General features: G+C 69.2%; 54 protein-coding genes (1 of these 54 cut by a window edge). 24 read left to right on the top strand and 30 right to left on the bottom strand.

The genetic code is table 11. The features are described from left to right. Positions 1-162 precede the first annotated feature (162 nt). The 5 genes from ACFYE3_RS16840 (at position 163) to ACFYE3_RS16860 (ending at position 4,521) form a co-directional block, all read left to right on the top strand. The gene (locus tag ACFYE3_RS16840; protein ID WP_387611013.1) at positions 163-918 is read left to right on the top strand and encodes a 5-oxoprolinase subunit PxpA; all 756 of its coding nucleotides are present in this window, start codon (positions 163-165) and stop codon (positions 916-918) included. A 105-nt stretch (positions 919-1,023) separates the two neighbouring features. Then, positions 1,024-1,263, top strand: a complete 240-nt coding sequence (locus tag ACFYE3_RS16845; protein WP_368822701.1) for an acetyl-CoA carboxylase — start codon at positions 1,024-1,026, stop codon at positions 1,261-1,263. A gap of 3 nt (positions 1,264-1,266) precedes the next feature. Continuing rightward, positions 1,267-2,667 carry an acetyl-CoA carboxylase biotin carboxylase subunit gene (locus tag ACFYE3_RS16850; RefSeq protein ID WP_387611014.1) on the top strand — a complete coding sequence of 467 codons (1,401 nt, stop codon included), beginning with the start codon at positions 1,267-1,269 and terminating at the stop codon, positions 2,665-2,667. Further along, entirely contained in the window at positions 2,664-3,572 is a 909-nt protein-coding gene (locus tag ACFYE3_RS16855; RefSeq protein ID WP_387611016.1) for a 5-oxoprolinase subunit B family protein, read from the top strand. The genes ACFYE3_RS16850 and ACFYE3_RS16855 overlap by 4 nt, the downstream gene beginning before the upstream one ends. Beyond that, positions 3,556-4,521 carry a 5-oxoprolinase subunit C family protein gene (locus ACFYE3_RS16860; protein WP_387611017.1) on the top strand — a complete coding sequence of 322 codons (966 nt, stop codon included), beginning with the start codon at positions 3,556-3,558 and terminating at the stop codon, positions 4,519-4,521. Before ACFYE3_RS16855 ends, ACFYE3_RS16860 begins: the two co-directional genes overlap by 17 nt. 115 nt (positions 4,522-4,636) lie before the next feature. On the opposite strand, the gene ACFYE3_RS16865 is transcribed toward ACFYE3_RS16860, so the two are convergent. From ACFYE3_RS16865 to ACFYE3_RS16895, 7 genes are all read right to left on the bottom strand, one after another. After that, on the bottom strand, positions 4,637-5,737 hold the full coding sequence (locus ACFYE3_RS16865) for an oxidoreductase (protein ID WP_387611019.1): 1,101 nt from the start codon (positions 5,735-5,737) through the stop codon (positions 4,637-4,639). Between the two features lie 118 nt (positions 5,738-5,855). Further along, positions 5,856-6,176 (bottom strand): hypothetical protein, encoded by a 321-nt coding sequence (locus ACFYE3_RS16870; RefSeq protein ID WP_387611021.1) that lies wholly within the window; start codon positions 6,174-6,176, stop codon positions 5,856-5,858. A 63-nt stretch (positions 6,177-6,239) separates the two neighbouring features. Next, positions 6,240-6,992 carry an SDR family NAD(P)-dependent oxidoreductase gene (locus tag ACFYE3_RS16875; RefSeq protein WP_387611022.1) on the bottom strand — a complete coding sequence of 251 codons (753 nt, stop codon included), beginning with the start codon at positions 6,990-6,992 and terminating at the stop codon, positions 6,240-6,242. Positions 6,993-7,012: 20 nt separating this feature from the next. Next, positions 7,013-7,792 (bottom strand): SDR family NAD(P)-dependent oxidoreductase, encoded by a 780-nt coding sequence (locus ACFYE3_RS16880; protein WP_368822709.1) that lies wholly within the window; start codon positions 7,790-7,792, stop codon positions 7,013-7,015. Continuing rightward, complete coding sequence (locus tag ACFYE3_RS16885; protein WP_387611023.1) at positions 7,789-9,129, bottom strand: MFS transporter; 1,341 nt, start codon at positions 9,127-9,129, stop codon at positions 7,789-7,791. The genes ACFYE3_RS16880 and ACFYE3_RS16885 overlap by 4 nt, the downstream gene beginning before the upstream one ends. A 21-nt stretch (positions 9,130-9,150) precedes the next feature. Beyond that, a complete protein-coding gene (locus tag ACFYE3_RS16890) occupies positions 9,151-10,038 on the bottom strand; it encodes a polysaccharide deacetylase family protein (RefSeq protein ID WP_387611025.1) in 888 nt (295 codons plus the stop codon). Between the two features lie 29 nt (positions 10,039-10,067). After that, entirely contained in the window at positions 10,068-11,036 is a 969-nt protein-coding gene (locus ACFYE3_RS16895; protein ID WP_387611026.1) for an asparaginase, read from the bottom strand. A 185-nt stretch (positions 11,037-11,221) separates the two neighbouring features. Between ACFYE3_RS16895 and ACFYE3_RS16900 the strand changes: the two genes are divergently transcribed. Further along, a complete protein-coding gene (locus ACFYE3_RS16900; protein ID WP_387611027.1) occupies positions 11,222-12,223 on the top strand; it encodes a LacI family DNA-binding transcriptional regulator in 1,002 nt (333 codons plus the stop codon). Between the two features lie 377 nt (positions 12,224-12,600). Here ACFYE3_RS16900 and ACFYE3_RS16905 read toward each other — a convergent pair whose 3' ends face one another. After that, positions 12,601-13,950, bottom strand: coding sequence for a permease prefix domain 1-containing protein (locus ACFYE3_RS16905; RefSeq protein ID WP_387611029.1), 1,350 nt, complete (start codon positions 13,948-13,950; stop codon positions 12,601-12,603). Then, positions 13,950-14,312 carry a PadR family transcriptional regulator gene (locus ACFYE3_RS16910; protein ID WP_387611031.1) on the bottom strand — a complete coding sequence of 121 codons (363 nt, stop codon included), beginning with the start codon at positions 14,310-14,312 and terminating at the stop codon, positions 13,950-13,952. Before ACFYE3_RS16910 ends, ACFYE3_RS16905 begins: the two co-directional genes overlap by 1 nt. Positions 14,313-14,482: 170 nt before the next feature. On the opposite strand from ACFYE3_RS16910, the gene ACFYE3_RS16915 reads away from it, so the two are divergent. Together ACFYE3_RS16915 and ACFYE3_RS16920 are read left to right on the top strand one after the other, a co-directional pair. Next, positions 14,483-15,055 (top strand): GIY-YIG nuclease family protein, encoded by a 573-nt coding sequence (locus ACFYE3_RS16915; protein WP_387611033.1) that lies wholly within the window; start codon positions 14,483-14,485, stop codon positions 15,053-15,055. Positions 15,056-15,138: 83 nt separating this feature from the next. Continuing rightward, complete coding sequence (locus ACFYE3_RS16920) at positions 15,139-15,963, top strand: hypothetical protein (protein ID WP_387611034.1); 825 nt, start codon at positions 15,139-15,141, stop codon at positions 15,961-15,963. A 44-nt stretch (positions 15,964-16,007) separates the two neighbouring features. Here ACFYE3_RS16920 and ACFYE3_RS16925 read toward each other — a convergent pair whose 3' ends face one another. The 4 genes from ACFYE3_RS16925 to ACFYE3_RS16940 all read right to left on the bottom strand — a co-directional run bounded on the left by ACFYE3_RS16925 (position 16,008) and on the right by ACFYE3_RS16940 (position 19,090). Next, on the bottom strand, positions 16,008-17,102 hold the full coding sequence (locus ACFYE3_RS16925) for an AAA family ATPase (RefSeq protein ID WP_387611036.1): 1,095 nt from the start codon (positions 17,100-17,102) through the stop codon (positions 16,008-16,010). 84 nt (positions 17,103-17,186) lie between these two features. Continuing rightward, positions 17,187-17,597, bottom strand: coding sequence for a VOC family protein (locus ACFYE3_RS16930; RefSeq protein ID WP_387611038.1), 411 nt, complete (start codon positions 17,595-17,597; stop codon positions 17,187-17,189). A 132-nt stretch (positions 17,598-17,729) separates the two neighbouring features. Further along, on the bottom strand, positions 17,730-18,368 hold the full coding sequence (locus ACFYE3_RS16935) for an HD domain-containing protein (protein WP_387611040.1): 639 nt from the start codon (positions 18,366-18,368) through the stop codon (positions 17,730-17,732). A 68-nt stretch (positions 18,369-18,436) separates the two neighbouring features. Further along, complete coding sequence (locus ACFYE3_RS16940; RefSeq protein WP_387611042.1) at positions 18,437-19,090, bottom strand: maleylpyruvate isomerase family mycothiol-dependent enzyme; 654 nt, start codon at positions 19,088-19,090, stop codon at positions 18,437-18,439. A gap of 106 nt (positions 19,091-19,196) precedes the next feature. On the opposite strand from ACFYE3_RS16940, the gene ACFYE3_RS16945 reads away from it, so the two are divergent. Beyond that, the gene (locus tag ACFYE3_RS16945) at positions 19,197-20,336 is read left to right on the top strand and encodes a metallophosphoesterase family protein (RefSeq protein ID WP_387611044.1); all 1,140 of its coding nucleotides are present in this window, start codon (positions 19,197-19,199) and stop codon (positions 20,334-20,336) included. After that, entirely contained in the window at positions 20,333-22,969 is a 2,637-nt protein-coding gene (locus tag ACFYE3_RS16950) for an AAA family ATPase (protein WP_387611045.1), read from the top strand. The genes ACFYE3_RS16945 and ACFYE3_RS16950 overlap by 4 nt, the downstream gene beginning before the upstream one ends. A gap of 13 nt (positions 22,970-22,982) precedes the next feature. Here the strand turns inward: ACFYE3_RS16950 and ACFYE3_RS16955 are convergent, their stop codons facing one another. Further along, positions 22,983-23,552: a dihydrofolate reductase family protein gene (locus ACFYE3_RS16955; RefSeq protein ID WP_387611046.1), complete on the bottom strand. Its 570-nt coding sequence runs from the start codon at positions 23,550-23,552 to the stop codon at positions 22,983-22,985. A 296-nt stretch (positions 23,553-23,848) separates the two neighbouring features. Between ACFYE3_RS16955 and ACFYE3_RS16960 the strand changes: the two genes are divergently transcribed. After that, positions 23,849-24,754, top strand: a complete 906-nt coding sequence (locus tag ACFYE3_RS16960; RefSeq protein ID WP_387611047.1) for a CPBP family intramembrane glutamic endopeptidase — start codon at positions 23,849-23,851, stop codon at positions 24,752-24,754. A 139-nt stretch (positions 24,755-24,893) separates the two neighbouring features. Beyond that, positions 24,894-25,442: a hypothetical protein gene (locus ACFYE3_RS16965; RefSeq protein WP_387611049.1), complete on the top strand. Its 549-nt coding sequence runs from the start codon at positions 24,894-24,896 to the stop codon at positions 25,440-25,442. On the opposite strand, the gene ACFYE3_RS16970 is transcribed toward ACFYE3_RS16965, so the two are convergent. Both ACFYE3_RS16970 and ACFYE3_RS16975 read right to left on the bottom strand, forming a co-directional pair. Continuing rightward, a complete protein-coding gene (locus ACFYE3_RS16970) occupies positions 25,437-26,654 on the bottom strand; it encodes an MFS transporter (RefSeq protein ID WP_387611051.1) in 1,218 nt (405 codons plus the stop codon). The two genes, ACFYE3_RS16965 and ACFYE3_RS16970, sit on opposite strands and share 6 nt — an antisense overlap. Positions 26,655-26,826: 172 nt before the next feature. Beyond that, complete coding sequence (locus ACFYE3_RS16975) at positions 26,827-27,498, bottom strand: DNA alkylation repair protein (protein ID WP_387611052.1); 672 nt, start codon at positions 27,496-27,498, stop codon at positions 26,827-26,829. Between the two features lie 569 nt (positions 27,499-28,067). Here ACFYE3_RS16975 and ACFYE3_RS16980 point away from each other — a divergent pair. From ACFYE3_RS16980 to ACFYE3_RS16990, 3 genes are all read left to right on the top strand, one after another. Next, positions 28,068-29,117 (top strand): hypothetical protein, encoded by a 1,050-nt coding sequence (locus tag ACFYE3_RS16980; protein WP_387806163.1) that lies wholly within the window; start codon positions 28,068-28,070, stop codon positions 29,115-29,117. A 69-nt stretch (positions 29,118-29,186) separates the two neighbouring features. Then, positions 29,187-30,671 (top strand): hypothetical protein, encoded by a 1,485-nt coding sequence (locus ACFYE3_RS16985; protein ID WP_387611057.1) that lies wholly within the window; start codon positions 29,187-29,189, stop codon positions 30,669-30,671. Between the two features lie 247 nt (positions 30,672-30,918). After that, on the top strand, positions 30,919-31,524 hold the full coding sequence (locus ACFYE3_RS16990; RefSeq protein ID WP_387611059.1) for a hypothetical protein: 606 nt from the start codon (positions 30,919-30,921) through the stop codon (positions 31,522-31,524). A 182-nt stretch (positions 31,525-31,706) separates the two neighbouring features. Here ACFYE3_RS16990 and ACFYE3_RS16995 read toward each other — a convergent pair whose 3' ends face one another. After that, positions 31,707-32,192, bottom strand: a complete 486-nt coding sequence (locus ACFYE3_RS16995; RefSeq protein ID WP_387611061.1) for a hypothetical protein — start codon at positions 32,190-32,192, stop codon at positions 31,707-31,709. 247 nt (positions 32,193-32,439) lie between these two features. Between ACFYE3_RS16995 and ACFYE3_RS17000 the strand changes: the two genes are divergently transcribed. The 3 genes from ACFYE3_RS17000 to ACFYE3_RS17010 are packed head-to-tail and all read left to right on the top strand — an operon-like array spanning position 32,440 to position 33,882. Then, positions 32,440-32,733 carry a hypothetical protein gene (locus ACFYE3_RS17000; protein ID WP_387611063.1) on the top strand — a complete coding sequence of 98 codons (294 nt, stop codon included), beginning with the start codon at positions 32,440-32,442 and terminating at the stop codon, positions 32,731-32,733. Continuing rightward, positions 32,730-33,104, top strand: coding sequence for a hypothetical protein (locus ACFYE3_RS17005; RefSeq protein WP_387611065.1), 375 nt, complete (start codon positions 32,730-32,732; stop codon positions 33,102-33,104). The genes ACFYE3_RS17000 and ACFYE3_RS17005 overlap by 4 nt, the downstream gene beginning before the upstream one ends. 55 nt (positions 33,105-33,159) lie before the next feature. Then, on the top strand, positions 33,160-33,882 hold the full coding sequence (locus tag ACFYE3_RS17010; protein WP_387611067.1) for an EcsC family protein: 723 nt from the start codon (positions 33,160-33,162) through the stop codon (positions 33,880-33,882). Positions 33,883-34,117: 235 nt separating this feature from the next. Here ACFYE3_RS17010 and ACFYE3_RS17015 read toward each other — a convergent pair whose 3' ends face one another. From ACFYE3_RS17015 to ACFYE3_RS17045, 7 genes are all read right to left on the bottom strand, one after another. Continuing rightward, complete coding sequence (locus ACFYE3_RS17015) at positions 34,118-34,729, bottom strand: hypothetical protein (protein WP_387611069.1); 612 nt, start codon at positions 34,727-34,729, stop codon at positions 34,118-34,120. A 113-nt stretch (positions 34,730-34,842) separates the two neighbouring features. Beyond that, positions 34,843-38,043, bottom strand: a complete 3,201-nt coding sequence (locus tag ACFYE3_RS17020; RefSeq protein WP_387611071.1) for a C-terminal helicase domain-containing protein — start codon at positions 38,041-38,043, stop codon at positions 34,843-34,845. Beyond that, complete coding sequence (locus ACFYE3_RS17025) at positions 38,040-39,908, bottom strand: phospholipase D family protein (protein ID WP_387611073.1); 1,869 nt, start codon at positions 39,906-39,908, stop codon at positions 38,040-38,042. The genes ACFYE3_RS17020 and ACFYE3_RS17025 overlap by 4 nt, the downstream gene beginning before the upstream one ends. Beyond that, positions 39,905-41,116 (bottom strand): DUF6361 family protein, encoded by a 1,212-nt coding sequence (locus ACFYE3_RS17030; RefSeq protein ID WP_387611074.1) that lies wholly within the window; start codon positions 41,114-41,116, stop codon positions 39,905-39,907. The genes ACFYE3_RS17025 and ACFYE3_RS17030 overlap by 4 nt, the downstream gene beginning before the upstream one ends. Further along, positions 41,113-42,078 carry a GIY-YIG nuclease family protein gene (locus ACFYE3_RS17035; protein ID WP_387611076.1) on the bottom strand — a complete coding sequence of 322 codons (966 nt, stop codon included), beginning with the start codon at positions 42,076-42,078 and terminating at the stop codon, positions 41,113-41,115. The genes ACFYE3_RS17030 and ACFYE3_RS17035 overlap by 4 nt, the downstream gene beginning before the upstream one ends. A 31-nt stretch (positions 42,079-42,109) precedes the next feature. Then, positions 42,110-43,042 carry a restriction endonuclease gene (locus tag ACFYE3_RS17040; RefSeq protein ID WP_387611078.1) on the bottom strand — a complete coding sequence of 311 codons (933 nt, stop codon included), beginning with the start codon at positions 43,040-43,042 and terminating at the stop codon, positions 42,110-42,112. A 284-nt stretch (positions 43,043-43,326) separates the two neighbouring features. Further along, the gene (locus ACFYE3_RS17045) at positions 43,327-43,608 is read right to left on the bottom strand and encodes a hypothetical protein (protein ID WP_387611080.1); all 282 of its coding nucleotides are present in this window, start codon (positions 43,606-43,608) and stop codon (positions 43,327-43,329) included. A gap of 180 nt (positions 43,609-43,788) precedes the next feature. Between ACFYE3_RS17045 and ACFYE3_RS17050 the strand changes: the two genes are divergently transcribed. Next, positions 43,789-44,097 (top strand): DUF4193 domain-containing protein, encoded by a 309-nt coding sequence (locus ACFYE3_RS17050; RefSeq protein ID WP_387611081.1) that lies wholly within the window; start codon positions 43,789-43,791, stop codon positions 44,095-44,097. Between the two features lie 105 nt (positions 44,098-44,202). Here the strand turns inward: ACFYE3_RS17050 and ACFYE3_RS17055 are convergent, their stop codons facing one another. Together ACFYE3_RS17055 and ACFYE3_RS17060 are read right to left on the bottom strand one after the other, a co-directional pair. After that, a complete protein-coding gene (locus ACFYE3_RS17055) occupies positions 44,203-45,441 on the bottom strand; it encodes an ABC transporter permease (protein ID WP_387611083.1) in 1,239 nt (412 codons plus the stop codon). After that, positions 45,441-46,394, bottom strand: a complete 954-nt coding sequence (locus ACFYE3_RS17060; RefSeq protein WP_387611085.1) for an ABC transporter ATP-binding protein — start codon at positions 46,392-46,394, stop codon at positions 45,441-45,443. The genes ACFYE3_RS17055 and ACFYE3_RS17060 overlap by 1 nt, the downstream gene beginning before the upstream one ends. A gap of 467 nt (positions 46,395-46,861) precedes the next feature. On the opposite strand from ACFYE3_RS17060, the gene ACFYE3_RS17065 reads away from it, so the two are divergent. From ACFYE3_RS17065 to ACFYE3_RS17080, 4 genes are all read left to right on the top strand, one after another. After that, positions 46,862-48,343 (top strand): DUF1538 domain-containing protein, encoded by a 1,482-nt coding sequence (locus ACFYE3_RS17065; RefSeq protein WP_387611087.1) that lies wholly within the window; start codon positions 46,862-46,864, stop codon positions 48,341-48,343. Continuing rightward, on the top strand, positions 48,340-48,690 hold the full coding sequence (locus ACFYE3_RS17070) for a P-II family nitrogen regulator (RefSeq protein WP_387611089.1): 351 nt from the start codon (positions 48,340-48,342) through the stop codon (positions 48,688-48,690). Before ACFYE3_RS17065 ends, ACFYE3_RS17070 begins: the two co-directional genes overlap by 4 nt. Positions 48,691-48,758: 68 nt before the next feature. Next, positions 48,759-49,160: a CBS domain-containing protein gene (locus ACFYE3_RS17075; protein WP_387611091.1), complete on the top strand. Its 402-nt coding sequence runs from the start codon at positions 48,759-48,761 to the stop codon at positions 49,158-49,160. A 13-nt stretch (positions 49,161-49,173) separates the two neighbouring features. Then, positions 49,174-49,395, top strand: a complete 222-nt coding sequence (locus tag ACFYE3_RS17080) for a hypothetical protein (RefSeq protein ID WP_387611093.1) — start codon at positions 49,174-49,176, stop codon at positions 49,393-49,395. 483 nt (positions 49,396-49,878) lie between these two features. Here ACFYE3_RS17080 and ACFYE3_RS17085 read toward each other — a convergent pair whose 3' ends face one another. The 4 genes from ACFYE3_RS17085 to ACFYE3_RS17100 all read right to left on the bottom strand — a co-directional run bounded on the left by ACFYE3_RS17085 (position 49,879) and on the right by ACFYE3_RS17100 (position 54,459). Beyond that, the gene (locus ACFYE3_RS17085; protein WP_387611095.1) at positions 49,879-51,357 is read right to left on the bottom strand and encodes a glutamine synthetase beta-grasp domain-containing protein; all 1,479 of its coding nucleotides are present in this window, start codon (positions 51,355-51,357) and stop codon (positions 49,879-49,881) included. Positions 51,358-51,853: 496 nt separating this feature from the next. Beyond that, the gene (locus tag ACFYE3_RS17090; protein ID WP_387611096.1) at positions 51,854-52,693 is read right to left on the bottom strand and encodes an IS5 family transposase; all 840 of its coding nucleotides are present in this window, start codon (positions 52,691-52,693) and stop codon (positions 51,854-51,856) included. A gap of 101 nt (positions 52,694-52,794) precedes the next feature. Next, the gene (locus tag ACFYE3_RS17095) at positions 52,795-53,379 is read right to left on the bottom strand and encodes a MarR family winged helix-turn-helix transcriptional regulator (RefSeq protein WP_387611098.1); all 585 of its coding nucleotides are present in this window, start codon (positions 53,377-53,379) and stop codon (positions 52,795-52,797) included. 699 nt (positions 53,380-54,078) lie between these two features. Further along, the gene (locus ACFYE3_RS17100; protein ID WP_387611099.1) at positions 54,079-54,459 is read right to left on the bottom strand and encodes a transposase; all 381 of its coding nucleotides are present in this window, start codon (positions 54,457-54,459) and stop codon (positions 54,079-54,081) included. A gap of 224 nt (positions 54,460-54,683) precedes the next feature. Between ACFYE3_RS17100 and ACFYE3_RS17105 the strand changes: the two genes are divergently transcribed. After that, positions 54,684-55,264: the 5' portion of a transketolase gene (locus ACFYE3_RS17105; RefSeq protein WP_387611101.1), read on the top strand. Its footprint extends 298 nt past the window's final position; the window shows 581 of its 879 coding nt (coding positions 1-581); its start codon is at positions 54,684-54,686; its stop codon lies off the right edge, out of view.

The following is a 55,264-nucleotide window of genomic DNA, read 5'->3' on the forward strand; positions in this document are numbered from 1 at the left end:
AAGAACGAAACTTCAACAACTGGTGATGACTCTACAGGTGTTCGCCGGAAAGCACAGTGACGGACCCCACGTGCCCCCGGATCGCCCCGGGACGGTCCGGCGATCCCCCCGGAGCGCTCGAGAATCGTTCCCTCGGACGCCCCACGTCCATAGGCTGTGACCATGGCCACACCTGAGACCCGCACCCGGCCCACCGTCAACTCGGACATGGGCGAGGGCATCGGCCTGCACCGCTTCGGCAACGACCCGGGGCTGCTGCAGGTCGTGGACCTCGCCAACGTCGCCTGCGGCTTCCACGCCGGGGACCCGGACATCATGTCCGCGACCGTGGCCGCCGCCGTGGCCCACGACGTCGCGATCGGCGCCCACCCGTCCCTGCCCGACCAGTGGGGCTTCGGCCGCCGCGCCATGGTCCTCACCCCGGAGGAGGTCGAGTCCCTGGTCCGCTACCAGGTGGGCGCCCTCACCGGCTTCCTGCTCCAGCACGGGGCGGAGCTGCACCACCTCAAGCCGCACGGCTCGCTCTACGGGATGGTCGCCAAGGATCCGGCGCTCATGGAGGCGGTGGCGGCGGTGGCCGCCGACTACCGCGTCCCCGTGCTCGGGATGGCCGGCACCGCCCACGAGTCCGTGTGCGCCGAGCGCGGCGTGCCGTTCGTGGCCGAGCTCTACGTGGACCTCGACTACACCGCCGCGGGCGGGCTGATCATCCAGCGCACGCCCCACACCACCGACCCGCGCGCCGCCGCGGAGCGGGTGACGCAGGCCCTGACCGAGGGGGTCGTGCGGGCCGAGGACGGCACGGAGCTGCCGATGCGCTTCGAGTCCGTCTGCGTGCACTCCGACGCCCCCGGGGCGCCCGCCGTGGCCCGCGCTGTCCGCGAGGCGATCGACGCCCACCCGGCGCGGGGCACCTGACCCGCCCGACCGCCGTCGTCCCACCCGATGCCCTCCGATCCCACGTCTTCCCAGTCCACGTCTCCCGACCCGACCTCTCCCGACCCGACCGAAAGGACCCGCACCATGGCCGAGATCCAGTCCCCGCTCCCCGGCGTCTTCTACCGCCGCCCCTCCCCCGACAAGGACCCGTTCGTGCGGGACGGCGACCCGGTGGAGACCGGCCAGGTCATCGGGCTCATCGAGGTGATGAAGCAGTTCTCGGAGGTCCAGTCGGACACCGCCGGCACGCTCCAGGCCTTCGAGGTCCAGGACGGCGACATGGTCAATCCGGGGGACGTCATCGCCGTCGTCGCGGAGGGCTGAGCCGTGCCGATCTCCACACTCCTGGTGGCCAACCGGGGCGAGATCGCGGTCCGGATCCTGCGCTCGGCGCGGGAGATGGGCCTGCGCACCGTCCTGGCCGTGAGCGAGGTGGACCAGGAGTCGCTGGCGGCGGAGCTCGCCGACGCCGTGGCCGTGGTGGGGCCCGCCCCGGCCCAGAAGTCCTACCTCAATGCGGAGGCGCTCGTGGCCGCGGCCCTGGAGCACGGCTGCGACGCGGTGCACCCCGGCTACGGGTTCCTCTCCGAGAACGCCGCGTTCGCCCGGCGCGTGCAGGAGGCAGGGCTGACGTGGGTGGGCCCCGCCCCCGACGTCATCGACCTCATGGGCCACAAGACCCGGGCGCTGGAGGCCGCGATCGCGGCCGGGGTCCCCGTCCTCGCCGGCTCGAACGGCCCCCTGGAGGGCGACGACGACGCCGTCCTGGCGCTGGCCCGGGAGGTCGGCTACCCGCTCGTCATCAAGGCCTCGGCCGGGGGCGGCGGGCGCGGCATCCGCCTGGTCCGCGCCGAGGAGGACCTGCTGCGGACCGTCGACACCGCCCGGTCCGAGGCCGGCGCGAGCTTCGGGGACTCCACGGTGTACCTGGAGCGGTTCGTGGAGCGGGCCCGGCACGTGGAGGTCCAGGTCCTCGGCGACGGACAGACGTTCCTGCACCTGGGCGACCGCGACTGCTCCCTGCAGCGCCGCTCCCAGAAGATCGTGGAGGAGGCCCCCGCCCCGGACCTGCCGGACGAGGTCCGCGAGCGCGTCCGGGACTCCGCCGTGAACCTGGCCCGGCTGTGCTCCTACACCGGGGTGGGCACGGTCGAGTACCTCTACGACCCCGTCCGGCACGAGGCGGCGTTCATCGAGATGAACACCCGCCTGCAGGTGGAGCACCCGGTCACGGAGTTCGTCACGGGCGTGGACCTCGTCGCCGAGCAGCTCACGATCGCCTCGACCGGACGGACACGGCTGCGGCAGGAGGACATCACCTTCGACGGGCACTCCGTCGAGTGCCGGATCAACGCCGAGGACCCGGAGAAGAAGTTCATGCCGAGCCCGGGCACGATCAGCCGCCTCGACTGGCCGGAAGGACCCGAGTACCGCGTGGACACCGGCGTGCGCAGCGGCGACACCGTGGCCCCGTACTACGACTCGCTGCTGGCCAAGCTGATCGTGCACGCCGAGGACCGGGAGACGGCCGTGCAGCGGATGGGCGCGGCCCTGGCCGCCACGCACGTGGAGGGGATCAGGACCACGGTGCCGCTGCTGCGGCGGCTCGTGCTGGACCCGGAGTTCGCGGCCGTGGCGCACCACACCACCTGGATCGAGACCGAGCTGCTGGCCGACAAGCCCGCAGACACGCCCAGCGGCATTCCCAGTGAGGGGAGCGCACCATGACCGAGACCCTGTACCTGCCCACCGCCCGGTACACGTGGGGCGGTGACGAGTTCCTGTTCGTGGAGTTCGACGAGGCCATGAACCTCACCGCCAACTACCTGGCCACCACCGTGGCGCAGGGCCTCACCGGACTGGACCTGCCCGGTGTGGTGGACGTCTGCCCCGCCAACGCGTCCCTGCTGGTGCGCTTCGACCCGGACGTCATCGAGGCGGAGGACCTCGAGCGCCGCACCCAGGAGCTCGAGGGCCGGGCCCGCGAGTCCACGCAGTACACCGCCGAGACCCGGATCATCGAGGTCCCGGTCTGGTACCAGGACCCCTACACCGCCGAGGTCGTGGCCCGGTTCCGCGAGGGCTACCACCAGGACCCGGCCGGCACCGACCTCGACTACGCCGCGAAGGTCAACGGCCTCGCGGACGCCGCCGAGTTCATCCGGCGCCACCACGAGTCCCCGTGGCTGGTGTCCATGGTGGGGTTCGTGGCCGGGCTGCCGTTCATGTACCAGCTCGTGCCGAGGGACCGGCAGCTCGAGGTGCCCAAGTACCTCAGTCCCCGCACCGACACGCCCCCGCTGACCGTGGGCCACGGCGGGTGCTTCGCCTGCATCTACTCGGTGCGCGGCGCCGGCGGCTACCAGATGTTCGGCATCGCCGCCGCCCCCATCTACGACCCCGAGCAGCGCCTGCGCGACTTCCGGGACTTCCTGATCCTGTTCCGGCCGGGGGACCTCGTGAAGTTCCGGCCCGTGGACGAGGCCGAGTACCGCTCCATCCAGCAGCAGGTCGAGGACGGCACCTGGCGGTACAGGCAGGCGCCCGTGACCCTCGACGTCGAAGCCGCGCTCGCCGATCCCGACACCTACAACCGCACGCTCCTGGAGGCCCTCGATGGCGCTGACGATTGAGCAGCCCGGGCTGCTGACCACCGTCCAGGACCAGGGACGGATCGGGTACTACAACGTGGGCATCCCGCAGGGCGGGGCCATGGACCAGGAGTCCGCGCAGGCGGCGAACAAGCTGGTCGGCAACTCCGCCGCCGAGGCCGTGCTCGAGTGCACCTACACGGGACCGGCCTTCACCGTGGACGCCCCGACGACGATCGCCGTGACCGGCGCGGACCTCCCCGTGCTGGTCAACGGTGAGGAGCACCCGGCGTGGCGGCGGATCGAGCTGGTCGCCGGGGACGCCGTGAAGTTCGGCGTGCTCCGCGGCGGCGCCCGGTTCTACCTGGCCGTGCGCGGCGGCATCGCCGTGCCGGAGGTGCTCGGCTCGCGCTCCACCTACGCGATCGGGCGGCTGGGCGGGCTGGACGGCCGGAAGCTCGCAGCCGGGGACGTGGTGCCCGTGGGCGAGCCCACGGGTCTGCTGCCCGAGCTCGAGGAGATCCCGGAGCGACTCCGACCGGCACTCGGGAGGTCGCTGGAGCTGCGGATCGTGTGGGGCCTCTACGACCACCTGCTCACCGACGAGGGCCGGCGCCGGCTGGTCGAGGAGGAGTGGAAGCTCACCCCCGTGGCCGACCGCATGGGGCTGCGCTTCGAGGGCCCCGGCGTGGAGTGGATCCGGCGCGAGCAGCCCTTCGGGGCCGGCTCGGATGCCTCCAACATCGTGGACGCCGGCTACGCCGTGGGCTCCGTCCAGGTCCCCGGCGGGACCCAGCCGATCGTGCTGCACCGGGACGCGGTCTCGGGCGGGGGCTACGCCATGGTGGGCACCGTGATCTCCGCGGACATGGACCTGCTGGCCCGGGCCGCCCCGGGCGCGGTCACCCGGTTCCGCGCGGTGTCGATGGAGGAGGCGCTGCAGGCCCGCCGGGAGCGGGCCGAACGGCTGGAGGAGATCTGGTCGCTGTGACGGGCCTCCGGTCCCGGACGCGGCGGGGCGGTGCCGTGGTGGCACCGCCGCGCCGCTCGCCGTCCGGGCACAGGCTGCGGCCGGACGGTGCTCGCCCGGCCCCCGTGACGCCCTCCTAGGAGAGCTCCAGCTCCCAGTCCTTGACGTCGGCCATGGGGGCGAGCAGGCTCGCGTCGAGCTCGCCGAGGGGCAGGCCGCTGCGCACGCGCCGGGGCCAGTCCCGGTTGGCCAGGGCCGCCTTGCCCAGGGCCACGACGTCCGCGGCGCCGCCGGCCAGCAGGGAGACGGCCGTCTCCGGGTCGTCCAGGTGGCCGTTGGCGATCACCGGAAGACCCGAGTGCTTCTTGGCGAGAGCGGCCAGGGAGGGTCCGTCGTCGTCGAACGCCGGGGCGGTCGCCCTGTACTCGGTGGTGTGGACGAAGTCGATCCCGGTGGCCCCGAGGGTGGAGAAGATCACCCGCGCCTCGTCCGCCCCGCCGCTCCACCGGTGGTCGTGGTCGCTGACCTTGGCCTGGGAGATCCGGATGCCCACCGTCAGGTCCGGGCCGACGGCCTCGCGGACGGCCCGGCAGATCTCGGCGGCGAACCGCACCCGGTTCTCCGGCGATCCTCCGTACTCGTCGGTCCTGAGGTTGAGGTAGTCGGTGAGGAACTGGTCCAGCAGGTAACCGTTGGCGCCGTGGATCTCGACACCGTCGAACCCTGCGTCCTGGGCACGCAGCGCGGCGGACACGAAGGCCTGGCGGACCTCCTCCATCTGCTCCGCCGTGATCTCCGCGGGCACGGGGTACGGGCCCTCACCACGGTAGAAGCCCAGCTGCTCGCCCTTGGGGGCCACCGCGGAGGGACCGATGGTGGAGTCGACGAACCGGTTGCCCTGGGCCTGGGCACCCGCGTGCATGAGCTGGGCGAAGATCTTCGTACCGGCCGCGTGGACGGCGTCGACCACGTCGGCCCACGACCGTGCCTGCTCCTCGGTGGCGATCCCGGGCTGGAACAGGTAGCCCTGCCCGTAGGCGGCGTCGGGGTAGATCCCCTCGGTGATCAGCAGCCCGAAGCCTCCACGCGCGAAGGCCTCGTAGTAGGAGACCATGCGATCGGTGGCATGGCCCTCCTCCGTGGCGCTGATCCTGGTCATCGGAGCCAGCGCCACGCGGTTCTCCAGCCGGGTGGAACCGATCCGGAGGGGGGACCAGAGCGGGGTGAGGTCGGTCATGAGCATCTCCTTCGATGGTCGTTCCGGGGTGTCCGGAGCGGCTCCCGGGGCGGCTTCCTGCGGGGAGCCGCCCCGGGGGTTCGGGGGCCCGCGCCGTCGGCGAGGCCTCCTGACTGGGTCACACGGTGTCGGCGCTGAGGAGCAGCGCCCGCACGAGCTGCCCCGCGTCCATGGGCGCTGCGCTGTGCTGGGTCCGGTCGACGAGGATCCGCTCGAACTCCCCGCCGTCGTCCGGCAGGGCTCGCCGGTCGGCGAGGTGCTGGTCGACCAGGGCGTCGGCCAGCGTCTCGACGTCGGGGAAGACCTGCTGCCTCCCCGTCCGGGAGGCCAGCACCCACCGGTCGCCGAGGACGGTGATCCTCGCGCGGGGTCCCACGCTGCGCCGGAGCTCCGCGAGGACGGCCGGCTTCATCCGGTGGAGGTTGATGTAGGCCGTCACCTTCGAGACCGCACGCCCCCCGGGGCATCCTGCGCACATCGTGACCTTCTCCTCCCGCGCCGGCTACGGCATCACGTCGCCGCTGTTGGGTCCCAGCGTCTGGCCGGTGTAGAGGTCACCGCCGGGCGAGGAGGCCAGCAGCAGCGCGGTGGGCGCCACCTCGTGGGCCTGGCCGAAGCGGCCGATGGGCAGCTCCGCCTGCTTGGCGGCCTTCCACTCCTCGGACAGTCCCTCGATCAGCGGCGTGACGATGGGCCCGGGCGCGATCGAGTTGACGAGGATGTGGTGCTCGGCGAGCTCCAGCGCCATGGCCTTCGTCATGCCGATCACCCCGGCCTTGGCCGCCACGTAGTGCGTCAGGCCGGTGCCGCCCTTGAGGCCCAGCTGCGAGGCGATGTTGATGATCCGTCCGCCGCCGCGCTCCACCATGTGGGGCGCGGCCCAGCGCGCGGCCAGGAAGACGCCCTTGAGATCCACGGCCAGGACCTTGTCGAACGTCGCCTCGGTCATCTCCAGCAGCGGCGTCTCGTCGAGGATGCCGGCGGCGCTGACGAGGACGTCGATCCCGCCGAACTCCTCGACGACCCGTCCCATCGCCTGCTGCACCGCCTCGCCGTCGGTGACGTCCACGGCGAGCGCCGTGGTGCGCCCGCCGAAGCTGCCGCACTCCTCCGCGACGGCCGTCGCGTGCTGCTCGTCGCGGTCGAGGACGGCGACGTCCGCGCCCTCCTGGGCGAAGAGCATGGCGATCGCCGCTCCGATGCCGCTGCCGCCGCCGGTGACGACGGCGACCTTCCCGGTGAGTTGCTGTTCCATGTCTGCCTTTCCTGGAGGGCTCAACTGGGCCAGCGGACGGTGAGCCCGCCGTCGACGACGAGCTGCTGCCCCGTGACGTAGGCCGAGTCGTCGCTGGTGAGGAAGCGGATGGTGCGTGCGGCCTCGTCGACGTTGCCGACCCTCCCCCACGGGATGATCGATCCCGCGGCGTCGAGGCCCTCGCGGCCCAGGGAGTTCACCGGGTCGAGGGACTGGGGGCTCTCGATCAGCCCGGGGATGACGGCGTTGACCCGGATCTTGCGGGGTGCGAGCTCGACGGCCAGCGAGCGGCACAGGCCGATGAGCCCGGACTTCGCCGCCGCGTAGTGGCTGTGCTCCTCCCACCCGTAGACGCCACCGGCGATCGACGACGTCGCGACCATCGCCCCGCCGTGGGTCATCCGTGTGCTGCAGGAGCGGAAGACGCGCATCACCCCCGAGAGGTCGACGGCCATCATGTCGTCCCACGCCTGGTCGGTCATGTCCGCGAGCGCGGCCCGGCGGAGGATGCCGGCCGCGGCCACCGAGATGTCCAGCCGGTCGAACTCGTCGAGCGCGGTCTGGGCGAGCTTCTCGGTGTCCTCGAAGCTGCGCACGTCCATGGGGACGGCCGTGCAGCGCCCGCCCGCGGCCTCCACGGCGCGGACGGTGTCCGTCGCGTCGTGGGGGTCCGAGGGCAGGTAGCCGATGACGGTGTGGGCCCCGGCCCGGGCGTAGGCGACCGCCAGGGCCCGGCCGATCCCGCTGCCGCCGCCGGAGATGACGGCGACCTTTCCCTCGAGTCCGTCGTCGCGGATCATGCGATCACCGTGGTCCTCAGGTGGGCGTCCTTCAGGGTGCGGGTCCCGGCCATGCACAGCGCCGAGAGGATCAGTCCGCCGGAGCCGGTGATGATCGCCGCCGTGGCCGTGTCCACCCCCGCGGTGAGCAGGATGGTGAGCAGCCCGGAGCCGGCGATGCCGCCGAGCGGCGCCATCACGTGGGCCACGTTCGCCCCCATGCCGCGCACCTGGGGCGGGAAGGACTCGCCCATGTAGAACAGCAGCGCCGCGTAGGGGCCGGTGAGGAAGAACAGCGTCATGGCGTACAGCGGGATGATGTAGCCGGAGGTGCCCGGTCCCAGCAGCATGGCCAGGCTGACGATGCCGCCGGCGATCCAGCCGAGGACCACGGTCGGCTTGCGCCCGATCTTGTCGCCCAGCCAGCCGTGGAACACGTAGCCCACGAAGCCCACCGCGTTGGAGAGCACGAGGATGATGAGGGCGTTGTCGAAGGAGACGCCCTTGGCCTCGACCAGGATGGTGGTGCCCAGGACGGAGAACACCTGGATCGCGAACCAGTTGAAGAACCACGCCAGGGACAGGCAGGTCGTGTGCCGCCGCAGCTCGGGGGTGAAGACGTCCTTCACACCGGTGGCGTGGTGGGCCGCCTCCTCGAGGTCGTGCTCGTCGGCCAGCGCGTGGGCACCGGCGGTGTCACCGGCGGCCCGGCGCCGCCGGACCTCCTTCATGGCGGCGAAGGTCGGGGACTCCGGCAGGCGCAGGGCCAGGAGGACGACGATGATCGACAGCACCGCGGCGACCACGAAGGACCAGCGCCAGCCGATGATCGGCAGGGTCAGGGCCGACAGTCCCGCGGAGACCAGCGCGCCGACCGGCCAGCCGCCCTGCACCAGCGAGTACATCAGGCCCTTGCTCTTGGCCTCCTTGTAGATCTCGTTGAGGTAGACGGCGTTGACGACCTCCTCGGACATGGAGAAGCCGGAGAAGGAGCGGATGATGATCAGGCTCGCGGCCCCGAGGGCGGCACCGGTGAGACCGGAGGCCACCGCGCCGCCGAGCATGAGCACGATGAGCGCCTTCTTGCGGCCCATCTTGTCGATGATCGTGCCCACGGCCAGGGCCACGATGAACACGCCGATCGTGGCGTAGGTGTTGATCGCGGTGGACTCCGCCACCGACCAACCGAAGTCCTCGGCGATCACGGGCAGCAGCGTGCCGAAGAGGGTGAAGTCGTAGACGGAGGCCACCCAGGCGATGAAGCAGACGATCGAGACCTGCTTGACCACCTTCGGGGTGATCTTGACGTTCCAGGGCTCGACGCCGGAGGGCGTCGGGTTCGAGCGCAGAGAGGTCATGGCGGTGTTCCTTCGTGCCGGTCAGCCGGCGTTGCGGGGATTGCGGGTCGCGAAGTCGCGGGCGACGTCCTCCATGAAGGCGAACTCGACGCCGTCGTGGCCGGCGATGTGGTCGAAGAGACGCTCGAGCATGAGCAGGTTCTGCGGGCGGCCACAGACGTCGGGGTGGATGGTGAGCGGGAAGACGCCGTAGTCCATCTCCCGGTGGACCCAGTCGAACTGGTCCTTCCACAGCTGCTCGATGTCCCGCGGGGACACGAAGCCGTGGCTGTTCGGGCTGGACTTGATGAACATCATCGGCGGGAGGTCGTCGAGGTACCACGAGGCGGGGATCTCGATGAGGTCGGTCTCCTCGCCGCGCACCAGGGGCTTCATCCACTCGTGGGCCGAGGCCGCCTCGTAGTCGATCTTGGTCCAGGTGTCGCCGACCCGGACGTAGTACGGGGTGTGGTCGTCGTGCATGAGCGAGTGGTCGTAGAGGAACCCGCGCTCGAGCAGGATCTCGTTGGTCACCCCGGAGAACTCCCACCAGGGCGCCACGTAGCCGACCGGCTTCTTGCCGGAGCGCCGCTCGATGAGGTCGGTGCAGTAGTCGAGGATCTCGGTCTCCTGCTCGCGGGTCATCGCGATGGGGTTCTCGTGGCTGTAGCCGTGGACGCCGATCTCGTGGCCGGCGGCGACGACGGCGTCGAACTCCTTCGGGAACGTCTCGACGGAGTGGCCGGGCCAGAACCAGGTCACGGGCATCTCGCGGCGCTGGGCGAGCTGGAGCAGCCGCGGCACGCCGACCTCGCCGGCGAAGAGGCCGCGGGAGATGTCGCCCGGGGAGTCCTCGCCGCCGTAGGAGCCCAGCCAGCCGCCGACGGCGTCGACGTCGATCCCGACGGACACGTAGATCTTCTTGGACATGTTGTCTCCTCTGGTGGTGGATGGGTGTTCTAGAGGTGGGCGGTGAAGGCCCTGGGGAACTCGGCGGCCGAGGTCCCCAGGGAGATCAGGAGGGCGGCGAGGATGCGCGCCTGGAGCGGGTTGACGTCACCGGAGGGAACGGCGCCGGCCGCCACGAGGTCGGTGCCCCCGCCGTTGCCGTAGCGCGGGACCACCGGTCCCCACGGCGCCCGGGTGCTGAGCACCACGGCGCAGCCGGCCTCGACCGCCCGGGCGACGGCCTCGGCGAAACCGGGGCCGGCGTTGCCGACGCCCGATCCGGCGAGGACCACGGCCTGCGCGCCGGAGCGCACCGCGAAGTCGAAGAGGTCCGGGGTGGCACCGGTGTGGGCCGTGATGATCTCGACCCTGGTGGTGTCGAAGGCCGCCGGCGGCAGCGGCAGGGCGGGGCGCCGGACCGGCCTGGCCGTGACGACGAGCCCGGACCCGGCCATGTGCGCCACCTCGGCGCCGCCCTGGAAGGGGCTGCTCGCGGTGGTGTGCGCCTTCCGGGCGCCGCGGGCGGAGCGGACCGTCCCGTCGAAGGAGATGAGCACGCCGCTGCCCCGCAGCTCGGGGGACGCGGCGGCCAGCACTGCCTCCTCGACGTTGCGCGGGCCGTCCGGGGACGGGCTGTCGGCCGGCTGCTGGGCGCCGGTGAGCACCACGCTCTTCGAGGAGTCGTGCACCAGCTCCAGCAGGAACGCCGTCTCCTCCAGGGTGTCGGTCCCGTGGGTGACCACGACGCCGTCGTTGCCGTGGTCTGCCAGCGCGTCCCGGGTCGCCGCGGCGATCGCCCGCAGCTCGCCCAGGGTGAGCCGGTAGCTGCCCGTGGTGAGGACGTCCCGGGCCGAGACGGTGAGCTCGCCGTACTGGCTCCGGGACAGGTCGGCCGCCGTGTCCGTGGCCACGGCTCCGGTGGAGCCCCCGCCGCGGGACGCAATGGTGCCCCCCGTGCCGAGCAGCTGGATGTGGGTCACGCGCCGCCTGCTTCCTGTGGGTCGGTCCCGATTTCGCGCGGAACAGGACGTCTATGCAAACGAATGCCGCAATCGATTGCGTAAGATGTTGGGACTGACCTTAGAGCGGATCTAGAGTGATGCGCAACACATTCACGGGAATTTAACGTCCGTTACTGTGTGGAAACAGAGGGGAGGAGGTGGGCATGGGCGTACGACCGACCGTCACGCTGAAGGCCCTGGCGGGCGAGCTGGGCCTCAACCCCTCCACGGTCTCCCGGGTGCTCAACGACCCCAGGGGCCTGGACTCCAAGTGGGCTTCGTCGGACACCACGGAGCGCATCTTCGCACTCGCGGAGGAGCGCGGCTACCGCAAGAACCCCTACGCCGCCTCGCTGCGCACGGCCAAGTCGCACATGATCGGAGTCGTCGTGCCCCGGCTACAGGACTACGTCCTGGCCACGATGTACGAGGGCATCGACGAAGCCGCCTCCGAGCACGGCTACTTCACGGTGGTCTCCAACTCCCTGGACGACCCCGCGTCCCACCGCGCCAAGGCGGAGAAGCTGCTGGACCGCCGTGCCGACGGGCTGATCTTCGGCGACGCCCTGTTCGAGGACCCCTTCCTGGAAGAGCTCGCCGCCCACGGGGTGGCCTTCACCCTCGTGAGCCGGCGCTCCCCCGGCCACCGGTCCGTGACCTGCGACGACTACACCGGGGGACGCATGGTCGCGGAGCACCTCGTCGCCTCCGGCCGGAGGACCTTCGGCATCATCGCGGGCGATCCACGGGCCTCGACCTCGATCGACCGGTGCGCGGGCTTCCTGGACGCGCTCACCGGGCACGGTCTCGGCGTGGACCCGGCCCAGGTGGTCCCCGGTGGCTTCGACGCCCCGGCCGGCAGCGCGGCGGCCGCCCAGATCCTCGCCGCAGGACCGCTGCCCGAGGCGGTCTTCGCGGTCAATGACTTCGCGGCGATCGGCGCGCTCGGCGCGTTCGCCCGGGAGGGGATCACGGTCCCGGAGGACACGGCCCTCGTCGGGTTCAACGACACGCCGCTGGCCGGCAGCGTGGGACTCACCACCGTGCGCTCCCCCATGCACCGCATCGGCCGGCAGGGGTTCGAGATGCTGATGGACGTGCTGGACGGCAAGGACGTCGAGAGCGTCCAGCTTCGCCCCGAACTGGTCGTGCGCACGAGCGCCTAGCCGTCCAGCACCCGCCGTCGGACTGCCCGGAGGATCTGCCGCCCCGGCTGTGGGGCGCCACCTGAGCCGCGGCAAGGAGGCGAGGCAGGTCGGCGCAACTGTGTACAAAATGCGGATCGATCAAGTAATGAGCCGGTGTTAGTGTTGATGCATCACGCGAGTGGTCAGCCGGGGGGCTGAGCCGCCGCGTGAGGATCACGTCGGAGCGACCGGCCGGAAGGCCGCCAGGACGATGTGGATCATGATGCCGCCGTCCTGGTGGCAGCGGGCCTCGGACCAGCTGGTCAGTCGTCGGGGGGCGACTCCCCTGCCACCAGGACGCGCAGGCTCCTCCGTCCCCGGCCACCGCTCGACGCCCCGGCCGGAGAGCCCGTCGATCAGGCGAAGACGAAGACGAGCGGGAAGACCACCACCACGATCGCGGCCCACACGCCGTAGACCGGCAGGTAGCGCGTCTGCCAGCGCTCGAGCTCGGCGAACGGCCGCCGTCCCCGCAGGCACCCGGCACTCAGCCAGCCGGCCCGCACCAGGTGCACCAGCAGCAGCAGGTTCAGCCCGAGCGCGGCGATCTTGTTGGGGCTGGAGCCGAACTCGGCGATCCGGGTCAGCATCGCGGTCAGCATCACCGCGTCCACCGCCAGCGCCGCGACGACGAGCACCAGCTGCAGGCCGTCGAAGAGACCGGGCGGCTCGAGCGGGTCCCGGGCGGAGATCGAGTAGAGCAGCAGCGCCAGGACGAGCACGAGGATCGCGTCCATGAGGATGAGCAGCCCGCGGTCGACGTCGACGAGCCCCCCGGCCGCCGTGAGCACCGCCAGGAGGGCCAGCAGCATGATGATCGTCAGGGGGGTGAACACGCGCGTGAGGACCGGGGCGATGTTCTCGACGACGTTCTGCTTGGCCTCGACCAGCCACGCTGCCACGACGAGCGCCCCGGGCACGGCGAACGGCAGGATCCAGTCCTCCAGCACCGGCTCCAGGTCGATGCCGACGACCTGCAGGGCCCCGAACGTGAGCCCGACCAGCACCGCCCCGCCCAGCGCCAGGAGCGTGTAGTAGATCACGAGCTCGCCGGTGAAGCGGACGAAGTCCATCCGCCGGCCGTCGGAGCGCCACCTCCCGCCCACGTAGGCGACCCCGGCCAGCAGCCACAGGACCACCGGGGCGTGCAGGACGGCGAGCAGCTCGGTGGATCCGCCGGGAACGAAGGGATAGGCGTTGAGCACGACCGCCAGCACCGCGAACGGGACGAGCAGCCCCGCCAGCACGCGGGCGGTGAGCCGGCGCTTCCACGCGAAGTACCCGGCGAGGAAGGGCAGGACGAGCAGGCCGAGGTTGCGCGCCAGCACGGCCTCCTCGCCGAACCAGGCGGTGCCGGCCTTGACCGCCACCCCCGCCCCGACCGCGAGCGCGAGGACGATTCCCAGCTCCCGCCACGGCGGCGCGCCGGCGTCCTCGGCGTCCTCCGGGACGAGCACGAGCTGCTTCCACAGCCGCTCGGAGTGCTCGCGGGCGAACTCGTGCGAGACGGCGTCGAGGTTGCCCATGCGCTTGATCGCGACGAGGAAGGCCTCGTCGTCGTCGAGCCCGGTGGCCCTCAGGTCCGCGACCTGTTCGCGCAGGTGGTCCTCGAGCTCGTCGACGTCGGCCGGGGAGATCGCCTGGCGGCGCTGGACGTAGCCGCGCCACCGGCCGATCTGGGCCTCCTGCTCCGCGTGCAGCCCCATCACGCCCACCGCTCGGTCGTGGCGGGCGGCTGCTGCGCGGCCTGCCACACCTGCCGCAGCGCGTCGGCCACGACGGCCCACTGCTCCTGCCGGTCGGCGAGCGCGGCCCGGCCCGCCGGCGTGATCGCGTAGTGCTTGCGCCGGCGCCCGGCCTCGGACGTGCCCCACGAGGACGACACGTAGCCGAGCCGCTCGAGCCGGTGCAGCAGCGGGTACAGCATGCCGTCGGTCCACTGCATGGAGCCGCCGGAGAGCTCGCCGACCCGTTTGAGGATCGCGTAGCCGTACAGGTCGCCGTCCGCCAGGATCCCCAGCACGAGCGGGGTGGCCGAGGCGGCGACCAGGTCCTTGTCGATGCGCACCGCGCCTCCTATACCTAGTTGTGCTATGCATTGAACCCTAGCAGCGCTAGGTATGGCAAGTGGGCCGCCGGAAACGACGACGCACACCGGGCGGACTGGGCACCGCCGCCTCCTGCGCCTACAGTCGAAGCAGAGTTGCAGACGAGAACGACCGTGGAAGGCGGTGACCCATGAGCGCGCAGCCCGCTGAGCCCGGCCTGGCCGAGCTCCCGCTCAGCACGCCGCTGGAGGCCGAGGTCCACCACTTCCGCGGCGTGTACTCCTGGTGGCTGGACACCTCCCGCTCCGCCACCCCGGAGGCGGCCGGGCTGCACCTGCCCGCGGTGCCGCGGCTGCGCCACAGCTCGGGAACGGCCGAGCTGCTCTACGTGGGGCGCGCCCGGCGCGACCTCCACCGCCGGATCATCGGTCAGCACCTGCGGCGCACCCGCTCCTCGGCGCTGCGGCGCACCCTGCTCGCGGTGCTCCTGCCCGGTGACCCGTCCTGGCGGGACGGCGCGGCCCTGGACGGCCGCAACCGGGTGCTCCTCGACGAGGAGCACGAGCAGCGGCTCACGGCCTGGATGCAGGAGCACCTGCTCCTCGGCTGGGCGGAGTGCGAGAACAAGGACGACGTCGACGCCCTCGAGCAGCGGTGGGTCGCCGCGCACCAGCCGGTGCTCAACACCGAGAGCACCGGCCACGGCCCGGAGCTGACCGAGCTCAAGCGGGTCTTCCGCGAGGGTCTGCCCGTCCGGTCCTGAGCGCCGGCAACTCGCGCCCTGGGCGGCCGCTGCCGCGGCGGTAGAATGGGCTCCCAGCACGCACATGGTCGTCAGGGGCCGTCATGAAGAACACCGGGAACAGCAGCGGAGCCACCGTCTGGGTGGTCCTGATCGCGGCGGTGGTCTTCCTCGGCCTGTTCCGGTTCGTGATCCTCGGCGGAGTGGCTCTCCTCGGCCTGGCCCTGCTCGGCCTGCTGGTCTGGCTCAGCGCCGGCTTCATCACGAGCCAGACGCGCACGGCCCGGCAGACCGCCGTCCAGAACGACGACGACGACGACGAGCCGCCGCTCGCTGCCCGGCGGTCCGGGCAGACGACGGTGGAGGAGTCCCGGGCGGCCGGAGCGTCCAACATGCGCACGGCCTGGATCTCGTGGCACCTCCGATCCCTGCCCCCGCCGGAGGAGTCCAGGGATCCTCGGCTCCTCACCGGCACCCTGTCCGTGGTCCCGCAGGCTGACTGGGACGTGGACCGGCTCCGCACGCACGGCCGGGCACTGTGGTCCCTGCGCGGCAGCGCCCGCCGGCACGACCTGCTCGACCAGCTGGACGCCCGCCTGGACCGCACGGTCGCCATGATCTCCGACCTGACCGACACCGAGTTCGACACCGCCCTCGGCCAGGTCAACGACCAGTACCTGTACCACCCGGACCGGCAGGTCCGCACCGCCTATCTGGAGGGCGGCGCGCTGGGCGTGGACCTCATCATGGACGCCGTGACCGCCGCCCGGGTCCAGGCCCGCGAGGACGCCGCCACGAAGGCCGCCGCGGAGGCCCTGGCCCAGCAGCGCACCGCCGCGCTGCGCGCCCTGCGGGAGACCCACCACCCCACCGAGGGCCGGGACGCCCGCGCCGCCTGGGACGAGCAGGCCCGCAAGCTCGAGGAGTGAGTGCGCCGGCTGCGCGCAGCACCACGCACGCCGCCGCGCTGGGGCTATCGGCGGTCCCGCCGCAGGTGCTCCCGGAGTCCGGGGATGGCGAAGCGGACCAGCCCGTACCCGGCGGGCTCGATCAGACCGGCGTCGATGAGCCGGGTCCGGTAGTTGCCGACCGTGTTCGGCCTGGCCCCGATCCGGGCACCGATGTCCCCGGCGGTGGACGGACCGTCGTCCTCGGCCATGGCACGGAGGACGTCGAGATCACGCGGGGACGCCGTCGACAGCGCCGCCTCGATGACCACGCGCTCGTTCCGGCGGCGCGCGGCGGTCACGGCGTGGCCCACCATCGCGTCCGTGACCGCGGAGGAGACCTTCTCGGCCTCCTGCCACAGGAAGTACCCCACCAGCTGGATCAGGAAGGGATAGCCACCGGTGGCCTCGGCGGCACGGCGGGCCTGCTCCTCCACCAGGGTGAAACCGCCCGTCGCGAAGGTCTCCACGTAGGACTGCTGGACCTCGCCGATCGCGGCCGCGTGCAGGTCGATCCGGTCGGCGCGGCGGAGGAACGTGGCCACCCCCTCGTTCAGCAGGTCCGACACGGCCGCCGGCAGGCCGGCGAAGAGGAGACCGATGGGCAGGTCCGCGCGGATGAAGTGCTGCACGTCGGCGGCCAGTTGGGCGATCTCCTGCCGGTCGGCGGCATGGATCTCGTCCACGGTGATGAGCAGTCCGGTCCGCTGGTCCTCCAGCAGGCGCAGTAGTCGCAGGCCCTCCTCGCGCCACTCCAGCTGCTGGTGGGGCGGCAGCTGAGTGGTGAAGCCGAAGCCCGCCGCCGTGACGGCGGTGAGCCGCCGACCCTGGGGCCCGTTGCCGAGCTCGTCGGCCAGCCGGCGCATGGTGTGGCCGATGCGGCCCATGAAGCCCCGTGTCGCCGTCTCGGACACGACGGCCCAGCCCTGGGCACGGGCCAGGTCCTCGGCCGCCCCCAGCATCACGGTCTTGCCCACACCTCGGGCCCCCGTGAAGATGGTGAGTAGCCCGGGCGCACCTGAACGGAGGCGCAGCCCGTAGGCGAACTCGTCCAGGACACCGGCCCGCCCGATGATCTCCGGCGGGGAGGCCCCGGCCGTGGGGCGAAAAGGATTCTCCACAACCCCCCTGTGAACGTCGGTGAATCTTGTGAATCTTGTGAATCTGAGGTCTCCAACATACTGCTCCGAAGAACGGACCGTGCCTCACTCCCGGGCCATCACCAGCGGCTCCGCCCGCACGATGTTCCACCGGTGGCCGTCCGGGTCCGCGAACACCCGGTGACTCGTGCAGCCGTCGTCCTCGCGGTGCCACGCGGTGGCACCGGCGGCGACCGCCCGGTCGACCAGGACATCGACCTCCTCCGGGATGTCGACGAACAGGGCGAAGCTGCCGCTCACGGTGCGGCTCGGATCCGCGAGCTCCTGATCCTCACCGACGGCCTGCTGCATGAACCGCCGCTCGACGAGCGTGACCCCGAAGTTCTCCCCGAGATCCAGGACCATGCTGCGCCCCGCCGCCATGCCGGGAGCTGTCCGCCAGCCCAGGGCCTGGTAGAAGGACCGCGAGCGCTCCAGGTCGGCGACGGGGATGTGGGGAAAGAACTTGTACGCCACGGGAACTCCTGGAGCATCGACGGGCCGGGGTTCCATGCTCCTCCCGCCCCACGGACGGCACAACGGTGGAACCACCCTGTTGCGGCCCCGCGACCCCGGGGCCTCCGCACGACTGCGGAGACCCCACGGTGCTCACTCGGGCCAGGCGTTCTCCCGGATGATGCGCACGAAGTCCTCCCGGTGGAAGTCCGGGTCGAAGTGGGCGAGCACGTCGTCGTTCATGGTGCCGAAGGTGGTCCCGGGCCGGTCGACCATGCCGTCGTGGAAGGCGCGCAGGATCTTGTTCTTGAAGTCCGGCCGGGGGTGCGCGGCGACGACCTCGGCGCGGTGCTCCTCGGAGATCTCGTCCAGGTCGAGGCCCAGCACGTCGGTCTCGACGCCCAGCGTGACCACGGCGACCTCGGGCGCCAGGCGCAGCGGGATCTCCGGGGTGGTGTGCAGGGCGATCGCCAGCCACACGTTGCGCGCCTCCTCCGCGGACCGGCCGTGGTCGCGCAGGAACGCCTGCGCCGCCTCGGCGCCGTCGATCTCGAAGCGCTGGTGCTTCGTGCGGTGCTCCTGCGTGAGACCCAGGTCGTGGAACATCGCCCCGACGTAGGCGAGCTCCGGGTCCACCTCGTGCCCGCGCGCGGCGGACTTGAGCATGCCGAAAAGAAAGACCCGGCGGGAGTGGTTGAACAGGCTCTCGTCGGCGGCCCGCCGGACCAGCTCGGTGGTCTCGCGGACGAGGGCGGAGTCCGGAACGGTGATCCCGGCGATGGTCTCGGCCAAGGTGTCTCCTCTGCTCGGATATGTGGTGGCGTGCGGGACCGGCCCATCGCCGGTCCTCCTCCACCCTCTCAGACGGGGGCGCAGCGGGACCGCAGGACCGGGACGCCCTCACCTGTCAGGTCGTCGCAGTACGTCGCCCGGCCGGCCAGGGCCATGACGAGCGCCAGCGTGGTCCCGCTGACCAGGGGTCCCGAGCCGGATGCGAAGGGGCCGTCGGTCGCCACCAGGCGGACGCCCTGGGCGGCGCTGCGGCTGGGCACCGCGAAGTCCCTGCCCACGTAGAACCGTGCCACCGCGGTCACGGTCTCGACCGGCGGCGTGCGCGGCAGCCCGAGCGGGCGGCGGACGTCCTGACCGTGCACGACGACCTCCCCCAGCCACGCCGCCGTGTCCTTGGAGGGTGCCTTCGTGCTGCCGACCACGGCGCGGAACCGCTGGAGCGTCTCGGCCGGGGTGGCGCCCCGGTGCTCCTCGAGGCGGCGCTGGTTGTGCAGGTCGAAGTCGAAGCGGGCGCCCAGCACGCTCCGGAGCCAGCGGAGCCGGCCGATGCTCGCGGCCGCGGTCAGGTGCGCGACGACGTCCTCCACGGTCCATCGCCCGCACAGGGACGGCGCCGCCCACTGCGTCTCGTCCAGGCCGGCCAGGTCCTCGGCCAGTCGGGCGCGCTCGGCGTGGACGGCGGCCCACAGGTCGTTCCGGTTGCTCGGCTCCATGAGCCCCATCGAAGCACACGCCGGGGTGCCGGGGCCTTCGGTGTCCGCCGATCCCGATAGCGTGGCACTGGACCCACCCCCTGGGAGAGCACCCCCGACCGCACGAGGAGCCTCGATGACGAGCATCCGATTCCTCCACACGAGCGACTGGCAGCTCGGCATGACCCGGCACTACCTCGAGGGCGAGGCCCAGTCCCGCTACACCGGCGACCGGGTCGAGACGATCCGCCGCATCGGGGAGCTGGCCCGCGCCCGGGGATGCGCGTTCGTGGTGGTGGCCGGCGACGTCTTCGAGCACGCCAACCTCAGCCGCCGGGACGTCGGGCGCGCCCTGGACGCCATGGCCTCCGTGCGGCTGCCCGTGTACCTGCTGCCCGGCAACCACGACCCGCTCGGTCCGGGGTCGATCTACGCCCAGGACGCGTTCCTCGGCTCGAGGCCGGACAACGTCGTGCTCCTGGACGAGGTGGGCCCCTGGCCGGTCGCCGAGGGCGTCGAGCTCGTGGCCGCCCCCTGGCGCAGCAAGCGGCCGGACGCGGACCCGGTCGCCCCGGCCCTGGAGGGGCTGGAGCCGGACGGGACGCTGCGCGTCGTCGTCGGCCACGGGATGCTCGACGAGCTGGACCCCGACCGCTCCTCCCAGGTCACCGTGCGCCGCGCGCCCCTGGACGAGGCGCTGGCGCGCGGGGCGATCCACTACGTGGCGCTGGGCGACCGGCACATCCGCTGGCCCGAGGACGACCGCGGCGCCATCCACTACTCCGGGACCCATGAGTCCACGGGCTTCCGCGAGCCCGGCCGCGGACACGTCCTCGAGGTGGCGCTGGACGCCAGCACCGTGGAGGTGACCTCCCACGAGGTGGGGCAGTGGGAGCACCGCGTCCTCGAGCGGCAGCTCGACGGCTCCGACGACGTCGGGACGCTGCGGGCCGAGCTCGCCGCCCTCACGCCCAAGGAGCGGATCATCCTCAAGACCGTCTTCACCGGCACCCTGAACCTCTCGGAGTCCTCCCTGCTGGACGGCCTGCTGGAGGAGCAGGCCGAGGTCTTCGCGAGCCTCAACGCCTGGGAGCGGCACACCGACCTCGCGGTCGTCCCCGACGAGCACGAGTTCGAGGATCTCGACGTCGGCGGGTACGCCGCCGACGCCGTGACCGAGCTGCGCGAACTGGCCGCGTCCGACTCCGAGGACGCGCCCGCCGCCGGGGACGCGCTCCGGCTCCTGTACCGACTCGTGGGAGGGACCACCCGATGAAGCTGCACCGCCTCAAGCTGGAGAACTTCCGCGGCGTGACCGCGCGCGAGGTCGAGTTCCCCGACGCAGGGGTCGTCGTGGTGACCGGCCGCAACGAGATCGGCAAGACCTCGATGATCGACGCCCTGGACGCGCTGATCGAGCTGCCGGACAACAGCAAGCACAAGAAGATCACCGGGGCGAAGCCCGCCGGCCGGGACGTGCCCGTCCTCGTGGAGGCGGAGTTCTCGATCGGATCCACCCGGGTCGTCTACACCAAGCAGTGGCTGAAGAGGCCGTCCACGACCCTCCGGCACGTCGGCGGGTCCGGGGACGGCCGGACCCTCACCGGCCGCGAGGCCCACGACGCCGCCGAGCAGCTGTGGGGCGGGGCCGACACCACGCTGTGGAAGGCTCTGCGCTTCATGCAGGCCGGCGGGCTGACCCAGAACGCCCTCACCGACAGCGCGGCGCTGCGCCGGGCCCTGGAGTGCCACGCCGGCCAGGCCCAGGGCGACGACCGCGAGGTCGCCTCGCTCCTGGAGCGCGTGCGCGCCGAGTGCGACAAGCACTGGACCTCGACGCGGAAGAAGAACGTCAAGTACGTCCAGGCCGAGACGGACTGCCGAGAGGCTGCGACCGCGGCCGCGGAGGCCGCGGAGGAGCTGCGGGGCATCACCGTGGTCGAGGAGGAGCTGGCGGAGCTCACGGAGGAGATCGCCACCACCGGCCGGAAGCTCGGCGCTTCCCGCGCGGAGAAGGCCGGGCTGGACCGCGCCGCTGCGGAGATCGAGACCGTCCAGCGGCAGCAGCACGAGGCGCAGCGCCGCCGGGACTCCGCTCAGGCCGAGCTCGACCGCGCCCGGGAGCGCGCGGCCCGCCGCACGGAACTCGTGACCGCACTCGCAACCGACGAGGAGCGCAGCACGGCGCTCGCCGAGGACCTGCGGTCCTGCGAGCAGGAGCTCGCCCCGGTGCGCGAGCACGCCGCGGAGGCCGAGGAGCGCCGCACTGCGGCCCAGGCCGCGGTGCAGGAGGCCCGGGCGGCCCACCGCTCCGCCCGGGAGGACCGGAGGCACCTCGACGACGTGGAGCGCCACCGCCGCGTGCTCGAGATCCTGGGCTCGCTCGAGGCGGTCCGGGCACAGCTGGCCGAGCTGCGGTCCCGTCCCGCCACGGAGCTCGACGAGGGCGTCCTGGAGAAGCTCGAGCGGGCCGAGCGGGCGGCGGAGAAGGCCGAGGCGGAGCTGGCGGCCGGCAGCGCCCGGGTGGAGCTCACCGCGCTGGGCCGCGCGCGCCCGATCGTGACCGGCGGCAGCACCGAGGAGGTCGCCCCGGAGGAGCCGTGGTCCGTCCCGGTGACGGACGAGGTCGAGGTCGAGATCCCCGGCGAGTGGCGGGTGCGGGTCTTCCCGGAGCAGGGCATCGCGACCCGCCGGGACGCCGCCCGCACGGCGCGGGAGAAGTTCACCGCGCTGCTGGCGCGGCACGGGGTCGAATCGGTCGCGCAGGCCCGCGCCGCGTGGCGCGAGGCCCAGGATTTGGCGCAGCAGGTGCGCGAGGCCGTGGCCCAGCGCGACCGCCTGCTCGACGGCGAGGACGAGAGCCGCCTGCGCGACGACCGGGACCGCCTCGCCGCCGCGATCGAGCAGTACGGCGAGCGACGGGACGGCGACGCTCTGCTGCCGGAAACCGCCGGCGCCGCCCAGGAGACGGTCGAGGCCGCCGAGGCCTCCCTCAACGACGCCGAGGACGCCGTGCGCCGCGCCGAGTCCGCCGCCGAGGCGGCCCGGTCCGCCCTGGAGTCCGCCCAGACGGCGCTGCACTCCCTCCAGGGCGCCGCGCTCGAGCAGGAGCGCGCCCTCACCGGCACCCGGGCCCGGCTCGAGGAGGCCCGCCGCGACGTGCCGGACGAGGACCTCGACCGTGCGGCCACCGCGGCGGCCGAGGCGCTGGCCGCCGTCCAGGAGGAGATCGACGGGCACGAGGCGGCCCTCGCCGGCCTGGACGCCGACCGGGTGCTCGCGGACCAGCAGCACGTCGCGGACGAGATCGCGGGGCTCGAGACGCTGCTGGCCGGGCGGCGAGGCCGCCACAACTCCCTGGAGGGCCGGCTCGAGGGCATGGGCCGGGACCGGGTGCAGCTGGCCCACGACCAGGCCGGGACGCGGCTCGAGGCGGCCCGGCGCCACCTCGCCGGGGTCGAGCGGCGGGCCGAGGCTGCTCTGCTTCTGGAGCGGACGCTGCTGGAGCACCGCGAGCGCGCCCACGCCCAGTACGTCCAGCCGTTCCGCGACGAGGTCGAGCAGCTGGGCAAGTCGGTCTACGGCCGGGACTTCGAGGTCCAGGTCAGCGGGTCCCTGGAGGTCGAGCAGCGCAAGCTCCACGGCGACTGGCTGCCGTTCCACTCCCTCTCCACGGGGGCCAAGGAGCAGCTGGTGATCCTCATCCGGCTCGCCACCGCCCTGCTCGTGGACCCGGAGGACGGGGTCCCGGTGCTGCTCGACGACGCCCTGGGCCACTCCGACCCGCAGCGGCTCCGCCGGCTCGCTTCCGCCATCACCACCGCCGGCGAGCGGACCCAGGTCATCGTGCTGACCTCGAACCCCGAGCGCTTCGTGAACCTGCGGGAGGCCCACCTGATCGAGATGTGAGCCGGGCCCGGGTTCAGGAGGCTGGTTCCGCTCCTGAGGGCGCCATCGGGCCCACCACGTCGTAGGTCGCGCAGACGAACGCGCGGTTCCGGGCCACGTCCTTCAGCTCCAGGTCGAACCGGCGGGGGAACAGGGGGCGACCCGTCCCGAGGGTGACCGGTGCGATGGAGACCATCAGCTGGTCCAGCAGTCCGGCCTCGGCGAACTGGGCGGCCAGGCCGCCACCGCCCACGACCCAGATGTCCTTCCCGCCGGCGGCCTCCGCGAGCGCGGCGTGGATCGGCGCCGCCTCCCCCTGGGCGAAGCGGAGGTCGGCCCCGGTGATCCCCGGCAGGTCCACGTGGGAGACAACCCAGGCGGGCATGTCATAGGGCCACCCCTCGCCGGAGGCCTGCAGGTGCGCCCGGACCCACTCGTAGGTGGTGCGGCCCATCACGACCGCCCCGATCCCGGCGATGAACTCGTCGTAGCGGAACGGGCCCTCAGGGTCGGAGTCCTGCCGGAACAGCCACTCCAGGGAGTCCTGCTCGTCGGCGAGATAGCCGTCCAGGGTGGTGGCGGTGTAGAAGACGGTGCGGGTCATCGGAGACCTCCTGTACGTCGTGGGCATCCACTCGATCGGATCTCCGGGCTCGGGAGGCGATCCCGGTCCGGCTGCGGACGGACCGCGCGCGGCCGTGCCTTCTCCATCATGGACGGCTGCCGGTGACACAAGCACTCCTCGGCCGTGCCCCCTTGCTCCCGCCTGCTCCGACGCGCACTGTGAGAGCCACACACCAGGGCGCGCAACGACGACGACCATCATCACCGTCCACACCCGCGGTGGTGGGATCTTCCGTCCCCGGGTGCGGACGGCAAGCACCGGTCGGGAGGAACACCATGACCACGTCCGCCCCGGAGCCCCAGGAGACCGACCACCGCTCCCCGAGCCGTTCGCCGGCCCGGCGCCGGCCCGTGACGGTCTTCCTCGTCCTGGCCCTGGGTCTGGGCTGGGCGGCGCTGATGGTCCCCGCGCTCACTAGTGCCCCGGTGGAGCCGTTCCTGCTGTTCGTGAACTTCGTCGCGCTGCTGGGCTCGGCCCTGGTGGTGACCCGTCTGGCGGACGGGCCGGGCGCGGTCCGCCGAATGCTGGGACGGGCTTTCGCCTGGCGCTTCGGCGCGGCCCGCTGGGCCGTGGTCCTGCTGGGCATGCCGGTGCTCACCCTCGTCCTGGCCGCGGCCACCGGCTCCCTGCGCAGTCCTCCGGCTGGCTGGGCGGCCGAGGCCGGGTGGTACTTGTTCAGCACCCTCGTCTACGGGGCGCTGGTGCTCAACCTGTGGGAGGAGACCGCCTGGGGCGGGCTCCTCCAGACCCGGCTCACCGCCCGGCACGGGCTGCTGATCGGCGCGCTGCTGACGAGCCTGCCCTTCGCCGCGATCCACCTGCCGCTGTACCTGGCCGAGGGGTGGAACGCGGAGACCGCCGGGAACCTCGCCCTGCTCTTCGTGCTCGTGCCCGTCTACCGGTACCTGTTGGGCATGCACCTGCTGGACACTGGCGGCAGCGTGCTGGCCATCGGCATCCAGCACGCCTCCTGGAACGCCGCCGGGAGCCTCGGAGCGGTCGAGGGCGAGTGGCAGGTGATGGCGGCCGTCGTCCTGCTCACGCTCCTGGTGGCGCTGGAGCGCCGCGTCCGAGGCCGGGGCACGCGGCCCCTCGGCCGGGACGCCGAACGCCACGCGGCCGCCGCGTGGACAGCACCGCGCAGCCGCGGCCCGGGAACCGCGGTCGACGGCCCGGGGTGACCGGACAGGGCCTCCGTCCTCGGCGCCGGCAGCGACCGACGCGACATCCGGCGGAGGACCACGCGCACCGCCTCGTCGAAGATGCGCCCTGAGTGACGTGGCCCACATAGACTCGAGGCCACCGAGGCAAGGGGCTGGCATGAGCATCGAGGACGAACGGCGCACCCGCGCTGCCGCCCGGGCACCGCACGAGCCGACGCCGCGCCGCCGCACCCCGCACGACCGCGGTGCCCGCGAGGCCGGCCTGGAACGGGCCCTGGACGAGGTGCGCAAGGTCGGCGTCGAGGCGAGCGACCTGCTGCGCAGAGAGGGCCTGAAGCCGGCCAAGCTCGTGCACGTCCCGCCCGGCGCCCGGTCCTACCCCCTGGTCGGTCACGCGTTCTCCCGGGTCGCGTGCGGCTACGGGTGGCACGTCATCCGCGGCCTGATCGTCGGCACGGACGGCCGGCTGTGGACCCGCACGCCACTGCACGACCCCACGCCGCAGAAAGACCTGGACGCGTGGCGGCTGGACGTGGAGCCTCCGGGCGGGCGGGGCGAGCTGCCCCACCCCGTGCAGTACGACGGGATCTCCCTGCACACCGTGCGCCGGATCTCGGAGCACGAGTACCTGAAGGTCGACCTCATCGAGCGCCTCACGGACGGCTACGCGCGACTGCTCATCCTCCACCACCGCCGGAGGTCATGAGCGGCGCGTGCGGTTCCGCAGGAGGCCGAAAAGCACGACCAGGGCCAGGAGCAGGACCATGCCGGCGTAGCCGACCGCCGTGGGCACCAGACCGACCTCACCCGCGACGGCACCGGCCGCCACGGCGGGGATGCTGTGCGAGAGATAGCTGACCACGTAGATCGCCGAGAGCAGCCCCGCCCGCTCGTGCGGTGCCGCCTGGGGCAGGAGCGTGCGCAGCACCCCGAGGAAGCCGGCGCCGAAGCCGACGCCGGCCACCACCGTGGCGGCGAAGTACAGCCCGACGGAGCCGGCGACGAGCGCCGCGATCGTGGCGGCCATGCCCACCACCAGGACGCTCATGCCCACGGCGAGCACCCGCTCCGGCGCCGTCGTGCCGAACAGGAGGATCGCGATCCCGCCGGTGCCCGTCAGCGCCGCGACCACGAGACCGGTGAGCACCACGGAGTCCGCCCCGGTCAGCGAGCGGACCAGGTTGGGCCCCAGGGAGATGATCAGACCGCCCAGGGCCCAGCACGCGGCCGTGGCGGGCAGCACCCACACCGCCGAGCGGCGCACCTGCGGCGGGAAGGAGACCCGCGGACGCAGCGAGGCCAGCGCCCCGGGAGCACGCTCCACGGTCTCGGGACCGAGCGCCGTGCCCACGAGCTGCAGCACCAGCAGTCCCAGCAGCACGAGGAAGATGAGGTCGATCATCTCCGGGGCGGCCGCGACGATGAGGCTCGAGGCCACCGCCCCGCCGGCCAGGCCCAGCACCGGCCCCGCCCCGGTGATCACGGTCCCCAGCCCCCGGCGGCCCACCGGCTCGAGCTCGATCACATAGGCGCCGAGAGCGCCGGTCGCCGTGCCCGTCGCCACACCCTGGACCAGCCGGGCCACCACCAGCGTCGCCTCGCTGTCGGCCAGCACGAATACCAGCATCGCGGCGATCTCCAGGACCAGGGCGACCAGCAGCACCGGGCGACGCCCGAGGTGGTCGGACAGCGCCCCCACCGTGAGCAGCGCGGCGAGCAGGGACACCACGTACGCGGCGAAGATGACGGTCAGCACGACCGGCGGGAAGCCCCACAGGTCCTGGTACAGCGGATACAGCGGACTGGGCGCGCTGGAGGCGGCCATGACCACCACCAGCACGGACGCCTGCACCCAGAACGCCGCCTTCGCGGGCAGCACGGGACGACGGCGGGGCGCGGCGCCGGAGCGGAGGAACATGCGGGCCTTTCATGGCGGGGCTGGGAAGCGCGACATGATCGCGCTCACCTCACGCTAGCCCCACTGCGGGGCTGGCGCCGCGCCTCGTCGTCGTCGGGGTGCCGTCCAGACACCGCCCCGTGAGGCCACGGACGACCGCAGGAGCACTGGCACGCCCTCGGACGCGGCCCTGCTACTGAGCGTCCCGCCGGCGCACCATCTCGGCGATCCAGTCGGGGGCAAACGGAGACGTGCAGTTCGGCGGCGTCGGGTAGTCCTTGAACACCTCCAGGCGCTCCCCGATCTCGAGAGCCCGGGCCCGGTGCTCCGCGTGCGCGATCCCGATCTGCGCCAGGCAGGTGTTCATTGCCCACTGCAGGCGGTCCGGGGCTTCTCCCATCTCAGCCTCGATGATGTCGAGCAGACCCGCGAGATCGAGGCCCTCGGGCTTTTTCGCCACGCGGTTGGCGGTCAGCGCCCAACCGGCGCTCGCGACGACGGGGTCCGGATCGGCCAGCCAGGCCGTCCGCAGATCCTCGGAGTGCGGGCTCCTCTTTACCACGTAGTTCACGAACCAGTCATGGACCTTGGGGGTGCGCGTCTCGCGCACCATGGCGTCCAGCTCGTCCCGTTCGAACGCCTTCGGCCGGCAGATCAAGAGCGCCAGCAGTCTCGCCGCGGTGTCTCCGGTTCCCCAGAGCTCGAGCGCAAGGTCCTGCTGCGTTTTCAAGCGCTTCGCGACCGCCCGCAGCTTGGTCAGGTTCACCCCGTGGCCGTCGCCGTGCCGCTCGTTCACCGCGCGCACCCGCGGGTCCTCGAGCGTGGCCAGCTCGGCCATCACCTCGGCCACCGTCGTCTCAGCCACCTCGGCCTCCTGTTCCTCGCATGTGACAGCCAGCCTACGAGGAGAGCGAGGCCCTCGAGCATCGGCGGGGACGACGACGCGGCGGTGACTGCCACCGCCCAACTCCGCGAGGCCATCGACGTCGCCTCCTCCCGGGGGTAAGAACAAGGACCGACAAGGGAGCAACTGTCCCCCGGTAGCGGGACATGCGGAGACAGCCGCGTTACCTTGGCCGGCACCGGCGTCATGGTCGATGAAATCCGCGCTCCCCTGCCAAGGCATTTCACCTCGTCAGCAACGCCAAGACGCGAACCATGGGGCTCGAATGGCGCTTGCCGAAAGTCGGCGCGAAGTCATATTTATATTTCATTGCATGCAGTTGCGATTGCAATTTACTGTTCAGTAGATCGCTGGCAGGGGGCTGGCGATCGAGGGGGCTGGAGAGCATGCGAAAGATTCGTCTGACCGCCGTGGGGGCGGCAGTGATGACAGTGGCGCTGGCCACGGGTTGCGGTGGCGGAGCCGAAGCGGCACCCGCACCGGACAAGATGGTGCTGATCGCCGGTGATCGGCAAGGAGTGCCGTCGATCGTGGACGCGTCCGGACGTGAGCCGGAGATCGTCATCTCCTCGCTGAGCGAGGCACTCCAGGACCGGTTCGAGCGGGACATGACCGTGACGTTCGTCCCGGCGGACGGGGATCCACGAGCTGCGCTGACGGAGTTCTACGAGCTGGACGTCGACAACCCCACCCAGCAGGACAAGTCCCCGGAGAAGCGCGTACAGGAGCTCGCCGAGCACCTGGCCGGCCTGCAGGCACCGGCCGGTGAGTCCGACGCCCTCGGCGCCCTGGACACGGGAGGCCGAGCAACCGCCGACGCGGACGACAAGTCCCTCTACGTCTTCGACAGCGGAGTGTCCACGGCGGGACCGCTGGCACTGCAGAACGGCCTGCTGGGTCCGCAGACCGAGGTTTCCGAGATCGTGCAGCAGCTCGAGTCCGCCGGGAGCATTCCGTATCTGAGCGGGGTGGAAGTCCAGTGGTGGGGCCTCGGCCAGGTGGTGGCGCCTCAGGACACTTTGCCCGTGTGGGCCAGGGCGAAACTCCAGGAGCTGTGGACCGCTGTCATCGAAGCCGGTGGAGGGTCGGTCGTCTTCCACAACGACGCCGTGCAGGCCACCACCCCGACCGGGGAGCTGCCCGAGGTGTCGCCGGTGGAGTTCAGCGACGTGGTTGCGGAACCCGTGTCCGTGTCCATCCCGGAGTCCCAGATCTCCTTCCAGCCCGACACGGCTGACTTCGCGGATCCGGACGCCGCCGAGCGCACGCTCGCGGAGCTCGTCTCCACCCTGGAGCAGTCGAAATTTCCTGCCCTGTGGGTGACCGGGTGCACGGCCAGCCCCGAGGGCGTCTCGACAGACCTGATGCAGCGGCTGTCCGAGCAACGAGCCGGCGCCATCGCCCGATCCCTGGAGAGCGCCGGCCTGAGCACCGCCCTGCACGTGCAAGGACTGGGACCGGCATGCCCCGGCCGCACCCCGGAGATCACGGACGGCGAGGGGGTCGAAGCGGCCCAGGCCAAGAACCGTCGGGTCCTGATCACCTCCATCGAACCGTCTGCTGCAAGCGGTCAGGAGTGATGACCTGTGTCGACACCTGCAACAGACCAGCACGACGCGACTGCCTGCGCACCAGAAAGGAATCTCGCCGTGAGCACCACCTCTCCTGAGAGTTTCCGCTCCTATCTCACCGAAGCCCACGCCGTGCGCGGACCGGACATCCCGGACCGCCCCCCGTACGCCCAGTTCATCGAGACCTGTCATCAGGACGGCGTCGCGGACGCGGAACGCGGCATCTTCGACAAGCACTCCTTCGCGCTGCAGGCGCCGACGACCTTCGAACACCGCTGCTCCAGCTGGCTGGACGTCGCGTTCAGCAAGGCGATCGACGAGCGGCACGACGACCTTCATACGGCACGGGACATCATGGCCCGCACCGAGGCAGCTTGTGCCCAGGTCGAGGCCCAGCGCCACCAGACGGAGCAGGAGCTCACCGAGGTCGAGCACGAGATCGAGAAGACTCGTGATGTGCTCCGGGACCCCGGTCACGCACTGCACGAGCCGCTGGCCGACATGCTCTCCTCCCCCGAGCCGATCGACACCACGGAGACGAATCGACGCCGGAAGGCTGCCACGCCGCGATTTCGCACGGGGCGCCGGGTCGTCTCATGGCTGGGCCGCCGGCCCTGGGCCACGATACTGCTGTGGCCGTTCCTGGTCGCGGGCGAGATCGGCCTCATCTATCAGATCACCCAAGAGCTCGGCGACGGCCTATGGACGGGACGATTGCTGGCGGTCTCGTTGTCCGCTCTCGCCGTGGCGATCGCGTGGCTGGCGGTGCCCCCGCTGGTACAGGCCGGGGCCTCACGTGCCCGACAGGTCCTCAGCGCGATGGCCTTGCTCCTCTATCTCGTGGCGATGGTCGCACTGGGCTGGTTGCGTTACCTCGACTCCCGATCCGAGGTCGTGAGGCTCGTGGATGATGCCGCCGATTCCTCGACAGCGATCGCCGTCTTCCCGTGGTTCGGTGCTGCCCTGCTCTTCCTGCTGTGGGTGGCCCTGCCCCTGGGTCTGACGGCCGTCATAGCCCTGCTGCACATCCGCCACTTGGGCGCCGAACACCACGACGACCTTGTCGACACGGAAGCCGACCCAGCAGAGACGTCCTCCGACGAAGCAGGAGCGAAGACAGCTGACCGCGCGTCCGGTGGAAGTGCGGTGGAGGTCGATCCTCGGGTCCGGCATCAGCAGGACCAGCTCATCGCCCATCTCAGGGCCTTGCGAATTCGCAGGATACAGCTGCAGGATCAGCTCACTCTTCTGCAGGCCGAGGTGATCTACGCCCGGGCGGCCCTGGACAATGCCCGCCTCAACGAGGACGTCATCGACGAGCGTGCCCGCCTGCACCTGCAATCGTTGCCGCAAACGATCGCAGACGGCTTCCTCTCCTACCTGAAGGGTCTGGAGCAGGGACTGGGCGATCCCACGATGACCGCCTACCTCCAGGAAGTCGCAGAGGCGTTCCTGTCCCGTTACACCGAGACCGCCGAGGCCAAGGTCAACGGCTTCCTCGTCTATCTCGACGAGCACCCGTTGTCGCCGACCGTCCTTGCGGCCGCCACCGAAGCCGCATGATGTCCACTGTCATTTCACGCCGGTTCCGGCGCCACGCAGCGCCCCCGTCGGCGGTCGTCTGCACAGGAGTGGAAAGGCCTATCCCATGACTACATCTGACGTCCGTTTCGGCCACCAGCGGGACGAGGCACCGCCCTTGGCTCCCGAGATCGGGTCTCGGCAACGTCGAGCCGCCGTACGCTCGGGCCGGCGCAGCGCGGGCACGACGGTCCCGGACGCGGAAGGCCATCACCCCGCGACCCGAGCCATGGCAGCTGAGACCGCCCAGGTAGAGGCCCAGATCCACACCGCTCTCGTCAGAGCCGTGGAGAGCCTGGATCGACAGATCGCTCCTGCGGAGGCCGAGATCCGACTGCTGACCTCGGGCCTGCCCTTGGAACCGGCGCCCCTGGATCCCAAACCGTCCGGCTCATTGACCGCCGTTCAGCAAGAAGACGTGCGGGCCAAGGAAGACGCCTGGCGGAGGACATCCGCTCGCCGCTCCGCGATGCGCCAGCGCCTGGAACAGCTGCAGCAGAAGGTCGCGGAACTCAGCCAGGAGCGCGAGCATCTGCACTCCACGGCCGCCGGCATCCTGGACTCCTGGGTGGCGCGTTTCGACCACCTGGTGGCCTATCACCGAGAGGGATACGTCCGTGCTCTCACCCGGCGGTTCTTCGCGGCTTCCTTGACCGTGAAGGATCCGCAGAACCTTCCCCTGCCCTCCTACCGACCCTCGCATCCGTGGGCCGCCGGCGAGCAGCTTCCCGTGACGTTCACCGAGGTCCACGCCGAACAGCAGCCGGCGCTGCGCTGGGGCCATCTGAACTGGGAGTTCCAGAACTCAGCCACCCCTGCTCGCGAGATCCTCTGAGAAGTCGCCGACTGGGGCGGGCTGGTGAGGGCCTTAAGATGGCGCCTGCCTGATTCCTTCAGGGACACACCACCGACGGGCGCGGCGCCGAGCTAACCGAGTTCAGGCCGTCGTTCTTCGGCCGGCTGCCGCCATGTGCAACGCCTCCATGGACAGGGCGGTGATTTCACCCGGGGCACGAATCAGTAGGCCGCTCCCGCTGGCTCTAGAGCAGGAACACCGCGCACTTCATCGGCAATCTCTTGGATGCTCTGCCAGAGGTTGTTCCGGAGAGACATCAGGTCATGCAGGTACCTGTCCGGCTGGCGAGCTGTCGCATGCAGGTACCGATTGCAGGCCCTCGTCATGTCGGACAGAGGTTTCTGAGCACCGGACTCCGGGCGAGTCTGCTCGCGCGCCAGGCGAATGCGGTCGCGGATGTCGAGGACGCTGGCATTCACGTTGTGGAAGTCGTCCCGTTCTTGCGCCCCGGGAACGTCGCTGACGTTGGCGATGACAGCGAACGCCCTCCGACGGTGGATCTCGTCCACCAGCAGCCGTAGAGAGTGCTTTTCATTGCTCCGTCGTTGCAGCCGATAGGTAATCAGCGCGATCACCACGGTCAAGACAGATCCCACTACGGCCCCGATGATTCCCACCCAGAAGTCCGGCCAGAACGTGTTCCACACCCGGTCATCATGTCATCGTCTGGGCGCGCGACTACATGCGAACAGGCCTGAAGCAAATCATGATGCCCGGGGTTTCTGGAACTTTTCCAACTGCCGCTTATGCACCCCGTTCGCAGCAGGCGACTCCCGGTCCTGGCGACAAGCCCATACCCCCACTCGAATCTGAAGGGCGCGTAACGCGCCGGTTTCCAATGAGAAGCTGTTTGCGATAGTTACGATGGGGGAATTACTCCGTTGAAAGGCCCCCATGTCGCCTCGCGCCAAACGCACGCTAGGTCAAAAACTCATCCGGGAGTTCGTTCTCCTCACCGGTGCGGTGATCGTCGCCGCGATCACCATGACGCTTGTCTACCAAGTGATCACGAATGTGGTCGCCCCTGAGCTCACCGATGGTCTGGCCAGCGCACCCCCAGGGTGGGAACAGGAACAGCGCCCCAAGACGACCAGCCCGATGTACGCCGGTACTGAGAACCGCCTGCACGACGACGAAACCCGCATCACCGTGGCGATGCGGGACCGCGAGTACCGGGGCTGGCCATGAGCCAGGACCCACAACAGCAGGCCGTGGATGAATACCTAGCGGAGAAGGGTCTGGACTACCGGCCCGGGGACCGGATGCCGTGGAAGGCGTGGGAGCGGGCCGTCTACAAAGTTTCCTGGCGTGCATCCGCGGCCGGATTCCTGCTCATGGTCATCGGCCTACAGGGCGGGCTTTACACGCAACCCTTGTTCATGCCCGTCGCCGGAGTCCTCCTCAACGCCATGTGGTTGGCCATCATCGCTTTCATCCCCGCCTACTACCGCTTCTACCGGGTCCACGACATCGTCAACCCGCGACAAACGCGCCGCAAACACGTCTGCGTCGACCAGTGCGACCAGCACCGCCATCACTACGGAGTGGACACACCTTGAACCACGCCATTCCCGCCTTGGATGGACTCACGCAAGAACTCGGAAAGGAATCCTGATGACCAATACGACTGCCTCTGAACCCGAGCAGACGGCGACGTCTACCGCCGACAAGGCGTCCGAGCAGCTTCTGAAGCTGGTCGGCAAAGTGATTGACACGGATATCGGTCCGTTGACGGGGTCCATCAAGTGGGCGGAAGACCGGCTGGCCCGCGTCCAGGGAACCCGCTACGAGCCCAATGCCGAACCAACAAGGACAGTCAGGTCGGACGAGCGCGACGATATCGAGAAGGTGATCAAGAGGCTGATCGTCGAGTCAGTCGAAGCGGCCAGTGTCAACGGTTTCGTGACCGGGATCGGTGGGTTCATCGCGATGCCAGTGACCGTTCCCGCGAACATGGCGGGTGCACTCGTGATCAATGCACGTCTTGCCGCCGCAATCGCCTACCTTCGTGGTTACGACCCTAAGGATCCGCACGTCCGCACGGTAGCCACACTGATCGCGGTGGGCTCGAACGCACAGCAGGTCGCGAAGACGTTCGGTATCAAGGTCGGTGAGAAGGTGGCGATGGAGGCGATCAAGAAGCTTCCGATCATGCTGATTCGCGAGATCAACAAGAAGGCCGGTTTCATGCTCCTCGCCAAGTACGGCACGAAGCGTTCGGTCGTCACCTTGGCGAAGGGGGTGCCGCTTGTCGGTGGAGTGATAGGCGGCGCGGTGGACGCAACCATGACCAGCGTTGTTGGCCGCACCGCGAAGGCGATGTTCCCCGTCGACTGATCGCTTCGCTTTCTATCAGCCACCTCGATCTCGGCAGCCCGAGCCTGAGGAGGCGGTGATCGAGTGCCGATAACACTGCCAGATCCCTGCTTGAGTCCGGCGACATCAGGCCCCAAATACAATTTCGACCATGAGGAGCTTTTTTCCGGCCATCGCAACATGAGGGGGCGGCGTGATTCCCCGACTACGGATGCCACGCCGTCCTACGCCTTCAGCACTGGCTCAACAACAGTTGTCAGGCCTGCGGAATTTCCCATTCCCACCCAAGGGACGGATCAATGGACTCGTTGTACACCAGAATGCCTTCGGTACTGGGCACGTCCAGAATTACCCTACCCGTCACTCGCTCACCGGGACCAATGGAAGAGGGAAGCGTTTCTGACTCCTCTATACAGCCGTAAGAGGGTCCAGAACTGATCGAATTTACAGTCGTCCCCTTGGCATCGATCATCTTAAAAGAATGTGACGAGATACTGATAGGTCCATACATGACTTCTGTGAACCCCGGTTCTGCCGCCGTCTCCACCTCCATGTCGACAGCAATGAAGCGGCCATTTTCGGGCGCTAGCGCGTACGGAGTGGTGCAGACAGGATCTATTTCGATTCCCTTGACGACATAAGTGACGACGTTCTCATTCGGATCGTCCAGCGAGTGAATTCCAGCGGGCTCACCAATCTCCTTCGTGAGATTGCCTCGGGGAGACGTTTCCTGCGTGGACGAGGGCGTCGATTCCGCCGTAGCAGGCTCGACATTCGGAGCAGTTGCCTCCGGGTCCGCTTCGGCGTTGGAGCAACCGACCAACGTCAGTGCAGGGAGGGCGAGGAGGGCCAAGGCATAGCGCTTCATCAGGGGTCCTTCTGTGAGGGGATCCCTAGCATCGTGACACGACCCCATTTGCGGACGGCAATACACTCCTGGACATGTCGGTAACATTTTGCCCACTTCGATCCGCAAGGTCTTCACTGAGGTCCCAGATCCAACCGCATCCAGTCCAGATTCCGTGACTCGGTGTCCTTTCCGATGACCTGGAGGAACTCCTCCTGGCGCGGCTGGCCCAGTGCCATGCGGTAGAGCCCCAGGGCGCGGAGCAGGTTCTTGTGCTTGATCCGCTCGGTGCTCAGCGGTGCCTGTGGGACATAGCGCTCGATCTTCGCCCCGCCCTCGGTCTGGCAGACCCAGTACGGGTAGATCTCGCTCTCCCCCTCCGGCCGCGCCTGCTCGCCGGCCACGAAGAGCGCGTCCCATGGATTGTCCGCCTCGGCATTCACGAGGACAGTCGCGGCGAACTCCTTCGCCACGTTCTTGCGCACGGCATGTCCCTTGTACCGGTGCACGCGGCCCTCGCGCTGCTCCATGTCGACAGGGTTGTTGGGCAGGTTCCAGTGGACGACGGCGTGGCAGTAGCGGTGGAAGTCGAGCCCTTCCTGGCCGATGCTCGTGGAGGCGAGCACGAACGGCCAGAACGGTGAGTTGAAGCCGTTCCGGAGACTGGTGTCCGCACGGACGCCCTGGTCGCTCTCCACGCGGCCGAATCGTGCGGCGGGGTCGGCCCGCAGGCGGCGGCGCTCCACCCGGTGGGAGTCACCGTCGGGAACGATCTCGTCGAAGGAGATGGAGCCACCGCTCTGCGCGGCGTCCACCAGGGCTTCGGTCAGTGCTTGAAGCCGGTCGATCGGGGCGACGCTGCCGATCCGGGAGGACTCGTCGAGGACGTGGAAGTACTCGTCCAGCACCGCCTGGAGATTGCCTTCGAGGCAGACCGCCAGCACGTTGCGCCACTGCGGTGCCGACTCGCCGGCCCAGCCGCGCAGCATCGGTGCCACAGTACGGGCGTCCAGCAGGGTGCGCAGACCGAGGGCGATGCGCACCGAGCGCCAGACCGCATCCGCCCGGACGCACTCGGGCACCGCTGCACACAGGGCCCGCTCTGCCGCGGTAGCCGGCGCGGCGAGCGCGAGGTCGGTCAGCACGTCGGCCAGGTCGTCCGGCCGCGGGCCGAGATCGGCGAGGAAATGCTCATCGATTTCACGAGCCCGGGCGATGTGCAGGGCGAGTGCGGACGTCTTGCCACCGTCGCGCTCGTCGTCCGCGTGATTGGCCCACTTGAGCGAGTCCAGCGAAATCTTGAAGAGCTCCGGGGAGTGCGCCTTTTCCAGGAACAGCGGAGCTGCCCAGTACCACTGCTCGCTCCCCCTCCCTTCGGCATGCCCTGGAGGCAAGTCGGCCAGCAGGGTCTCGACCTTGGCCCGGACTGCCGCGCGCACGTCGTCCAGTGGCGCCTGCGCCGTGCCGAGCTCCCGGGCGGCGGCCACGGGATCGCCTGCGGCGCCGAGGACGGTGAGCGGCAGCACGAGCGGCAGCAGCGGCATGCTGGCGAGGCGGCCGTCCGGGGACTTCCGCCAGCGCAGCAGATAGCTGTGCCGGTCGGAGTAGGCGTGGGCGTCCTCGGGCCCGTGGTGCTTCCGTTCGACGTGGTAACTGGTCATCGCGGCGATGGACTTCGGGGCGACGTTCCAGGCGGAGAAGATCAGCCGCTTGGTGAGCCCCGTCGTCGTCGCGCGATGAAAAGGGCTGGTCTCGGGCACGGCGTAGTACGGCAGGGAGGCGGGGATCCAGGGGACGTCGGCGAAACCGTAGGTATCCAGGTCGGACAGCAACCACCGGAGTCGGCCGTTGGCGGGATCGACCGGGACGTAGCGCTCGATCTCCTCGCCCCGCAATCGCTGCGCGCCGGCTACGGCACGTTTCGAGAAGCCGGAGTCGTCCTTCTCCACGTGCTCGAGCGCCTTCTGCTTGAGGTCGTAGCCGTCCATGAACTGCAGGACGTAGGGCGCCACCCGCCAGTACTCCAGCACATCGCGGTGGCTGCCGACCTCCTGGGAGACCTCGTGCAACCGGCGCAGGGCCCGCACGTCGTCGGCCGTGGGCCGTGCCGGCGGAAGCCTCTTCTCGACGAGCATGCCGTCGCGGTCCGGGGTGGCCGCCAAGCGCTCGGTGCGGCACATGACCGCGCGCAGCAGCGCGGTGACGTGCGCGGCGGCAGCGGTACCGCCTTCGATGTCGTCGGTCAGGGCTGCGTCGCGCATTCTGCGAAGCCCGGCCTGCAGCTCGGCGACCGAGCCGACGACGGCGGACCCGTCGTCGCCCCGTTCCCCCGCGAGCGCGTCGCGCGATGCCCCGGTGAGGAAGCGGTAGGTCTTGAGGAAGTCGCCGTAGTGGTCGTCGCCCACGCCCTCCTCCGGGACGGAGTACATGCTGTAGGGCGTGGCGGAGAGCAGCATTACGCGGGCGCTCTCGTGGTTGAAGACCGCGTCGGCGAGCTCGGACATCTCCGTGTCCTCGTGCAGGAGGCTCTTGAAGCGCTGGAACTCGTCGAGGATCACGAGGTCCGGCTCCAGGGCGTCGACAGACGCTTGCGCGACAAGCCGTCGCAGCTCTCCGATCAGGCGGTAGCGCCGGTGGGAGAGCGGCCAGTCCGGGCTGCCGGTCACCGACACGAACTCGGCGGCGGTTTCCTCCAGCCGGTGGCCCAGTCCTGGGTCCCGGAGAACGGCGAGGCGAAAGCGCTCGAGGATCTCGGCGTCGATAGTGCCGGCGTCGAAGCCTGCCACCTCGGCCGCGTAGTTCTTCGGCCGCTTGGTGCCGCAGAAAAAGGCCAGCCACTCCGGCCGCTCCACCACGTGCTCGCCGAGGACATGGGCGAGCATGTGCTGCACCAGCACGCGCTCCTCGCTGCGCCCGCCGGACTGGCTGATGTTGAAGGACGTGCCCGGGGTAAGGCTGAGCAGGTTGACCTTGTTCGCGGCGAGATTCCGCACCTGGGTGGGGAGCATGGTCAGCCGGTCCACCTTGGAGATGCCGTAGTCGGCGATGTCCAAGGTCCGGATGTTCTGGGCGGCGATCTGCTGGCTGGAGCAGATGTAGACGATGTCGATCCGGTCCACCTCCGCAGAATCCCAAAGGTGGTCGATGGTCTTGGCGATGAGGCCCCGAGCGACGAGCGTCTTGCCGAGGCCGACCTCGTCGGCCACCAGGAAACGGCGGCTGGAGTCCTCGTCCTCCCACAGCCGGCGGTGGGCGTACTCGACCGTGCGGCGCTGGAAGTCCTTGAGCCCGTTCAGTTCCCGTTCCACGTCGGGACGGCGCGGTGCTGCGCTCATGGGGTGGTCACCGCCTCGCGGACCACGGTGACGAGCTCCTCCAGCCCGTCAGGAAGGAGGTGCAGGGCCTCCACGGTCCTGAGCTCGCCGACGAGCCGGTCGATGCGGCCGAGGGCGTCGGCGTCGCCGTGCATCGCGGCCCGCATGAGCGGTTCGAAGAGCACCACGTCGGCGCTGTGCCCGGTGCCGCCCGCACCGAAGAAGGCCGCCGCGCCCGTGGTGCCGCCGAAGCGCAGTGCCTGAGACAGCGTGACGTCGCCGAGCAGGAATGCCAGGTAGCGCAGCACGTCCTCCGGAGTCTTCAGCATCTCGGCGAGCACGCGCGCAGACCGGTCCTTCGGTGCGCCGTGCAGATCCGCGACCAGCACCGCGGAGCGCTCGACGACGGCGCCACCCACCGCGATGCGACTGCGCACGCACAGCAGGGGCGTGATCCGCGAGGCGTCGACTCGCGTCCACGTCAGCTCCTCACTCAGCGTCCGCTCCTGGGCGGGCAGCGAGAGCAGGCGGACGGTCGTCGTGACGCCCTCCGGTTCATCAACCGCGCCGCTGAGGGAGGCGTCGAGCGTGTACGTGCCGTCGGCGTCCTCGGCGGCGTCGAGGCGCAGCCCGGCACCGGCGAGTGCGGCATGGAAGCGCTCGAGCTCCCGCTCGGCCCGTTGCCGGGCGATCGCAGCCTCGTCCGGGGGCTTCGGGTCGCACGGCTGGCAGACCGCGGACAGGCCGAGGTTGCCGTGGGTCCCGGACCAGATCTCGTCGATGAGCCCCTTACGGCCGGTCAACCGGACGCCGAACTCGGCGTTGCGGCCGAAGCCGCCGCGAGTGGCGTTGGCCGAGCCGACGTACAGGGTGGTGCTGTGGCCCCGTTCCACGAAGTAGATCTTGGCGTGCAGTCCAGCCAGCCGGCCGACCACCGTCGGCCCCGGGCTGCCCTCGTCGGCTTCGTCCTGGGCGCCGTCCAGATCCGCGGAGGGGTCCAGGACGAAGGTCTCGACCTGCTTCGCCAGGTCGCCGAGGCCGTCGAGGCTCTCGGCGCGGGACAGCAGTTGGACCTTCCCGCAGCGGTCGACGAGGTCGGCGAGCGAGGTGTCGAGGAAGGGGGAGATCACCAGCGCCCGGGTGGCGCGGTCCTGGGCGTGGACACCGCCGGTCACGTCGTCCCACAAGGAACGGGAGTGAACCGTGCGCTCGCCCGTGCGGGCAACCCACGTCGCGTCCTTGAAACCGGTCGGCGCTGAGAAGGACACCCCGCGCAGCGAATCGATCAGGTCAGTGAGCTCCGCTGCCCGTTCATTACTCAGTCCGGGGGCCACGGCCCAGGAGGAGACCGTTTCCAGGTAGTCCGCCAGCTCTCCGCCGGGCAGCAGGTTCTCCCGTGGGTCGTCGGACTCGTCGAGGACCAGGAGGGCGTCCCAGGAGTTGTCGAATGTGAGGTTGCGGCTGAGCACGAGCACCCGGTGGACACAGTTCTCCTCGGCGTCGAGAAAGCGCAGCACCCAGACCTTGGGGTGGAACACGCCCCCGGTATCGGGCACGAACACCTGCACGAGGGAGTCCTCCAGGTAGGTCAGCATCGGCCGGTACTTGGCCGGCACCGCGATGCCGCCCGCCTGCACGAACACGGTCAGCCGGTCCGCGTAGCGGCGCACCGACTCCAGCAGCGCCACGGGATCGACGCCCTGATCCGGGTCCCCGGGCTCTTCCTCACTCCCCTGCTGGTCGATCGCGGCGAAGGTCAGCGGTACGAGCAGCAGGGCCACGAGGTCCAGGGAGTAGGTCGTGGTGACGGCACGGTCCAGCTCCATCCCCGGCGGCGGCTCGAGCGCGTCGGTGAGGAGCTTGCGGTCCTCCGGTCCCAGACTCATGCGGGGACCTCCACGCGGGCACCGGCCTGGATGTCGTCGAGGATCCGCCGGGCGGTCGGCCAGTTGTACTGCAGCTGTGCCAGCGCCGAAGCGCCGCTCCAGGCGTTGAGCGCACTCGGGTTCACGAGCCGGGCGCGCGGGCCCTTGAGCGACCGCTCGCGGTGGGCGATGAGCTCGCGGGCGCCGTCGTCGTCGACGATCCCCGACCCGGAGACGACGAGCTCGTGCCACCGGTCCACGAACGTGCGCGTGGGGCGGCTGATACGGGCACCTGCTCCGGAGAGCAGTCGCCAGAAGGCGTCGAGGCTCCAGTTCCGCAGACCGTCAGGGCCGTCGACGGCGGCGCGCCACTCGACGAGGTCCGCGCGGTACCGCTCGGTGCGCTCCGCGTGCTCGGAGGCCTCGGCGAGCTGGAGGTTGTAGAGCAGCACGGCCCCGCGGTTGAGCACGGAGAACGCCCTGCCGTGCTCGACCCACTCGGCCATCACGGCCGGGAACTCGCCGGCCCGAGGGTGCTCCCAGACGAAACGCTCGGCGGTCTCGACCTCGACTTCCTCGCGCAGGAACCAGGCGTAGAGACTCTCCGGGTGCGAGGTCATGATCCGCCCGCGCAGGTAGTCCGCCTCGGCGGGGGCGAGGGCGAAGCTCGTTCCCTGCGGCCAGTCCCGCGGACGGAGAACCAGCGCGTGGGGATCGATGCCGGGACGGAGCAGCGCAGGCCCGTGCTCGTCGTCGGCCTCGCGTGGCGCCAGGCGGGCCTCGGCGGTGCAGGCAACTCCGTCCCGGAGCAGGCCGGCGATCGAGGAGCGGCTGGTGGTGATGCCGTAGCTGCGCAGCGCCGCCCAGTACATGGCCGACGGCATGCGCCGCAAGTCGGCCCGGGCTTGGCCGCCGATCAGCCCCTGCCGGTCGTCGCTGTCGGCCAGCACGTCGATGAGCCGGACCTCGCCCCGCCGCAAGTCGGCGACGGCCGCGTCGGCGCCTCTGGCCGCCATGGCGTCGGCGACGAGCCACGGGATGAACAGCAGGTACCGGGCCCGGGTCTGCAGGACCGAGGAACCGGGGAACAGCTGCTGGGTGATGGCGTCGCGGATGCTGCTGACGCCGAGCTCGTCGACGGTGGTCCTGTCCCGGAACGCGTCGAGGACGGCCAAGGCCTGTTCGCGCTGGCGGGAGTCGGTGTCGAGCCATGAGAGGAAGGAGGTCATCGGGAACGGGCCTCCTGCTGGATCCGGTCGAAGATGTCGTCGGCCAGCGGAGTGCAGTGGTACCGGCCCATCATGGAGGTGCCTTTGCGGAGCAGCCCCATGGCAGTGATGCGGGCGGCATCTCGGACCAGCGGGTGGTGGACGGCGAACTCCAGGAAGGCGGCGTCCGACTGGATGCGCTGGACCTCGCCCACGGTCCGGTACTCGTCCTTCTCCACGTCGAGGCCGGAGGGCAGGCGCAGACCCGGCGCCACGTTGAGAAAGCCGTCGAGGTAGACGGTCCCGTCCTCGGTGCTCTCGCCGATGACGAGCGTCTCCACGTTGTTGATCGTGATGGCGGCGATCCGTTGCCACGCGGCGCTGCGTCCGGTGCTGGGCAACGCAGTCACGCACCAGAACCTTTTCTCGGTCTGCTGCGGAGCAGGGATGACTTGCCGGACGTAGGCGGCGAGGATGTCGAGGAGCAGGTCGTAGTAAGGACGCTCCGAGAGCACCACGACGTTCTTCGCCGAGCGGTCACGACCGACAGAATGCAAACACCGGTCACTGACGTCGGCATCTGGGTCGACCCCGTTCAGCCACTCCTCCTGCTCGGCCCGCGTGACGACGAGGTCCACGGCGGCGTCCCCCATCGGCAGTCCGACGAGTGCGGAGTTCCGCAGCCGAACTCCTTCTTGTTCCTTCGTCTGGATGACTCGGCGTTCCGTCTGGTCGAGCTCTGCCATCGGGACGGGAGCGAAGTCGAGCGCCACGATGGGGTCGACCCACGACCGCACGTGCGTGCGGAAGCGCGTGAGGACGTTGCGGGCCTGTCCCACGTATTCGTCGCCGTCGGCGAAGTGCAGGACATAGATCCCGCACCGTGAAGCGCCGGCGGGGAACACGGTGCTCACCGCGGACAGGGAGTCGACGTCACGGACGTCGATGCGGGACATGGTCAGGGGGTAGGCCGTCCGTGTCATGGCTCGACCGGATTCGCCCGCTGGTCCGCTCTCACACACCCTCGAAGAAGTCCTCGTCGACGTCGACGATCTCGTAGGTCTGCTTCACCTGGACGCCGACCTTGTACTTCAGCATCAGCTTCACCAGGCGGGCCCCGTCTATGAGGATGGGCCGGGAGGGCACCATTCCGGCGTACTCCTTCGCGCCCTGGGTGAAGGAACTCGTGGTGATGAAGATGCCCTTGGAGGCGCCACGGCCGTGCAGCGCGCCGACGAACGCCTGGATGGCCTCACGGCCGACATTGTTGCCCTCGGCATAGCGCTTGGCTTGGACGTAGATCTGGTCGAGACCCAGCGGGTCCTGGTCGATCACCCCGTCCATACCTCCGTCGCCGCTGCCGCCGATCCGCTGACCGCGGGCCTCAGCACCGCCGTATCCCATCTTGAGCAGCACGCGCACGACAGCCTCCTCGAAGAAGTCGGGATGGCTGTCCCTCAATCTCGTGAGGAGCTCGTCTCCGACCTCCGTATTGAGTTGACCGACGCCCTGGTCGATCTTCTCCAGCGGGTCGAGAGCCTCCACGTCTCGTACGACTACGGTCCCCGCATCTTCAGTGGACTCGGTTCGCCAGTACGGCAGAAAGAATGTGTTGGCGGTGCTGTAGTTCATCCCATCGGGATGTTCCACGAGCCAGGCCCGCCCTGCCTCATTGATGGCGTAGTGCGCACGCTTCGGACGGTCGATGAGGCCGGCCTTGGAGAGGTGGCTCAACGTCCAGCCCATCCTCTGGGCGTAACGCAGACCACCGGTATTAAGACGCTCGGCCCGCGCCGATTCACTCAGCTGAGCCGCCTCAGCGGCACGGTCGATCAGTTCCCGGCGGTGGTAGGTTTCACCGTTGCTGACCACCTCAAGCACAGGCTTGAGGAGTTCAGGCCAGCTGGGTACCTCGCTAGGTACTGATGCGCCGTCTATGTCCATCATGTTCTCCCCGCTCCCGGCCGTACGCGCTTTACGAAAGCGCCTCGACAAGCTATGTCTCACTGCGACTCTCTCATGCATAAAGTCGAGGAGTGCTTCGACATCCGGGGCACGGGGACAGCGAGCAAGCAGGAGCACCATCGCCTCTCTCCAAGCCGGAAAAGTACGCCGGGGATGAAAGCCGACCAGAGCCCTGCAATCCCGCCGATAAGTGTCGTTATGTAAAGTGGCGTGAAGCGAGGGCTCCCCGTCAAGGACCTGACGACCATGCGCAGCCACCCTGCACGTCAGTGCACCTGAGGTGATCGATCCGGAATGATCCCCAACGACTGCTGATCGCGTCGGCGTGCTTGTAACTGAGCGTCCATCTCCTCGGCCCACCGCCGCGACTGGTACTCGAAGTTGGCCACGAATCTGATGGCCAGCATCACCACCCCGGCCACCAGAAAAACCATCGCGGTCGGGTCCAGCACGCGGCCCACCTGGATGGACCAGTACAGGCCAGCGGCGCCCACCGCTGCTGCGAGACCGCCGGCACCGGTGGTGACCGTGATCAGCATGCCTGCCATCGGAGTGCCTCCTCGGACTGTATCTAGACTTTAGTCTATTTCATACACCTCGGTAACTTGAGGTGTCAACAACCGCGCTGAGGGGCGTGCCACGTTCCCGAGATTCCTGGAATAGCGGGGCTCCCGCCTCCGTTGTGGTCGGTGCCGATACCCTCTGCTCGAAGGAGCACGCACCACATCATGGCCACCACTGATTACGACGCTCCGCGCACCCGGCCCGAGGACGAACCGGCCAACGAGTCCCTGGAGGCGATCCAGGCCCAGCGCAGCGCCACCACCCAGACCGCGGTCATCGACGCCGAGTTCTTCGACACCGCCGAGGGCATCGACCTGCCCGGCGCCGACCTCTCCCACGAAGAGCTCACCGTGGCCGTCATCCCAGAGCAGGTCGACGAGTTCACCTGCGCCTCCTGCTTTCTGGTCCGCCACCGCTCCCAGCTCGCCCGCCACTCCGGCACGGTGTCGTACTGCACCGACTGCGAAGGCTGAACCCCGCGATCCACTGACGGCGGACACGGCTCAGGCCCCGGCGCATCGTGCGCCGGGGCCTGAACTGTTGCCCCTCCGCCCGCCATCAGCGGCGGCCGCTGGAGGTTACTTCTTCACCGCCGCCGGGCGCCGGCGTCCCAGGACGGCCCGGGGGTTGAGCTTGTCGGTGTAGGCGATGGAGCCGTAGCGGAACAGCTGCACGGCCACCCGCAGCACCAGCACTCCGAGCACGAACAGCTCGGCGATCACGATGCCCGCCGTCAGCGGATCCAACGTGCCGAAACCGTTGCGCAGCATCGCGGTCACCGGGGCAGTGAGCGGGAAGAACGTGAAGACCTGGACGATCAGCGCCCCGGGGTCGGAGATGATGAGGCTGATGGCGTAGAAGGGGATGAACATCGCGAAGATCAGTGGCCCGAAGATCACCCCGGCGTCCTTGGCGGTGGGCATGATCGCCCCGATCGCCACCAGCACCCCGGTGAACAGCACGAACCCGCCGACCAGCAACAAGAAGGCCACGGCCATGGTCCCCGCATCCAGCGGCAGCCGGCTCAGATCCAGGTCGGGGATGTTCAACCGGTCCCGGAAGAAGACGTAACCGATCACTACCGGGGCCAGCAGCACCAGGATCTGCACCGCCCCCACGGCGAAGACCGCCAGGATCTTGCCCAGCACCAGCGTGGTGGGGTTCACGGTGGTGAGGATCATCTCGGTGACCCGGTTCTCCTTCTCTTCCAAGGTGGAGTTGAGCATCTGGTTCGACAGCATCACGATCACCAGGAAGAACACCACGAGCAACCCTAGCGGGGCGATGGCCTCGGTGAACCCACCGGTGACCTCCCCGTCTCGGAAGATTGTGGACTCCACCGCCAGGTCCCCGGCCGCGGCCGCGGCCAGGCCCGGGTCCCCGATCTGCTGCTGGGCCGAGGTGGTCAGCAAGGACTCGGCCACCGCCTCGTAGGCCCCGTTGTCGAAGAGTCCCCGGTCGGCCCCGGTCACCTCGATCGGCTGGGCGGCCGGGTCGGCGGGGTAGGCGAAGTAGGCGTCCAGCTCCCCGGTCTTCACCGCCTCGATGGCCGCCGTGGGGTCGGTGGCAGGTTGCCCGCCGTAGGCGGCGGCCAGCTCGTCCGGGATCGTCCCGGAGGCGTCGGTGTAGGCGAAGGCGATCTCGGCCTCGGCCTGAGCGTCCTCGGAGTCGCTGATCGAGGAGTTGGAGGTGAACGACAGGGCGAAGATGATCGCGATGACCACCGGCACGGCCAGGATCGCGATCCAGAAGCCGCGCTTGCGCACGGTCCGCAGGAACTCGAACCCGACGACCGTGGAGAGGTTGTGCTGCGCCATCAGGCCCCCACCCCCATAGTCTCGCGCTGGGTGGCGTCGTCGAGGCTGTCGGTGCCGTAGACGCGGATGAAGATCTCCTCCAACGAAGTCCGGGCCGTGGTGAACCCGGACACCGGGACGCCGGCGCGCACGAGTTCGGTGAGCACCGTGGTCTCATCGGCCCCTGGCGCTGGGGCGAGCTCGGACACCTGCCCCTCCCCCGCCGGCCGGTTACTGACCACGGTGTAGTGGTGTGAGGGTGGTAGCGCACCGGTGTGAGTGAGCCGGTAGGTGGTGCCGCCGAACTGCTCCTGCACGTCGCGGACGGTGCCGTAGGCGTGGGAGGCGCCGTCCTTGAGCAGGATCACCCGGTCACAGAGCCGCTCAACCTCCTCCATCTGGTGGGTCACCATCACCACCGTCGCCCCCGCCTTCTGCTGGTCTTCGATGATGTCCATCAGCAGCCGGCGGTTGACCGGGTCGAAGCCTTTCGTCGGCTCGTCCAGGATCAACAACTCCGGGGTGTTCATGATCGTCACCCCCAGCTGCACCTTCTGCTGCTGACCCCCCGAAAGCTTGTCCAGCCGGGTGGAAGCTTTCTCAGCCAGACCGACCTGCTCAAGGTACTCCAACGACCAGGACCGCGCCGTGGTCTTGTCGAGGCCTTTGAGGCGGCCGAAATAGGTCATGGTCTCCAGCACCGATTCCTTCTTGTACAACCCCCGCTCCTCCGGCAGGTACCCGAGCCGTGCGCCGTCGGCGGGTTCGAAGGTCTTGCCGTTGATGTGCAGTCTTCCGGCGGTGGGCTGATAGATCCCCAGCAGGGCCCGCAAGGTCGTGGTCTTCCCCGACCCGTTGGAGCCCAGGAACCCGAAGGTCTCCCCCGCGACCACGTCGAAGGACAAATCGTCGATGACGGTGGTGTCCCCGAAAGCCATCCGGAAGTTCGCGATGTGCACCAGTGCTTCCGTCATCTCGCCCCCACTGTCGTACCTGCTGCCACTGCTGCTCCTCCGGTCTTGTCACCATCCCCGGACCCGTGCGAAGGGTCTAAAACTCGAAGCAGTGGCGAGGACGCATCTGCGGCCTCTTCACGGCCCCAACCCGATCTGCTCTGCTGCTGGTGGAGGCGGTGTCCTTGACTACCTATGTCAGCTTCTTGCTTCTGCGCACGGACTCTGGGTCTTCTTGGCATCTGTGAACTTTCAGCCTAGAAGTCCCTGTACATCCCCTACCTCCCCCGCCGGGGGGATCATCCGGCCCGACTTCCCCACGGCCAGCCACTAATGGGCCACATATGAAGCCGACCCACAAAGCACCGTTGAGGCGTGGATCTTCTCGTGGCCTGTTCCACAGGGCCGGTGGACGTGCCCCTGTGGCTGGGTCAGACTGGGGGCCAGGCCACTCGTCGACGCGCCACCGGAAGAGGATTTGATCCTCCATGGAGCATCTGAGCCACTTCGCCCGTGAGTTCCTGAAAGCGCTGCGGAATCTGTTGCCCATCGTGGTCGTGGTGGTGGTGTTCCAGCTGCTGGTCTTCCGCCAGATGCCCGAGGACCCGTTGCGGCTGGTGGCGGGGTTGCTGATCGTGGGCGTGGGCATCGCCGTGTTCCTCCAGGGCCTGGATCTGAGCGTGTTCCCGGTGGGCAAGAACCTGGCCAATCAGTTCACCCGGCGCGGGGCGCTGGGGTTGTTGCTGCCCTTCGGCTTCGCGATCGGTTTCGCCGCCTCGGTCGCCGAGCCGGCCCTGATCGCGGTGGCCGAACAGGCCGAGCTGATCAGCGATGGCCGGATCAACAGCCTGACCTTGCGCCTGGTCGTGGCCGTGTCCGTGGGCCTCGTGCTGATTCTCGGCATCTTGCGCGTGCTGCGGGGGTGGCCGGTGCACCGGTTGCTGATCGGCGGCTACGCCCTCGTGCTGGCGGCCACGTTCGTGGCCCCGGCGGAGATTGTGGGCCTGGCCTACGACTCCGGGGGTGTGACCACCAACGTGGTGACGGTGCCCCTGATCGCGGCCATCGGGCTCGGGCTGGCCAACTCGATCCGCGGCCGCAGCACCTTCGCCGACGGCTTCGGCCTGGTGGCGCTGTGCGTGATGGTCCCCATGATCGGGGTGCAGCTCTACGGCATCTGGGTCTACACCGTCGCCGGCTCCGGGCCCGTCTCGACCCCCGCCACCCCGGGAGCGGATGCCCCATGGTTGGTGGCACACGTGCTGGGCCTGGCCGAGATGATCCGGGAGATCCTACCGATGGTCGCCGTGGTGGTGTTCTTCCAGTACGTCGTGCTCCGCCACCGGCTGGTCCACGGGATGCGGGTGGTCGTCGGGTTCGTGATGGTCCTGCTGGGGCTCTACGCCTTCGTGGTCGGGCTGAAGATGGGGCTCTTCCCGCTGGGCACGCAGATGGCCGAGCAGTTGATCGCCCGCGGGGCACCGGCCCTGATCCTGCTGTTCGCCCTGCTGATCGGCTTCGCCACCACCATGGCCGAACCGGCCCTGGTGGCCATCGCCGAACAGGCCCAGGCCGTCTCCCCGGCCGGGATCAGCGCCACCGCCCTGCGACTGACCGTCGCCGCCGGGGTGGCCGTCGGCATCACCATCGGCGTCTACCGCATCCTGGCAGGCGGGCCCCTGCACTACTTCATCATGGCCTCCTACGCGGTCGTCATCGTGCTGGTGACCCTGGCGCCGAAGTACATCGTGGCCCTGGCCTTCGACCTCGGGGGCGTGACCACCTCGGAGGTCACCGTTCCCCTGGTCACCGCCCTGGGCATCGGGCTGGCCAGCGCGATCGAGGGCCGCAGTCCGCTGATCGACGGCTTCGGGCTGATCGCCTTCGCCTCGATCTTCCCCATCATCTCCGTGCTGGTGTATGCCATGGTGCTGGAGAGAGTTCCCCGCCTGCGGAAGGACCCGTCATGAAGTTCACCGCCCTGATCGTCATCGCCCCCACCGATCTGGAGGACACCGCGATCAAGGTCGCCCAGGCCGCCGGGGCCACCGGGGTCACCATCCTTCCGGGCAAGGGCATCGGCGGGCAGACCAAGAAGACGTTCTTCGGGCTGACCTTCGAAGGCTCCCAGTCCGTGCTGCTGATGGTCGTGGGCAGCCACCTGACCACCCCGATCCTCAAAGCCCTGCACGAGATCCTCGCCGACCGCGGCGGCTCCCGGGGGTTGGCCTTCTCCGTGCCGATCGAGCACCTCACCGGGATCGACACCCGCCAGATCGCCCGGTTCGAGGAGTACATGCGCCGCGAGGACACCTGAGGAGGACACCTGACCCAGCGCCGTTCCCGACCACCCGTCGCCCCCACTGGATCCCTGAGGAGGACCCCATGCTGACCGTCCAAGACGTCATGGTGGCCGAGGTCATCACCATCTCCCCCTACGCGACCCTGCGCGAGGCGCTGTCGACCATGCGCACCCGCCGGGTCAAAAGTCTGGTGGTGGAACGCCAGCACGCCCACGACGCCTACGGTTTGCTCAGCTACAGCGAGCTGCTGCGCGCCATTGTGGCCGAAGAAGGCGACGTGGACCTGCTCAACGTCTACGACGCCGCCGTGAAACCGGCCGTGACCGTGGGCGAGGACCTCTCCGTCCACCAGGCCGCGGCCCTGATGACCCGCTTCCGCCTCAACCGCCTGGTCGTGGTCCGCGGCAACGACCTCATCGGCCTGCTGGCCATGAACGACATCCTCGCCCGACTCATCGACGACCTCACCGGACCCGACATGTGAAACCGGAACACCCATGCCACCCACAGAAGGAACCCCGTGGACCCACCACCGCGTGATGCACATGTGCCTCACGGTGCTGACGGTGACGGTCGTGCTGGCCTTCACCGTGGGCTTCTACCTCTGGATCGTGCACCGGGACTGGCTCCTCATCGCCCTCGCAACCTGGGCCGCCATCGCGCTGCTGGCCACCATCAGCGCCGACAAACGCCACTCACGAGATCCCTCAACGCGATGAGGTCCGCCCCGGGGCGCAGGCCGCACCAGGGCGCTACGCACAGGTCGATGAACACCCAGGAATCTTACCGCGAGAATGTTTGGGCACGGGACCGACCCTGCCTCCAGACACGTCCTCGCCATAGCGTGCTGCAATGAGCGCAAGACCCCGCGGCCCCCCAAGCGCAACACCTCCACCACATGGGAGGGGCTGCGCTCCGCGGCGCCCATCTCTACTGCCCGGCCCCAGAAGCAACAAAGATCAGAGCCTCGAGGCCGAAAATTGACCATATGTAAAGCAATCTGCACAGAGGATCTGGAAAGGGCTTGTAAGTGTCGTCGCCTCAACCCCGACGACGAACGGCTCTCCGCCCACGTCGAGGCGATGGTCAAAGGGGCGATGATCGGGCTGATGATCCGCAGACCCGCCTCCACCCCTGGTGCGCCACCATGGTCCCATAAGCCCTTTCCCGGCACGTTGCAACGGCCTGGAAGCTGGCCGAGTTCAGCCGACGTGCCAGTGACGGCGAATGAGCTCCTCACGAGTCGCCTCGTCCTGTGCGAGCTCCCCGACCGGCGTGGCGTCGTCGGTGTCGCGTAAGCCCCCGAGCACGGCGTCGATGAGCGCACCGGGGAATACGCCGTCGGCCTCGAAGATCTCGCGCTCGGCCTCGAGCATGTCGGCCGACTCCGCGCACGAGGTGGGCAGCCGCTCGAAGTCATCGTGGCTGGCGGTGCTGAGCCGCTCGGCCAGCTCCAAGCTCCCGGGATCACTCAGCCCACGCTTCGCCGCGACGGCCATGCCGGCCAGGAGCAGGTGCACGTCAGCCGAGCCGTCGCCGAGCCGGAGCTCGACGGTCTGCGGGTGCGTGGCGGGTTCAGGGATGGGCTCGGCGTTGCCAGGATTGGCGTGGGCGACCATGTCGGCCAGCACGTCCCCACCCCAGGCCAGTGGGACTCGGACCAGACCGGTGCGGTTCTTCTGACCCCAGCAGATGCTCTCGGGTGACTCCTCACCGTCGGTGAATCGCAGGTAGGACGTGGGGACCGTGTTGCCGAACGCGGTCAGCGCCCTGGCCGCCGAGAGGTAGCCGGCGATCAGCCGACGCCCGGTGTCGTTGATCCCCTCCTCGCCGACGATAGTGCTCACACCGTGGCGCACCAGCCGGCTGTGAATGTGCAGGCCGCTTCCTGCGCCCTTGCCGCTCACCAAGGGAGCGAACGTCGCCTCGAGACCGTGGGCGTGGGCGACTTCGCGCACCACCCACTTCGCCAGGACGAGGTTGTCGGCCGCCTGCTCCAAGGGCACGGGTTGGAGCTCGATCTCGTGCTGCACCAGCTGCCGGTCGTCCTCGAGGATGTTGCCCACCTCGCCGTGGGCATACTTCAACGGCACCCCCATGGCGCAGAGGTGACCCATCACCTGCTCCCGGACCCGCTGGCCCTTCGAGAAGGGCCCCGACTCCTGATAGCCGCGCTCCTCCTCGACGGGGTAGATCCGCTCGGGCTCGTCGACGAGGTAGTACTCCAGCTCGCCGAAGGCTTCCAGCGTCATGCCGGTCTCCTGCGTCAGCACCTCGGCAGCGCGGCGCACCACCTGCTCGCGCGCGTAGGACAGCGGCTTGCCGACCTCGTCGTAGAAGGAGCACAACACGTCGAGCGACCACCGCTGGCCGAAGGGGTTGAGGAAGGCGGTGCGGTGACGCGGAACGATGTAGACGTCGCTGTTATCGGTATCGGTGCCGGCAAAGACACTGGAGCCGTCCACACGCTCACCCCGCGTCAGCACCTCGATGAGGTGCTCGCGCGAATTAATGGGGAAGGCCAGGGTCTTCAGACGCCCGTCGCCGCCGACGTAGCGCAGGTTCACCTGGTGCAGCCCCAACTGTTCGATCGCCTGCACGAGGTCGCCGCCGGTGAAGTCGGCCGAGGGCTTGCCGAGCAGGCGGACGATCGGGTGGGGCTCGAACGCGTCGATGGCCATACTCCGTTCTACCAGCGTCGAAGTGCGTTCTACCAGCGTCAAGATACAGAGGCCCTCCCGAGAGCGACCGGTCCTGCGACTGGTGCTGGCCGCGTGTCGAGCCGGTGACACCCTGGGCGTGGCCGAACTCGACCGACCTGACCTACAGGGCGGCCGGGGAGGATGTTGCTGTGCCCGCTCCCTATCCCTCAGAGTTCCGTGACGACGTCATGCGTCAGGCCCGCAACCGCGAGGACGGTGTGCCATTGGCGCAGATTGCTACCTCAACTGCAACGCCGCCCTCGTATGCAGTGTCCGGTAGCTGGCCATATGTAAAGTAAAAATCTAGGCGTCTCCTGCACTTGCCGTCCATGGGCTGACCACCGCATGCACAGCCACACCCTTGAACCTCGGATGCGCTCGTCCTACGAGCAAGCCAGGTCAGATATCGCCTGATCGTGCGGGAGTCCCGAGGCTGGAGTCGTCTCGATCCATGTAAGAGCCGTCCGCCATTAGGTCATGGTCGTCGGGTCGGGCGGGTATCCCAGCGGTGGCGGGTCCAGGCCTGGCGGATCAGGCGCCGGGTGATGATGACGGCGATGGCCAAGGCGATGAACGCCTCAATCACCCCGGTCCGGCGCTCGGCGCAGATCGCCAGCTTCTTGAATCCTCGGTTGTGCCAGGAGTTCGTCCGTTCCACGCCCCAGCGGGCCGTGTTCTGGATCGGGGCGGGTACGCCCTTGATCGCGCTCCTGGCTTCACCACCGAGCTCGGCGAGCAATGCACGGGTGCCCTTCGAGTCGTAGCCGGCGTCCAGATGCACCGTGATCCACTGCGGGAGGTCGAAGCCAAACCGGGACAGCGTCTCCAGCGTGGGGCGCAACAGCGGGGAATCGTGGCGGTTGGCCGCAGCGACAACTGCTCCCAGCGGGGTCCCGGCGCCGTCGACCAGCAACGACCGTTTCGTACCCTGTTTGCCGCGGTCCACCGGTGACCGCCCGGCGACCTCGCCCCCGCACGGGGCCTTGGTGATGCACCCGTCTACGGCCAAGGTCACCAGATGGAGGCTGACCATTTTCTCGTAGCCATCCAGGCAGAGCTGCTCCAGCTCCTCGAAGGCTCCGGCGTTGATCCACTCATCGCGCCGGCGGCGGATGGTGGTGGCCGAACACGTCGTGTCGGCAATCTTGTCGTAGTCGGCCTCGAGGACGAGGACCTGCACGAGCTTGTCGAACGCCGCCCGGTCCGAGTTCCGTGGCCGGTGGCAAGCCAACGGATGCTCGTCCACCATAGGAGGAATCTGCACCTGGAACTGGTCCCAGATGGGCTCGATGACGCATGATCGAACAGCAGGCACGAGTGCTCCCGGTCAACACAATGATTCTCAACGAATCCGTGTTTACTAGGTGTCGCGCCTGTCTCATGCCACCGCTCAACCACGCCTATCGGCAGAACCAATTACACTTGCACATCGTTCTCGACCGTTTGTAGCTGACGGACCTGTTCAAGCATGCGTCGCAGCAAGTCATTGAGTCGACTGATATCGTCGTCAGACAAATTGGCCAATATAATCTCTTGCCCGCGCATGGAGATGGGCAACATGGCATTGTGCATCTCTGCACCAGCCTGGGTGAGATACATAGGTCGGGATCCACGTGGTCCATCAGTCAAGAGCACCAAGCCGCGTTCAGACAGTATGTTGACGCTTTTCGAGATGACCGCCTTATTGAGCACGAGGAAGTCCGACACCTCGCTAGCGGATGCACCAGGACGAATCGCCAAGGCCGAAATCACCCGCCAGTCGTTGGTACCAAGTCGGAAGTGCCGGCGCATTTCATGCGACTCGCGCCAGACGAGCACGTTGGACAGTAGGGAAATCAGCCTTGGTGTGAAGTTCTCCGGGTCAATACCTTCGGCCAGCGGTTCCGTCACAGCTTCGGGAGGCGTTGATGATCGAGGCCATTGCAATATTTCGCTTGGCATGACACTCCTTTTGGTGGCGGGCAAACGTGACACTTCGATCAATCTAATGTTGAGTTTCACGAGAGCACATAGCCCCCGCCATTCGCGCCTCGGCCCGCAGAAACCTCAACCGTGGGGCTGGTGGTGCCGACTCACTGCCCATGGGGCTGGATCCTCTGACGCCGCACGGACGGCCGGCGTGGATCCTGGAAGAAAAGCTCGCGTGCTTCACCGCATTTGCCCACCCATCGGCACGATGGGCACCCAGCACGAGACATTTTACCCATCCATGCTAGGACCTGTCTCCCAATAGGTCCTGACCCAGGCGGTACTAATGCGAAGCACGGCTGCGCCGCGGCAGATCAGTACGAGCTTGTCGAAGCGTGTCCGGAGGCCTCACTACTGCTGGAAGACATCGACGGAGCGTTCGACAACATCGCGGCCCTTGTAGTTTCCGGCGTCGAAGAACGGTGGCCGGCCACCTTGGGCCCCGCAGTGCTTCGGTGGCCGGCCTAGTCATCCTTTTCCGGCATCACTGCAGTGGCACCCCAGGCTTGCAGCCGGGAGGCTATGGAATCGGAGGCAACGGCCTTGTCCGCCCGTCGCCGCCCCGGGCAATTTCGGGGGCGGACCGTGGCGGACCACCCCACAGATGCCGCTTCAGACGTGGGAACGCCGGGGGGTCCCCGGCTTGCCCGGGACCGCCGGGCACCTCCGGAACCGTCGGCTAAGGAATTGCTCATGCTCGGGGGCCCGCCACGGGAGCGGCCCACCGCGGGATTAGCCATCTCGGCGGACAGATTGGTGCAGGTCGATCCCGGCCCCCGCGTCGCGAGCGAAGTTCGCCGCATGCTGATGGGCCTGATTGATGGTGGGGTTCACCGATACCGCCCAGTCGATGAGCCCGACCTTGTCGGCATCAGTCAGCAACGCGGCCAAGATCCGGTCCCAGGTCCCGTCGGCGCTGTAGCGCCGGTGGCGTTTCCACACGGTCTGCCAGGGCCCGAACTCTTCTGGCACCTCGCGCCAGGCGATCTCCCACCGGTAGCGAAAGAGGATCCCCTCCACCACGGGACGGTCATCGCGGAACGGCCGACCCCGCTTTCCGTCAGAGGACGGCAACAAGGAGTGGATCCGTTCCCACTGGTCATCGGTCAGCACAGCAGCACAGGACATGCCCCCAGCGTGGCAGAACCGGCCACACGAATAAAGAGACATGTTGCGGCCGGGAGTTTTACGACCAAACCTGTTTACAAGTAAACAGGACACTGTTAGCCTCGTCACATTCAGCGCCGGAAGCCGGCGTGTGTGACCACCAGTGAATCGATGGCGGCGACGAGAGTCGCGCAGGTCGACGTCGGTGTCATTCAATGAGGAGGCATGAGATGGGCCCAACAAGCCTGCAAACTAGCGAGAACCCGCACACCGTTGAAGAGCTGGAGGACCTTGCTTTTGAACTGAGGTCGAAGCTGTTGCAGCTGTGCGGCACCTATGAGGGGGCCGTCCATATCGGTGGTGACCTTTCCGCTGCGGACATCTTCACCGCGCTCTACCACTACGGCCTCAACGTCGATCCCACGGACATCGCCAATCCCGCCCGTGATCGTTTCGTGCTGAGCAAGGGCCACGCCGCAGTGTGCATGTACATTGCGATGGCGATGCGCGGATTCATCTCCTACGAAGGCATCGTCAATACCTACGGCCAGCTCGACAGCGCCTACGGCATGCACCCCTGCAAGGTGCAGCTGCCCGGGGTGGAGTGCTCGACGGGGTCTCTAGGCCACGGGCTGCCGTTGGCAGTGGGGATGGCGCTCAGCGCCAGGGGCCGGAGCGAGTCGCACCGCGTTTTCTGCCTGCTCGGTGACGGTGAGACTGGTGAGGGATCCGTCTGGGAAGCGGCTATGGCTGGGCGTAGTAACGAACTCGGCAATCTCGTTGCCTTCATCGATCGCAACCGTCAGCTGAT

Source organism: Kocuria arenosa, from assembly GCF_042879215.1.
Lineage (GTDB): Bacteria > Actinomycetota > Actinomycetes > Actinomycetales > Micrococcaceae > Kocuria > Kocuria arenosa.

What these genes read in the sequence shown, in the direction of transcription:
- ACFYE3_RS16840 (WP_387611013.1), top strand. Translation starts at nt 163, where the DNA reads ATGGCCACACCTGAGACCCGCACCCGGCCCACCGTCAACTCGGACATG.
- ACFYE3_RS16845 (WP_368822701.1), top strand. Translation starts at nt 1,024, where the DNA reads ATGGCCGAGATCCAGTCCCCGCTCCCCGGCGTCTTCTACCGCCGCCCC.
- ACFYE3_RS16855 (WP_387611016.1), top strand. Translation starts at nt 2,664, where the DNA reads ATGACCGAGACCCTGTACCTGCCCACCGCCCGGTACACGTGGGGCGGT.
- ACFYE3_RS16860 (WP_387611017.1), top strand. Translation starts at nt 3,556, where the DNA reads ATGGCGCTGACGATTGAGCAGCCCGGGCTGCTGACCACCGTCCAGGAC.
- ACFYE3_RS16865 (WP_387611019.1), bottom strand. Translation starts at nt 5,737, where the DNA reads ATGACCGACCTCACCCCGCTCTGGTCCCCCCTCCGGATCGGTTCCACC.
- ACFYE3_RS16875 (WP_387611022.1), bottom strand. Translation starts at nt 6,992, where the DNA reads ATGGAACAGCAACTCACCGGGAAGGTCGCCGTCGTCACCGGCGGCGGC.
- ACFYE3_RS16880 (WP_368822709.1), bottom strand. Translation starts at nt 7,792, where the DNA reads ATGATCCGCGACGACGGACTCGAGGGAAAGGTCGCCGTCATCTCCGGC.
- ACFYE3_RS16885 (WP_387611023.1), bottom strand. Translation starts at nt 9,129, where the DNA reads ATGACCTCTCTGCGCTCGAACCCGACGCCCTCCGGCGTCGAGCCCTGG.
- ACFYE3_RS16890 (WP_387611025.1), bottom strand. Translation starts at nt 10,038, where the DNA reads ATGTCCAAGAAGATCTACGTGTCCGTCGGGATCGACGTCGACGCCGTC.
- ACFYE3_RS16900 (WP_387611027.1), top strand. Translation starts at nt 11,222, where the DNA reads ATGGGCGTACGACCGACCGTCACGCTGAAGGCCCTGGCGGGCGAGCTG.
- ACFYE3_RS16905 (WP_387611029.1), bottom strand. Translation starts at nt 13,950, where the DNA reads ATGGGGCTGCACGCGGAGCAGGAGGCCCAGATCGGCCGGTGGCGCGGC.
- ACFYE3_RS16915 (WP_387611033.1), top strand. Translation starts at nt 14,483, where the DNA reads ATGAGCGCGCAGCCCGCTGAGCCCGGCCTGGCCGAGCTCCCGCTCAGC.
- ACFYE3_RS16920 (WP_387611034.1), top strand. Translation starts at nt 15,139, where the DNA reads ATGAAGAACACCGGGAACAGCAGCGGAGCCACCGTCTGGGTGGTCCTG.
- ACFYE3_RS16940 (WP_387611042.1), bottom strand. Translation starts at nt 19,090, where the DNA reads ATGGGGCTCATGGAGCCGAGCAACCGGAACGACCTGTGGGCCGCCGTC.
- ACFYE3_RS16945 (WP_387611044.1), top strand. Translation starts at nt 19,197, where the DNA reads ATGACGAGCATCCGATTCCTCCACACGAGCGACTGGCAGCTCGGCATG.
- ACFYE3_RS16950 (WP_387611045.1), top strand. Translation starts at nt 20,333, where the DNA reads ATGAAGCTGCACCGCCTCAAGCTGGAGAACTTCCGCGGCGTGACCGCG.
- ACFYE3_RS16955 (WP_387611046.1), bottom strand. Translation starts at nt 23,552, where the DNA reads ATGACCCGCACCGTCTTCTACACCGCCACCACCCTGGACGGCTATCTC.
- ACFYE3_RS16960 (WP_387611047.1), top strand. Translation starts at nt 23,849, where the DNA reads ATGACCACGTCCGCCCCGGAGCCCCAGGAGACCGACCACCGCTCCCCG.
- ACFYE3_RS16965 (WP_387611049.1), top strand. Translation starts at nt 24,894, where the DNA reads ATGAGCATCGAGGACGAACGGCGCACCCGCGCTGCCGCCCGGGCACCG.
- ACFYE3_RS16970 (WP_387611051.1), bottom strand. Translation starts at nt 26,654, where the DNA reads ATGTTCCTCCGCTCCGGCGCCGCGCCCCGCCGTCGTCCCGTGCTGCCC.
- ACFYE3_RS16990 (WP_387611059.1), top strand. Translation starts at nt 30,919, where the DNA reads ATGGCAGCTGAGACCGCCCAGGTAGAGGCCCAGATCCACACCGCTCTC.
- ACFYE3_RS17000 (WP_387611063.1), top strand. Translation starts at nt 32,440, where the DNA reads ATGTCGCCTCGCGCCAAACGCACGCTAGGTCAAAAACTCATCCGGGAG.
- ACFYE3_RS17005 (WP_387611065.1), top strand. Translation starts at nt 32,730, where the DNA reads ATGAGCCAGGACCCACAACAGCAGGCCGTGGATGAATACCTAGCGGAG.
- ACFYE3_RS17010 (WP_387611067.1), top strand. Translation starts at nt 33,160, where the DNA reads ATGACCAATACGACTGCCTCTGAACCCGAGCAGACGGCGACGTCTACC.
- ACFYE3_RS17015 (WP_387611069.1), bottom strand. Translation starts at nt 34,729, where the DNA reads ATGAAGCGCTATGCCTTGGCCCTCCTCGCCCTCCCTGCACTGACGTTG.
- ACFYE3_RS17020 (WP_387611071.1), bottom strand. Translation starts at nt 38,043, where the DNA reads ATGAGCGCAGCACCGCGCCGTCCCGACGTGGAACGGGAACTGAACGGG.
- ACFYE3_RS17025 (WP_387611073.1), bottom strand. Translation starts at nt 39,908, where the DNA reads ATGAGTCTGGGACCGGAGGACCGCAAGCTCCTCACCGACGCGCTCGAG.
- ACFYE3_RS17030 (WP_387611074.1), bottom strand. Translation starts at nt 41,116, where the DNA reads ATGACCTCCTTCCTCTCATGGCTCGACACCGACTCCCGCCAGCGCGAA.
- ACFYE3_RS17035 (WP_387611076.1), bottom strand. Translation starts at nt 42,078, where the DNA reads ATGACACGGACGGCCTACCCCCTGACCATGTCCCGCATCGACGTCCGT.
- ACFYE3_RS17040 (WP_387611078.1), bottom strand. Translation starts at nt 43,042, where the DNA reads ATGATGGACATAGACGGCGCATCAGTACCTAGCGAGGTACCCAGCTGG.
- ACFYE3_RS17045 (WP_387611080.1), bottom strand. Translation starts at nt 43,608, where the DNA reads ATGGCAGGCATGCTGATCACGGTCACCACCGGTGCCGGCGGTCTCGCA.
- ACFYE3_RS17050 (WP_387611081.1), top strand. Translation starts at nt 43,789, where the DNA reads ATGGCCACCACTGATTACGACGCTCCGCGCACCCGGCCCGAGGACGAA.
- ACFYE3_RS17055 (WP_387611083.1), bottom strand. Translation starts at nt 45,441, where the DNA reads ATGGCGCAGCACAACCTCTCCACGGTCGTCGGGTTCGAGTTCCTGCGG.
- ACFYE3_RS17060 (WP_387611085.1), bottom strand. Translation starts at nt 46,394, where the DNA reads ATGACGGAAGCACTGGTGCACATCGCGAACTTCCGGATGGCTTTCGGG.
- ACFYE3_RS17065 (WP_387611087.1), top strand. Translation starts at nt 46,862, where the DNA reads ATGGAGCATCTGAGCCACTTCGCCCGTGAGTTCCTGAAAGCGCTGCGG.
- ACFYE3_RS17070 (WP_387611089.1), top strand. Translation starts at nt 48,340, where the DNA reads ATGAAGTTCACCGCCCTGATCGTCATCGCCCCCACCGATCTGGAGGAC.
- ACFYE3_RS17075 (WP_387611091.1), top strand. Translation starts at nt 48,759, where the DNA reads ATGCTGACCGTCCAAGACGTCATGGTGGCCGAGGTCATCACCATCTCC.
- ACFYE3_RS17080 (WP_387611093.1), top strand. Translation starts at nt 49,174, where the DNA reads ATGCCACCCACAGAAGGAACCCCGTGGACCCACCACCGCGTGATGCAC.
- ACFYE3_RS17085 (WP_387611095.1), bottom strand. Translation starts at nt 51,357, where the DNA reads ATGGCCATCGACGCGTTCGAGCCCCACCCGATCGTCCGCCTGCTCGGC.